General features: G+C 66.4%; 49 protein-coding genes (1 of these 49 running past the window's edge). 33 read left to right on the top strand and 16 right to left on the bottom strand.

Going from position 1 to position 57,671, the window contains the following annotated elements; genetic code table 11:
• Positions 1-508, bottom strand: partial view of a maleate cis-trans isomerase gene (locus tag ACFQ9R_RS00245; protein ID WP_378987089.1) — the 5' portion only. Its footprint begins 248 nt before the window's first position; the window shows 508 of its 756 coding nt (coding positions 1-508); its start codon is at positions 506-508; its stop codon lies beyond the left edge, outside the window.
• A 338-nt stretch (positions 509-846) separates the two neighbouring features.
• Here ACFQ9R_RS00245 and ACFQ9R_RS00240 point away from each other — a divergent pair, with 338 nt between their 5' ends.
• The 5 genes from ACFQ9R_RS00240 (at position 847) to ACFQ9R_RS00220 (ending at position 9,425) form a co-directional block, all read left to right on the top strand.
• A complete protein-coding gene (locus ACFQ9R_RS00240) occupies positions 847-2,949 on the top strand; it encodes a hydantoinase/oxoprolinase family protein (protein WP_378987086.1) in 2,103 nt (700 codons plus the stop codon).
• Between the two features lie 28 nt (positions 2,950-2,977).
• A complete protein-coding gene (locus ACFQ9R_RS00235) occupies positions 2,978-5,299 on the top strand; it encodes a hydantoinase B/oxoprolinase family protein (protein WP_378987083.1) in 2,322 nt (773 codons plus the stop codon).
• On the top strand, positions 5,296-6,984 hold the full coding sequence (locus ACFQ9R_RS00230; RefSeq protein ID WP_378925682.1) for a (2,3-dihydroxybenzoyl)adenylate synthase: 1,689 nt from the start codon (positions 5,296-5,298) through the stop codon (positions 6,982-6,984). Before ACFQ9R_RS00235 ends, ACFQ9R_RS00230 begins: the two co-directional genes overlap by 4 nt.
• 69 nt (positions 6,985-7,053) lie before the next feature.
• Positions 7,054-8,637: an FAD-dependent monooxygenase gene (locus ACFQ9R_RS00225; RefSeq protein WP_378987080.1), complete on the top strand. Its 1,584-nt coding sequence runs from the start codon at positions 7,054-7,056 to the stop codon at positions 8,635-8,637.
• Positions 8,634-9,425 carry a TetR/AcrR family transcriptional regulator gene (locus ACFQ9R_RS00220; RefSeq protein WP_378987077.1) on the top strand — a complete coding sequence of 264 codons (792 nt, stop codon included), beginning with the start codon at positions 8,634-8,636 and terminating at the stop codon, positions 9,423-9,425. Before ACFQ9R_RS00225 ends, ACFQ9R_RS00220 begins: the two co-directional genes overlap by 4 nt.
• Positions 9,426-9,438: 13 nt before the next feature.
• On the opposite strand, the gene ACFQ9R_RS00215 is transcribed toward ACFQ9R_RS00220, so the two are convergent.
• From ACFQ9R_RS00215 to ACFQ9R_RS00205, 3 genes are all read right to left on the bottom strand, one after another.
• Entirely contained in the window at positions 9,439-10,056 is a 618-nt protein-coding gene (locus ACFQ9R_RS00215; RefSeq protein ID WP_378925674.1) for a TetR family transcriptional regulator, read from the bottom strand.
• A gap of 118 nt (positions 10,057-10,174) precedes the next feature.
• A complete protein-coding gene (locus ACFQ9R_RS00210) occupies positions 10,175-11,335 on the bottom strand; it encodes a zinc-binding dehydrogenase (RefSeq protein WP_378987074.1) in 1,161 nt (386 codons plus the stop codon).
• Positions 11,336-11,498: 163 nt separating this feature from the next.
• Complete coding sequence (locus tag ACFQ9R_RS00205) at positions 11,499-13,046, bottom strand: long-chain-fatty-acid--CoA ligase (RefSeq protein ID WP_378987071.1); 1,548 nt, start codon at positions 13,044-13,046, stop codon at positions 11,499-11,501.
• Positions 13,047-13,173: 127 nt separating this feature from the next.
• Here ACFQ9R_RS00205 and ACFQ9R_RS00200 point away from each other — a divergent pair, with 127 nt between their 5' ends.
• The 10 genes from ACFQ9R_RS00200 (at position 13,174) to ACFQ9R_RS00155 (ending at position 20,583) form a co-directional block, all read left to right on the top strand.
• Entirely contained in the window at positions 13,174-14,349 is a 1,176-nt protein-coding gene (locus tag ACFQ9R_RS00200; RefSeq protein WP_378987067.1) for a lipid-transfer protein, read from the top strand.
• Entirely contained in the window at positions 14,349-14,807 is a 459-nt protein-coding gene (locus tag ACFQ9R_RS00195; protein ID WP_378987064.1) for a MaoC family dehydratase N-terminal domain-containing protein, read from the top strand. Before ACFQ9R_RS00200 ends, ACFQ9R_RS00195 begins: the two co-directional genes overlap by 1 nt.
• Entirely contained in the window at positions 14,804-15,211 is a 408-nt protein-coding gene (locus ACFQ9R_RS00190; protein ID WP_378987061.1) for a MaoC/PaaZ C-terminal domain-containing protein, read from the top strand. The genes ACFQ9R_RS00195 and ACFQ9R_RS00190 overlap by 4 nt, the downstream gene beginning before the upstream one ends.
• A 13-nt stretch (positions 15,212-15,224) precedes the next feature.
• Complete coding sequence (locus ACFQ9R_RS00185; protein ID WP_378925660.1) at positions 15,225-16,055, top strand: SDR family NAD(P)-dependent oxidoreductase; 831 nt, start codon at positions 15,225-15,227, stop codon at positions 16,053-16,055.
• Between the two features lie 14 nt (positions 16,056-16,069).
• Positions 16,070-17,215: an acyl-CoA dehydrogenase family protein gene (locus ACFQ9R_RS00180; protein ID WP_378987058.1), complete on the top strand. Its 1,146-nt coding sequence runs from the start codon at positions 16,070-16,072 to the stop codon at positions 17,213-17,215.
• Positions 17,216-17,232: 17 nt separating this feature from the next.
• On the top strand, positions 17,233-18,378 hold the full coding sequence (locus ACFQ9R_RS00175; protein WP_378925655.1) for a TetR/AcrR family transcriptional regulator: 1,146 nt from the start codon (positions 17,233-17,235) through the stop codon (positions 18,376-18,378).
• 205 nt (positions 18,379-18,583) lie between these two features.
• Positions 18,584-19,042, top strand: a complete 459-nt coding sequence (locus ACFQ9R_RS00170; RefSeq protein ID WP_378987055.1) for a hypothetical protein — start codon at positions 18,584-18,586, stop codon at positions 19,040-19,042.
• A gap of 29 nt (positions 19,043-19,071) precedes the next feature.
• The gene (locus tag ACFQ9R_RS00165) at positions 19,072-19,851 is read left to right on the top strand and encodes a TetR/AcrR family transcriptional regulator (RefSeq protein ID WP_378988436.1); all 780 of its coding nucleotides are present in this window, start codon (positions 19,072-19,074) and stop codon (positions 19,849-19,851) included.
• The gene (locus ACFQ9R_RS00160; protein WP_378987052.1) at positions 19,814-20,356 is read left to right on the top strand and encodes a hypothetical protein; all 543 of its coding nucleotides are present in this window, start codon (positions 19,814-19,816) and stop codon (positions 20,354-20,356) included. Before ACFQ9R_RS00165 ends, ACFQ9R_RS00160 begins: the two co-directional genes overlap by 38 nt.
• Entirely contained in the window at positions 20,356-20,583 is a 228-nt protein-coding gene (locus ACFQ9R_RS00155; RefSeq protein ID WP_378925650.1) for a hypothetical protein, read from the top strand. The genes ACFQ9R_RS00160 and ACFQ9R_RS00155 overlap by 1 nt, the downstream gene beginning before the upstream one ends.
• Before the next feature lie 33 nt (positions 20,584-20,616).
• Here ACFQ9R_RS00155 and ACFQ9R_RS00150 read toward each other — a convergent pair whose 3' ends face one another.
• The 7 genes from ACFQ9R_RS00150 to ACFQ9R_RS00120 all read right to left on the bottom strand — a co-directional run bounded on the left by ACFQ9R_RS00150 (position 20,617) and on the right by ACFQ9R_RS00120 (position 30,566).
• On the bottom strand, positions 20,617-23,853 hold the full coding sequence (locus ACFQ9R_RS00150) for a protein kinase (protein WP_378987048.1): 3,237 nt from the start codon (positions 23,851-23,853) through the stop codon (positions 20,617-20,619).
• 222 nt (positions 23,854-24,075) lie between these two features.
• Complete coding sequence (locus ACFQ9R_RS00145) at positions 24,076-25,125, bottom strand: helix-turn-helix domain-containing protein (protein ID WP_378925645.1); 1,050 nt, start codon at positions 25,123-25,125, stop codon at positions 24,076-24,078.
• Positions 25,110-25,793 carry a TetR family transcriptional regulator gene (locus tag ACFQ9R_RS00140; protein WP_378925643.1) on the bottom strand — a complete coding sequence of 228 codons (684 nt, stop codon included), beginning with the start codon at positions 25,791-25,793 and terminating at the stop codon, positions 25,110-25,112. Before ACFQ9R_RS00140 ends, ACFQ9R_RS00145 begins: the two co-directional genes overlap by 16 nt.
• 172 nt (positions 25,794-25,965) lie before the next feature.
• Positions 25,966-26,958 carry an oxidoreductase gene (locus ACFQ9R_RS00135; RefSeq protein ID WP_378987045.1) on the bottom strand — a complete coding sequence of 331 codons (993 nt, stop codon included), beginning with the start codon at positions 26,956-26,958 and terminating at the stop codon, positions 25,966-25,968.
• 253 nt (positions 26,959-27,211) lie between these two features.
• Positions 27,212-27,742 carry a hypothetical protein gene (locus tag ACFQ9R_RS00130; protein WP_378987042.1) on the bottom strand — a complete coding sequence of 177 codons (531 nt, stop codon included), beginning with the start codon at positions 27,740-27,742 and terminating at the stop codon, positions 27,212-27,214.
• A gap of 438 nt (positions 27,743-28,180) precedes the next feature.
• A complete protein-coding gene (locus tag ACFQ9R_RS00125; protein WP_378987039.1) occupies positions 28,181-29,380 on the bottom strand; it encodes an acyl-CoA dehydrogenase family protein in 1,200 nt (399 codons plus the stop codon).
• Positions 29,373-30,566: an acyl-CoA dehydrogenase family protein gene (locus tag ACFQ9R_RS00120; RefSeq protein ID WP_378987036.1), complete on the bottom strand. Its 1,194-nt coding sequence runs from the start codon at positions 30,564-30,566 to the stop codon at positions 29,373-29,375. The genes ACFQ9R_RS00125 and ACFQ9R_RS00120 overlap by 8 nt, the downstream gene beginning before the upstream one ends.
• A 683-nt stretch (positions 30,567-31,249) precedes the next feature.
• Here ACFQ9R_RS00120 and ACFQ9R_RS00115 point away from each other — a divergent pair.
• Complete coding sequence (locus tag ACFQ9R_RS00115) at positions 31,250-31,747, top strand: flavin reductase family protein (protein ID WP_378926126.1); 498 nt, start codon at positions 31,250-31,252, stop codon at positions 31,745-31,747.
• A gap of 66 nt (positions 31,748-31,813) precedes the next feature.
• Here the strand turns inward: ACFQ9R_RS00115 and ACFQ9R_RS00110 are convergent, their stop codons facing one another.
• Both ACFQ9R_RS00110 and ACFQ9R_RS00105 read right to left on the bottom strand, forming a co-directional pair.
• Positions 31,814-32,581, bottom strand: coding sequence for an SDR family NAD(P)-dependent oxidoreductase (locus ACFQ9R_RS00110; RefSeq protein WP_378987033.1), 768 nt, complete (start codon positions 32,579-32,581; stop codon positions 31,814-31,816).
• Positions 32,582-32,712: 131 nt separating this feature from the next.
• Complete coding sequence (locus ACFQ9R_RS00105; RefSeq protein WP_378987030.1) at positions 32,713-33,048, bottom strand: NIPSNAP family protein; 336 nt, start codon at positions 33,046-33,048, stop codon at positions 32,713-32,715.
• Between the two features lie 114 nt (positions 33,049-33,162).
• Here ACFQ9R_RS00105 and ACFQ9R_RS00100 point away from each other — a divergent pair, with 114 nt between their 5' ends.
• From ACFQ9R_RS00100 to ACFQ9R_RS00050, 11 genes are all read left to right on the top strand, one after another.
• A complete protein-coding gene (locus ACFQ9R_RS00100) occupies positions 33,163-33,804 on the top strand; it encodes a TetR/AcrR family transcriptional regulator (RefSeq protein WP_378925623.1) in 642 nt (213 codons plus the stop codon).
• Between the two features lie 772 nt (positions 33,805-34,576).
• The gene (locus ACFQ9R_RS00095) at positions 34,577-35,029 is read left to right on the top strand and encodes a VOC family protein (protein ID WP_378987027.1); all 453 of its coding nucleotides are present in this window, start codon (positions 34,577-34,579) and stop codon (positions 35,027-35,029) included.
• Positions 35,030-35,215: 186 nt separating this feature from the next.
• On the top strand, positions 35,216-36,325 hold the full coding sequence (locus ACFQ9R_RS00090; protein ID WP_378987024.1) for an amidohydrolase family protein: 1,110 nt from the start codon (positions 35,216-35,218) through the stop codon (positions 36,323-36,325).
• A 110-nt stretch (positions 36,326-36,435) separates the two neighbouring features.
• The gene (locus ACFQ9R_RS00085) at positions 36,436-38,130 is read left to right on the top strand and encodes a thiamine pyrophosphate-requiring protein (protein ID WP_378925616.1); all 1,695 of its coding nucleotides are present in this window, start codon (positions 36,436-36,438) and stop codon (positions 38,128-38,130) included.
• 43 nt (positions 38,131-38,173) lie between these two features.
• Positions 38,174-39,844: an AMP-binding protein gene (locus tag ACFQ9R_RS00080; RefSeq protein ID WP_378987021.1), complete on the top strand. Its 1,671-nt coding sequence runs from the start codon at positions 38,174-38,176 to the stop codon at positions 39,842-39,844.
• Positions 39,841-41,337 (top strand): aldehyde dehydrogenase family protein, encoded by a 1,497-nt coding sequence (locus ACFQ9R_RS00075; RefSeq protein ID WP_378987018.1) that lies wholly within the window; start codon positions 39,841-39,843, stop codon positions 41,335-41,337. The genes ACFQ9R_RS00080 and ACFQ9R_RS00075 overlap by 4 nt, the downstream gene beginning before the upstream one ends.
• 2 nt (positions 41,338-41,339) lie before the next feature.
• Positions 41,340-42,200: an enoyl-CoA hydratase gene (locus ACFQ9R_RS00070; protein WP_378987016.1), complete on the top strand. Its 861-nt coding sequence runs from the start codon at positions 41,340-41,342 to the stop codon at positions 42,198-42,200.
• A gap of 58 nt (positions 42,201-42,258) precedes the next feature.
• Positions 42,259-43,344, top strand: coding sequence for a hypothetical protein (locus tag ACFQ9R_RS00065; protein ID WP_378987013.1), 1,086 nt, complete (start codon positions 42,259-42,261; stop codon positions 43,342-43,344).
• Positions 43,345-43,395: 51 nt separating this feature from the next.
• Positions 43,396-44,607, top strand: a complete 1,212-nt coding sequence (locus ACFQ9R_RS00060; protein WP_378987010.1) for an acetyl-CoA C-acetyltransferase — start codon at positions 43,396-43,398, stop codon at positions 44,605-44,607.
• Positions 44,608-44,611: 4 nt separating this feature from the next.
• Positions 44,612-46,771, top strand: coding sequence for a 3-hydroxyacyl-CoA dehydrogenase NAD-binding domain-containing protein (locus ACFQ9R_RS00055; RefSeq protein ID WP_378987007.1), 2,160 nt, complete (start codon positions 44,612-44,614; stop codon positions 46,769-46,771).
• A gap of 201 nt (positions 46,772-46,972) precedes the next feature.
• Complete coding sequence (locus ACFQ9R_RS00050) at positions 46,973-48,796, top strand: acyl-CoA dehydrogenase (protein ID WP_378987004.1); 1,824 nt, start codon at positions 46,973-46,975, stop codon at positions 48,794-48,796.
• Positions 48,797-48,882: 86 nt separating this feature from the next.
• On the opposite strand, the gene ACFQ9R_RS00045 is transcribed toward ACFQ9R_RS00050, so the two are convergent.
• Positions 48,883-49,833, bottom strand: a complete 951-nt coding sequence (locus ACFQ9R_RS00045; protein ID WP_378987001.1) for an alpha/beta hydrolase — start codon at positions 49,831-49,833, stop codon at positions 48,883-48,885.
• Positions 49,834-50,019: 186 nt separating this feature from the next.
• Here ACFQ9R_RS00045 and ACFQ9R_RS00040 point away from each other — a divergent pair, with 186 nt between their 5' ends.
• From ACFQ9R_RS00040 to ACFQ9R_RS00015, 6 genes are all read left to right on the top strand, one after another.
• Positions 50,020-51,072: an alcohol dehydrogenase catalytic domain-containing protein gene (locus ACFQ9R_RS00040; protein ID WP_378986998.1), complete on the top strand. Its 1,053-nt coding sequence runs from the start codon at positions 50,020-50,022 to the stop codon at positions 51,070-51,072.
• 123 nt (positions 51,073-51,195) lie between these two features.
• The gene (locus ACFQ9R_RS00035; protein ID WP_378986996.1) at positions 51,196-53,550 is read left to right on the top strand and encodes a nitrate- and nitrite sensing domain-containing protein; all 2,355 of its coding nucleotides are present in this window, start codon (positions 51,196-51,198) and stop codon (positions 53,548-53,550) included.
• Between the two features lie 16 nt (positions 53,551-53,566).
• The gene (locus ACFQ9R_RS00030) at positions 53,567-54,004 is read left to right on the top strand and encodes a roadblock/LC7 domain-containing protein (RefSeq protein WP_378986993.1); all 438 of its coding nucleotides are present in this window, start codon (positions 53,567-53,569) and stop codon (positions 54,002-54,004) included.
• Entirely contained in the window at positions 54,001-54,381 is a 381-nt protein-coding gene (locus tag ACFQ9R_RS00025) for a DUF742 domain-containing protein (protein ID WP_378925590.1), read from the top strand. The genes ACFQ9R_RS00030 and ACFQ9R_RS00025 overlap by 4 nt, the downstream gene beginning before the upstream one ends.
• Positions 54,362-54,943 (top strand): ATP/GTP-binding protein, encoded by a 582-nt coding sequence (locus ACFQ9R_RS00020; RefSeq protein WP_378986990.1) that lies wholly within the window; start codon positions 54,362-54,364, stop codon positions 54,941-54,943. The genes ACFQ9R_RS00025 and ACFQ9R_RS00020 overlap by 20 nt, the downstream gene beginning before the upstream one ends.
• 184 nt (positions 54,944-55,127) lie before the next feature.
• On the top strand, positions 55,128-55,715 hold the full coding sequence (locus ACFQ9R_RS00015; protein ID WP_378988434.1) for a TetR/AcrR family transcriptional regulator: 588 nt from the start codon (positions 55,128-55,130) through the stop codon (positions 55,713-55,715).
• Positions 55,716-55,737: 22 nt separating this feature from the next.
• Here the strand turns inward: ACFQ9R_RS00015 and ACFQ9R_RS00010 are convergent, their stop codons facing one another.
• Positions 55,738-55,959, bottom strand: a complete 222-nt coding sequence (locus tag ACFQ9R_RS00010) for a hypothetical protein (RefSeq protein WP_378986987.1) — start codon at positions 55,957-55,959, stop codon at positions 55,738-55,740.
• Between the two features lie 553 nt (positions 55,960-56,512).
• Positions 56,513-56,872 carry a hypothetical protein gene (locus tag ACFQ9R_RS00005; protein ID WP_378986984.1) on the bottom strand — a complete coding sequence of 120 codons (360 nt, stop codon included), beginning with the start codon at positions 56,870-56,872 and terminating at the stop codon, positions 56,513-56,515.
• Positions 56,873-57,671 lie beyond the last annotated feature (799 nt).

Genomic DNA, 57,671 nt, shown 5'->3' with positions numbered 1-57,671 from the left:
AGATGCAGCCGACCTCGGTGTTGTCCTCGACCTCGAGGGCCCTCCAGTCGCTGATGGAGAAACCCTCCGCCTCGAGGTACGCCACGACCTTCGCCGCGAGTGGCCGCATGTACGGGGTGACCAGGGCGACGCGCTGGGCGTTCAGTGCCCGCAGTCCCTCCACGAGGGCCCCGGCGCTCGACCGGACCCGAGCCGGGGAATCGCCGGTGGCGAGCTGTTCGGCGACGGAGCTCTCCACACGCTGGTGCTCGCCCGGTCCGCCCACCATCACCGCGACCAGACAGGCGTACAGGATCACCTCGGGGGAGGCATCGGCGATCTCGAGGACGCAGCGTTCCCGCTGGGCGTTCATCGCGGCCAGTCCCTCGGGGGAGACGGTGTGCATCCGCATCCGCGTGGAGTGGAAGGAGAACTCGGCCTCGGGATGGCGGGACAGCAGCGCCGGCATCTCCGTCTCGACGGTGGCATTGGAGCTGGGAACGACCAACCCGACGCGATGGATACCCATGTGATTCCTTCCGATCCGGCCTCGACCGACTGTCAAGGATTTACGCATACGACAATTATTCGACACAAGTGATGATTGGTCAAGTGGGTGACGCCGAGCGGTTCTCCCATCGCGGGAGGGCAGCGTGTCGTGCACATCCATGTCCAGTAGCTGCTGTGTACCATCGGTGTATGGCCTGACGGCAGGTGATATGCCGCTGACCAGGGAGAAGTGACTGGCATCACGAATAGGTCTTGACATGTCGGCACAGACGTCAAATAATCGACACCAACGTAATTAGCGTTGGGATCGGTCGAAGCTCGACCTGTCCGACCACTGTCCGAAGGAGCGCAGCGGCAATGGCATATGTGATCGGTGTGGACGTCGGTGGCACGTTCACCGATGCCGTCCTCGATGACGGGAATGGGCTGATAGTCGCCGGAAAGGCGCCATCGACGCCGCCGGACTACTCGCAGGGGGTGATGGACGTCCTCGAGGTACTGGCCGAGCAGCTCGGTCGGCCGATGGAGGAGATGCTGGCCGACACTCACCACATCGCGCACGGCACCACGTCGTCGCTGAATGCCCTGGTGATGAACAAAGTCCCCGAGGTCGGCTTCCTGACCACCAAGGGACATCGCGATTCGATTTACATCATGAACGTCGAGGGGCGGTACCTGGGCAACTCGCCCGAGCAGCTGCAGAATGTGCTGAACCAGAGCAAGTCGCACGGCCTGGTGAGCAAGCGGCACGCTCTGGAGGTGACCGAGCGCATCGATCGAGACGGTCGCGTGGTCGTGGCCCTGAACGAAGACGACGTGCGGTCGGCGGTCGCGACGTTGTTGGCGGACGGGATCTCCGCGATCGCGGTGTCGCTGCTCTGGTCGTTCCGGAATCCGGCACACGAGCGGCGGATCCGCGACATCGTGCACGAGATCGACCCGTCGGTGTTCGTCGCGCTCTCCAGTGAGGTCAGCCCGCGTATCCGGGAGTTCGCGCGCAACGCCACCACGATCATGAGCACCCAGATCGGACCCGGGCTGCGCGACTACCTCGGTGAGCTCGAAGGGCGGCTGCGGGAGAAGAATCTGGCCGGCCCGCTGCTGGTGATGCAGAGCAACGGCGGCGCGGTCGCGGCGTCGGAGGCGCCGGGCAACGCCATCTCGACCGTCGGCTCGGTTCTGACCGGTGGCGTCGTCGGCGCGGTCTCACTCGGGCGGCAGCTCGGTCACCGCAACATCATCGCCACCGACGCCGGTGGAACCACGTTTCTGGCGGGCCTCGTGGTCGACGGCGAGCCGGTGCGTTCCTCCTCCACCACCATCAACCATCACCCGATCAACGTGCCGACACTGGAGGTGCACGCGATCGGCTCCGGCGGTGGCGCCATCGCCTGGCTCGACGCGGGCGGCAACCTGCAGATCGGGCCGCACAGTGCCCAGGCGGTGCCCGGCCCTGCCTGCTATGGCCAGGGCGGAACCGAACCCACGAACACCGACGCCAATCTGGTGCTGGGCATCCTGCCCGAACGCGGGCTGCTCGGCGGACGCAAGGCGCTGAGCCTGGAACAGGCACGGGAGGCTATTCGCCGCCGGATCGCCGAACCGCTCGGGTTGACGATCGAACAGGCCGCGGCCGCGATCTACGAGGTCCAGAACGCCCAGACCGGCGACCTGCTGCGCAAAACGGTGGTCGAGGCGGGACACGATCCGCGTGAGTTCATCGTCTACGCGTTCGGTGGATCCGGTCCGGCGCACTGTGGGTTCTACGCGCAGGAGATCGGCGTGAACAACGTCGTCGTTCCACTCGGTCAGGTGGCTTCGGCGTTCTCCGCCTACGGCCTGGCCGCCTCCGACATCGTGCTGGCCAGGGAACTGTCCGATCCCGCGGCCATGCCGCTGGATCCGGCCCGCGTCGAACAGAACTTCAAGCAGCTCGAGGAACAGGTCCGCGAACAACTTTCGCGGCAGGGATTGCAGTTCGCGTCGGTCGAGATCACCCGCGAGATCGACATGCGCTACACCATGCAGCTGGCAGAGGTCGCGACCCCGGTTCCGGGCGGTGCGCTGACCTCGACGGAGATCACGGACGCCGCAACGGCATTCGAAGCACGCTACGCCGACCTCTACGGCCAGGACAGCGGGTTCAGGGAAGCGGGAATCCAGGCGATCACCTACCGCGTGCGCGGCACCGGCGTCCTGCCCTTCACCCCGGAACTGCCGCCATTGGCCGCCGCGGAATCCGCCGACGCGCGCCCCGCGTTGCTCGGCACTCGCAAGGTGTGCTTGGACGGGCGCCGCGGCTACGTCGACACCGACATCTACGACTACACGAAACTGCGGGCCGGCCATGTCCTGCGCGGACCCGCGGTGATCGAGGTACCGACGACGACAGTCGTTGTGCCGCACGACACGACCGGCTCGATCGACCGGCTCGGCAACCTCACGATCACCGTCGACTGACCGCCCTCAGCACACCAGGAGTACGACCATGACCACAACGATTCCCGGCTCCGAAGGATTCGTGAGCCGACCGCCGGACCTCGACGCATTGCAGCGTTCGCTGCCTTCGTCGGTGCCCGTGCACACCGTGACGCAAGAACAGATCGACAACGTCGACCCGCTCACCTACGAGGTGATCCGGCACCGGCTCTGGTCGGTGACCGACGAGATGGGCGAGGCGCTCAAGCGGATGTCGGGTTCACCGATCGTGACCGACGCCAACGACTTCGACTTCGCCATCAGCGACGAGCTCGGCCAGGAAGTCCAGGTCGGTCTCTACAACACCATGCTGGTCGGCGCGGTGGACCTGGCGATCTACTGGACCCTGCAGAACCGCGCGAGCAACCCCGGTATCACCGAGGGCGACATGTTCCTGTGCAACGACCCCTGGGTCGGTGGCGGTCTGCACCAGAGCGATGTCATCGTCTACCAGCCGGTCTTCCACGACGGCAAGCTGTTCGCCTGGACCAGCGCGATCTGCCACGAACCCGACCTCGGTGGCTCCGGCCTCGGGTCCTTCGACCCCGCGGCCAAGGACGTGTTCTCCGAGTCCCTGCCCACTCCGCCGATCAAGGTCGTGCGTGACTACGAACTGCAGCGCGATGTCGCCGATGCCTGGGTTCGCCGTTCGCGCGTGCCGATGCTGGTCGGCCTGGACCTGCGCGCGAAGATCGGCGCCAACTCCGTCGGCCGCAACCGGCTGCTCGCGGTGATCGAGCAATACGGAGCCGACACGGTCAAGGCCGTCATGAAGCGCATGATGGCCGATGCCGAGACCCGGCTGCGCACGAAGCTGTCCGATCTGCCCGACGGCACCTGGCGCGCCACCGGCTACCAGGACCAGGCGAATGTGGGTGACCGTGGTGTCCACAAGATCACCGTGGCCATGACGAAGCGCGACGACCACCTCGTCTTCGACTTCACCGGCACCGACCCGCAGACCGGCGTGATCAACTGCACCTACGCCGGCATGCGCGGCGGGGTGATGCTCGCGCTGCTGCCGATCCTGGCCGGCGACATTCCCTGGTCGGCCGGTGGCCTCATGCGCTGCTTCGAATTGATCTCCGAGGAAGGCACGCTCAACAACGCCACCTTCCCGGCCGCGGTCAGCCGTGGCCCGATCGGGCCGGCGTGGCTGACCGGCAACCTGATCGCGGAGTGCCTCGCCCAGATGCTCGACCAGCACATCGAGCTGGGCAAGAACGTACAGGCGTCCTGCTGCGGCACCTGGGACACCACTGTGGTGGCGGGCCTGGACGAGCGGCCCGAGCAGCCCGTGCCGTTCCTCAGCATCATGATGGAACCCATGTCGGGCGGCTACGGTGCGCGTCCGGTGGCCGACGGCATGGACACCGGCGGTTTGTTCTGTATCCCGATGGGGCGCATTCCCGACACCGAGATGACCGAGTTCCTGTATCCGCTGCTCACCCTGTGGCGTCGCGAGGAGCCCGACTCCGGCGGCCCCGGCCGGCATCGCGGTGGTGTCAGCGCCTCACTCGCGGTCACCCCGTACGGGACGAGCCTGCCGATGGGCCTGGTCTTCGCGTCCGCGGGCAAGGCGGTGTCCCAGAACGGTGGACTCGCCGGTGGCTTGCCGGGCAACACCGGCCTGGAGATCCTGGCGCGCGACTCCGGTGTCACCGAGATGCTGGCCGCGGGAACGATTCCCGGTTCGCTCGACGAGCTGGCGGGCACTCAGGATCTGGGTGCGTGCTACGCGGAGAGCTACCTGGCTCCGGGCGAGGTGCTCTACATGCATTGGCAGGGTGGCGGCGGTTACGGCGACCCGCTGCGACGCGAGCCCGAGTCCGTGGCGATCGATGTGCGCAACGGCAAGGTGACACCGGCCGGCGCCGAAGCCGGGTACGGCGTCGTCGTCACCGACGGCGACCTCGACTCCGCCCGCACCGAAACATTGCGTGCGTCGGTGCGCGAGGAACGGCGGCAGCGCTCCACCGTGCCACCGAGCCAAGACGCGAAACTGGATCTGACGCATGCCCGCCGCCTCGACGACAACCTGGTCGAAGTCCGCATCGGCGACAACCGCGTGGTCGGGTGCGCGCACTGTGGTCAGCTGCTCGGCGACAGCAAGTCCGGCAAGCTGGCGCTGGCGCGCTTCGAGGGACCGTCCAGTGTGGCCGGACCGCAGGTGACCTCCGACCCAGCGGTCTACGTCGACACCGAAGTGGTGTTCCGGCAGCAGTGCTGCCCCGGATGCTGGACCGCGGTGTACTCCGGTGTGGTTCCGGCCGATCACCCCGACCACATCGCCGAACTGGCCCAGCTGCTCCCCGCGGTGGCACAGCGATGACCACGTCCGTGACCGGCCGCGCGCGCTGGGGCGAACGCCTCGTCGGGTTCCCGGCCGACCGCGCGGACCGGTACCGCCACTCCGGTGCGTGGACCGATCAGCCAGTCGCCGAACGACTCCACGACATCGCCATCCGGTTCCCGGACCGGATGGCGGTGATCGCCGCCGAGGGCTCGGTGACGTTCGCCGAGCTCGACGTCCGCACCGACCGGATCGCCGTCGGGCTCGGCGAGATCGGCCTCCGACCCGGTGATCCGGTCCTGTTCCAGGTCGGCAATCGGCTCGAGACCGTATTCGCCTGGTACGGCTGTCTGAAAGCGGGCCTCGTCCCGGTCGCGACCTTGGCGGCCCATCGAGGCCACGAAGTCGGGCAGATCAGCCGTAAGGTCGGCGCGGTCGCGCACCTGGTAGAGGCCGGAACAACGTTCGATCTGGTCACCTTCGCCCGCGAGCAGGCCGACGGCCATCCGACCCTGCGGCGCATTCTCACGCTCGCCGCGCCGGACGGTATCGGCACCTACGCGCTCGAATCGCTCGGCGCCGACGTGCCGGCGGATCAGGCGCGAGCGCACGTGGCACAGGTTCAGTCCGCCATCGATCCCCTCGACATCGCGGCGTTTCAGCTCTCCGGTGGCACCACCGGGGTGCCCAAGGTGATTCCACGCCTGCACGTCGAGTACTGGAACAACGGACTGCTCTACGCGCGCAGGCTCGGCTGGGACGAGAACACCCGCGTCGCCCACCTGATCCCGATCATCCACAACGCCGGCATCACCTGCGGTCTGCACGGCGCGCATTCGGTGGGCGGTTGCTTGATCCTGGCGACCGCGGATCCGGCGACGGCGTTTCCGCTGATCGCCGGCGCGCAGGCGACGGCGGTTCTCTTCGGGCACGGACACTTCCAAGCCCTGTTGTCGCCCGGCTACGACGAGGTCCGGCGCGAGGTCAGGCAGGTGATCCTCTCCGGCGCGAAGCCGACCGCTGAGCTCTTCGAACGGGCGGATGACGGCGAAGGGCGGTGGGCCGGGCAGCTTTTCGGCATGTCGGAGGGGCTGTTCACCGTGACCGAACCGGCGGCTCCGGAGCAAGCCAGGTTCGCCACGGTCGGCACCCCGATCGCCGCCGACGACGAGATCCGGATCCTCGATCCCGGCGGCGAGACCGAACTGTCCGACGGCAGCGTCGGTGAGCTCGTCTGTCGCGGGCCGTACACCATTCCCGGCTATTTCGACGCGGCCGAACACAATCGGACCGCCTTCACCTCCGAGGGCTTCTATCGCACCGGCGATCTCGCCATGGTGACCACCATCGACGGCGGGCGGTACCTGTCGATCGAAGGGCGGATCAAGGACCTCATCAATCGGGGCGGGGAGAAGATCAATGCCGAGGAGATCGAGCTGCTGCTGGTGAAACACGAGAACATCGCCAACGCCGCAGTGGTGGCGATGCCCGATCAACGACTCGGGGAGAAGACGTGCGCCTATCTCATAGCCGAGAACGGGATTCCGCTGACCATGAACGAGGTCCGGCAGCACCTCGACGCGCTGGGCGTGGCGAAATTCAAATGGCCCGAACGACTGGAATGGGTCAGTGCCTTCCCGCAGACCAATGTGGGAAAGATCAACAAGAAGCAGCTGCGCGCCGATGTCATCGACAAGCTCGAGAGCGAACAGTCACCCGGCTAGATCGGCCGAAGTCATTTCTCTGAATACGGCTGTGCCGAAGAAACGTGGATATCGAATGAGGAGTTCGTCATGAGGCTGGAGAAAGTGGCCGTGCTCGGGGGTGGCCCCGGCGGCTTGTACGCGGCGCGGCTGCTCAAGCGCAGTCACCCGGACGCGGAGGTTACTGTTTACGAACAGGGTTCGCCGGATACGACATTCGGGTTCGGCGTCGGTCTCGCCTCCCGCACGCAGCGCAATCTGCGCGCCGCCGACTCGTCCTCGCTGGAAGACATCGTCGCGTCCTCGCACGGGCACGAGATGTCGATGCGGATCGGCGACAACGTCGCGCGGATCTCGCACGGTGAGCTACTGGCGATCGCCAGGACCACCTTGCTGTCGGTGCTGCAGCGCCACGCCGAAGCCGCCGGCGTCCGGCTGTGCTTCGGCGAACGACGTTCGATCGACGACCTCGACGCCGATCTGATCGTGGCGGCGGACGGTGTCAACAGCGCCACGCGGACCGCGCTGGCCGCCACGATCGAACCGGACATCCGGACCGGCACCGGCCTCTACCTGTGGTGTGGCACCGACTTCGCCCTGCCGAGCGCGGTGTTCACCCCGATCACGACCGAGCACGGCACCTTTGTGGCGCACGCTTATCCCTACGCGCCCGACCGCAGCACATTCCTCATCGAAACCGACGAACGCACCTGGAAGCGAGCGGGATTCGACCTCACGACCGAACAGATCCCCGCGGCGGAATCCGATCACGAGTCCCTGGCGTACCTCGAGAAGGCGTTCGGTGACACCTTGCAGGGGCACCACCTGATCGGCAATCGCACTCGCTGGCTGCGGTTCCGCACGGTCACCTGCCGCCGGTGGCACGCGGGCAATGTCGTACTCCTCGGCGACGCGGCGCACACCGCGCACTACTCCATCGGCTCGGGCACCAAACTGGCGATGGAAGACGCGATCGCGCTCGATCAAGCCATCGCCGAAGCCACCACGATCGAGGCGGCACTGGACGAGTACGAGTACCGCCGCCGCGCCGACGTCGAGCGCTTGCAGTCCATCGCCGCCCGCAGCGAGCGGTGGTGGGACGCTTTCGCCGAACGCATGGACCTGCCGGTCGACCAGCTGATGATCAACTACATGACCCGTGCGGGAAAGGTTTCGCTCGAACGATTCGCCGCCTCCGCGCCCGAAGTCGCGAAACGCGGCGTCGCCGACTACGCGGGAGTCTCGCCTGACGCGGTCCCTGACGCCGGCCTGCTGGAGTGGGTGCTCGATCAGCCGCTGGAACGGGCCGAGCGGGCGTACCCCGATCGGCTTGCTCCCGCCGCGCTGCGTGACGACCCGTCGACCGTCGTCGTCGAACTCGACATCGATTCGGCCTGGAGTGCGGCGGCGGACGCCGTTATCGCGGGGCTTCCGCCGTCCGGCATGATCTGGCTGACCGGGCGGTCCTCCCGCCAGGAGGTGCTCACCCGCCTCGACTTCGCCGAGCGTGTCACGTGGCGCTCGAAGGCCACGGTCATCGTCGATGTTCCCGAGGAATACCGGGCCGACGCCGCCGCCGGGCTCGCCGGCGGCCGCACCCACCTCGTCGACCTCACCGCCGTTGCCACCGTTGTGGCGGGATCACCGCGCGAGCGCGATAGTGCGCTGTCATGACAGCGCATAGCCTATCGAGGGTGAACACCGATGCACACGACGAGTCGCGACCCGCCGCCGCCCGACGCGCTACCCGTGGCCGGGCGGCGTCCGAACCCGCGGCGGGGGCGCAGAGCACCTCCCGGCGCGAACTCGTCGAGCGTGAGATCATGGAGCAGGCGACCATCCTGTTCGCGGAGAAGGGTTTCGCCGGCACCACCCTCCAAGATATCGCCAAGGCGACCGGTCTGACCCGCCCCGCGCTGTACCACTACGTCGCCAACAAAGACGATCTGCTGGCCCGCCTGGTGACCGAAATCGCCGAACAGCCCGCGCAAATCTTGCGCAAGATCAACGAACGCGCCGATCTCGATCCGGCGCAACGACTCCGTGAGATGGCGATGTCGATCGCCCTGCATCAGTTGGCGGCGCCCGACCGCTTCCGGCTGCTCCTGCGATCCGAAGCGGAACTGCCCGACGCGCTCGCGAACAACTACCGCAACAGCAAGCGCCGGGTCCTCAAGGAATTCATTGCCGTCATCGACGACGGCATCCGTGCCGGGCAGTTCTACCCGGCCGATTCCCGCACCGCGGCGTTCGGCATCATCGGCATGCTGAACTGGATCGCGTTCTGGCACCATCCCGGGCAGGACGACGGCCCGGCCGCCGCCGCGCAGCTGGCCGACATGGCGATGCGCACCGTCGTGGATCCGGCAGCCGACACCAACGGACAAGGCGGCCCGCGCCGGATTCTCGAACGCCTGCGCCAGAACCTGGACTCGCTCGAGCAAACTCTCGGCGCAATCTGACGTAGCAACCCTGCTAGTCGATCGCCGGAGCTGTACCAGCCATGACGGGGAACAGGCCTGCGACGGCGGCGACGATCGCAGCGCGACGGGCTTCGCTGGATGGGTTGTGAACCTGTCCTTCGGCCAGGAAGTCGACGAGGTCGGGCTGCCAGGCCCAGGCCAGGGCGATCTGGGTGACGACGACCATGACGTCGATCGGATCCCACGCCGGATCGAGATACCCGGCGTCCTGCGCCTGTTGCAGCTGTTCGACAGTGCTACGCACGGTCCGTCGCGCGGTACTCAGGAACGGGTTGCCCAGTGACTCGGCAATTTCCAGCCGCCCCCATTGCAGCAGCCGCAGATGGTCGGGATGGGCCATGAAGTAGTCGTGCACCCGCCCCGCGTAGCTGGGCAGGTCGGTTGCGTCCATCCGGGTGGCTTCGGTCATCATCGCCAGCTCGCGCTCGGCGATATGCCGATAGAGTGCGCGCTTGCCGCCGAAGTGCGCGTACAGCCGCTCTTTGCTCGTTTTCGCTTTGCTCGCGATCCGGTCGATGCGAGCGCCCGCTACTCCGTACTGCGCGAACTCGTCTGTCGCCGCGGCGACAATGCGGTCGCGAGTGGTGTCTGCATCAGCGGAGGTGGTCACTCCACAACGGTACCGGCCGAACTGTTCGGTATTGACGGTTCGTGGCTATTCCTGGGCGTTGAGTGCGCGGGCAGGCGACCGTATCAACCACCCCGTCGGTCGACCAACGGCTCCGGTCTCAGGGCGCAACTTTGTCGCTGCGCGGATCGATCAGGATCTTGGCGTGGTGGTCCGGGGAGCCCAGTGCGGCGAAGGCCGCTTCGACGCCGTCGAGCCCGACCGTACCGGTGATCAGCGGGCTGGGATCGACGGTGCCGTCGGCGATCATGTGCAGGGTGTCGCGGAATTCGCCGGGGTCGTAGCCGAGGACGAACCGCAGCTCGATCTCCTTGTTGATGGCGTTGGCGGGATGGAACGCATCCTGCTGCATGCACACCCCCACGACCACGACACGGGTAGACGGCGGTGCCGCGGTGAGGATCTGGTCGATGATGCCGGGCACGCCGACACATTCGAAGACGACCGGACCGGCCGGGCCGCGGTCGAGCATGTGGGCCGCGCGAAACAGGTACCACCACGGGACTTTGGGGATGCGGCGCACCCGTTCCATGACGTCGAAGCCCAGGTTCAGCAAGTCTGCGGCACCGGCGATGCGGGGCGGCCTCGGCGCCGCCTCCCAGGCGGATTCGGTGGTCGGGTCGACCACGACGTCGGCGCCACAGGCGCGGGCCAGTTCCCGGCGGCGTGGGGAGAAGTCGCTCGCGATCACGGTGCGCACACCGGCGGCCTTCAGCATGGTGACGACGGCCAGCCCGATGGGTCCGCAGCCGATCACGAACGCGGTCTGCCCCTTGGCGATCCGGCTCTTGCGGACGGCGTGCCAGCCGACCGCCATCGGCTCGGTGAGTGCGGCGAGCTCGGGTGCTAGTCCGTTGGGGACCTCGAATGTCACCGACTCCTGCGTCAGCACCTGTTCGGCGTATCCGCCGGGGGCGTTCGAGGACAGCCCGGTGAGCTCCGGTTCGCGATCCCTGCGCAGAATCGGCATCGCGACCACCGGTGTGCCCGGCTTCCAGCGACGGTGGGTGCGTGGGCCGTACTCGGCGATCTCGCCGGTGAATTCGTGCCCGAGGACGATCCGCTGGTCCGAACGCATGAAGCCGCTGTAGCCGGTGGCGCCGGCCAGGTCGGCGAGTTCGTCGCAGTGCGTTCGTGCGTGCAGGTCCGAGCCGCAGATGCCGCAGCGGGTCACGGAGACCAGCACCTGGCCCGGTCCGGGTTCCGGCGCGGGCAGGTCCTCGACCCGGAATTCGCCCTTGCTGACCACCGTCGCACGCATGAGTACCTCCTGAGCTGTGCCGGCCTGTCACCCGGCGGACCGAGCCCGCAATCCCTGGGCAAGGGTCGCGTCAAGGTCCGCGGTCGTCATCGTAGCTCTGGGAGGTCAGCCGGGGCGGGTGATCGCCCCGGCTGACCTCGAACGCCCCAGCCGGGTGTGGTGTCTAGTGGATGGCGCGGTCGGCGCCCTCCCAATGCAGCTTGCGCAGATCGCGCTTGAGGACCTTGCCCGCCCCGGAAACCGGTAGCGCGTCGAGGAATTCGACGCTGCGGGGCAGCTTGTAGTTCGCGATGTGTTCGCGACAGAACTCGCGGATGTCCGCCTCGGCCGCGGTCTGTCCGGGCGCCAGGACGACCACCGCGTGCACGCGTTCGCCCCAGTCGTGGTCGGGAACGCCGATCACGGCGACCTGGGCGACGGCCGGGTGCTTGGCCACGGCGTTCTCGACCTCGACGGAATAGACGTTCTCGCCGCCGGTGACGATCATGTCCTTGAGCCGGTCGACGAGGAAGACATAGCCGCTCTCGTCCATGTATCCGGCGTCGCCGGTGTGCATCCAGCCATCGCGCAGCGCCGACGCGGTCTCTTCCGGCCGGTTCCAGTAGCCCGTCATCACATGATCACCCCGGACGGCGATCTCGCCGATCTCGCCGCGCGCGAGTTCGATGTCGTCCTCGCCGACGATGCGGACCTCGGCGTGGACCGCCGCGCGCCCGCACGACCTGGTCAGCGCGGGATCGTCGTGGTCCTGCGCGGTGAGCAGGGTGGCGACCGGCGCGAGTTCGGTCATCCCGTAGGCCTGGGTGAACCGCGCGTTGGCGAAGACGGTGCGCGCCTTGGCCATCACGGTCTCGGAGATCGGTGAGGCGCCGTACAGCACGCGCCGCAGACTGGACAGGTCCGCGTCGGCGGCGGCGGGAGAGTCGACGAGCAGCTGGATCATCGTCGGTACCAGCAGCGCGTCGGTCACCCGGTGGGTGACGATGGCGTCGAGGGTGGCTGCCGGGGTGAACGACGGCACGATGACGTGGGTCGCCCCCGTCAGATTGCCGACGTTCCACGCGGCGATATCGGCCAGATGGAACATCGGCGCCGCGTGCAGCAGCATGCCGCCGCGGGTGAGGATGTCGGTGGTGACCAGGCTGCCCATGGCCGAGGTGAGGCAGGCCCGGTGCGACAGCATCACGCCCTTGGGGGAACCGGTGGTGCCGCCGGTGTAGAAGACGCCGTAGAGCTCGTCGCCGCCGCGACGGGCATCGGGGATCGGCGCCGTAGCGGCGATGAGTTCCTCGTAGGAGAGCATGCCCGCGGGCGTCGGACCGTCACCGGCGAAGACGACGGTGCGCAGGTTCGGCGCCCCGGCGCGCAGCGCGTCGACGGCGCCGGCGAAGGCGTCGTCGACGACGAGGACATCGGTGCCGCAATCGAGGAGCGAGTAGGCGACTTCGGCCGTGCTCCAGCGGATATTGACCGGGTTGACCACGGCATCCGCCCACGGCACCGCCATCAGTAGTTCGTGGTAGCGATCGCTGTTGAGGGCGTAGATCCCGACGCGATCACCGGCTCCGACCCCGAGCTCGCGCAGTGCCCCCGCCAGCCGTGCGATGCGATCGACGGATTCGGCGACCGTGCGCCGGCGGGTCCCGAAGATGGTGGCGGTCCGGTCGGGACCGTGTTGCAGCGCCGCGTGCAGGGATTGCGTGATGTGCACGGCCAACTCCTCTGTTGTGAATATTCATGCGTGTGATGTACCTGACATTCTGGCGGGTCTTGATGGAATGTCAAGGGACATGTAACCATGAAGTGAATATTGATTCGTCTAGATTGGTGGTGGTGTGATGCAACGGGTGCAGGTTGCCGGAGTCGGGATGGTGCCGTTCTCGACGCCGAGTAAGAGCGAGCCTTACGACGTCCTGGCAGCGGGTGCGGTCCGCAACGCGCTGCGCGACGCCGGAATCGGCATCGAACAGGTACAACAGGCCTACGCGGGATATGTCTACGGCGACTCGACCAGTGGCCAGCGCGCGCTCTACAGCGTGGGTATGACCGGTATCCCGGTGGTGAATGTCAACAACAACTGTTCGACCGGGTCGTCGGCTTTGTGGCTGGCGCGCCAGGCCGTCGCCAGTGGCGCCGCCGACTGCGTGCTCGCCTTCGGTTTCGAGCAGATGGAACGTGGCGCCCTCGCCATGAAGTGGCCAGACCGGCCGAGTCCGTTCGTCGACTTCATGGCGGTGGCCCACCAGCACAACGGGGAGAGTGACGCACCGTTCGCCGCGCAGCTGTTCGGCGGAGCGGGCGCCGCGTACGCCGAGAAGTACGGCACCGATCCGGCGACCTTCGCGATGATCTCGGTCAAGGCGCGCACGCACGCGAAGAACAATCCGTTCGCGGTGTTCCGGGACGAGGTCACCGTCGCGCAGGTGCTCGAATCACCGCAGATCTTCGGGCCGCTGACCCGGTTGCAGTGCTGCCCGCCCACCTGTGGCGCGGCCGCCGCGATCATCACCAGCGAAGACTTCGCGCGCCGCCACGGTCTGCGGACCGACGTCGCCATCACCGCGCAGGCGATGACGACCGATACCCCCGACACCTTCGACGACCTGCCCAAGCTCGTCGGCTACGACATGACCCGGCGCGCGGCCGACCAGGTCTACGAGGCCGCCGGTGTCGACCCCGCCGACATCCGGGTGGTCGAACTGCACGACTGCTTCACCGCCAACGAACTACTCAGCTACGAAGCGCTGCGCTTGACCCCCGAGGGCACCGCGGAGAGGTTCATCCGCGACGGCGACAACACCTACGGCGGCCGTGTGGTCACCAACCCCTCGGGCGGACTGCTGTCGAAGGGACATCCGCTGGGCGCGACCGGGCTCGCCCAATGCGCCGAGCTCACTTGGCAATTGCGCGGTCAGGCCGAAGCCAGGCAGGTCGACGGCGTAACGGTGGCGCTACAGCACAACATCGGCCTCGGTGGCGCCGCCGTGGTCACCCTCTACGAGAAGGTCGGCTGATGAGCGTCGACATCGAACGCGCGCTCGCGCTCACCTTGCCCACCTTCACCGTCGACGTCGAGCGCGGCCGGTTGCGCCTGTTCGCGCGAGTCATCGGCGAGACCGACCCGGTCTACACCGATGTCGAGGCCGCGCGGGCGGCGGGTCACCCGGATCTCCCGGTCCCGCCGACGTTCTTCTTCAGCCTGATCCTCGAAGCACCCTCGCCTTTCGGCTATCTCGACGAGCTGGACATCGACCTGCGCCGGATCCTGCACGGTGAGCAGGCCTTCGAGTACGTCGCCATGGCCTACGCGGGCGACACCGTCGAGATCAGCGAGCGCGTCGTGGACGTGACCGTCAAACGCGGCGGGGCTCTCGAGTTCGTGACCAAGGAAACCGAATTCCGCCGTGGCACCGATCTTCTCGCCAAGGCCACCAATGTGGCCGTCGTCCGCAATCCGGAGGTGACCACGTGAGCACCGCGCTCCTGACCGTCGGTGCCGAGCTGGCACCCCTGGCTCTGCCGCCCATCTCCCGCGCCACGCTGGCGTTGTTCGCCGGCGCCAGCGGTGACCACAACCCGATCCACATCGACCTCGACAACGCGCAATCCGCCGGCTTCGACGACGTCTTCGCCCAGGGCATGCTCTCCATGGCCTACCTCGGCCGCCTGCTGACCGGTTGGGTGCCCCAGCACGACATCCGGTCCTTCGCCGTGCGCTTCACCGCGATCACCCCGATCCACGGGCAGCCGACCTGCACCGCGACGGTCACCGCCGTCGAGGACGGACTCGCCACCCTCGCCCTCGCCGTCACTCTCACCGACGGCACCTCCACCCTGCTCGGCACCGCGGTCGTCGCCGTGCCGAGCGAGAACTGAGCAGGAGCACATCATGGGAACACTCGACGGCAAGGTAGCCATCGTCACCGGATCCGGTCGCGGCATCGGGCGTGAGATCGCGCTGAAATTCGCCGCGGACGGCGCGTCGGTGGTCGTCAACGACCTCGACAAGGACCCGGCCGAGCAGACCGTCGCCGACATCCGCGCCGCGGGCGGCACGGCGGTCGCGTGCGCGGGCAGCGTCACCGACGACGACTTCGCCGACCGGTTCGTGCAGACCGCGGTCGACGAGTTCGGTGGTATCGACATCGTCGTCAACAACGCGGGCTACACCTGGGACACCGTCATCCAGAAGATGACCGACGAACAATGGGACGCCATCATCGACGTCCACCTCAAGGCGCCGTTCCGGATCCTGCGCGCGGCCCAGCCGGTCATCTCGGCCGAGGTCAAGCGGGCCAAGGCCGCCGGCGAAGCCGTGCCGTGCCGCAAGGTCGTCAACATCTCCTCGATCGCCGGGCTCGGCGGCAACGCGGGCCAAGCCAACTACGCCGCGGCCAAGGCGGGCATCACCGGGCTGACCAAGACCCTCGCCAAGGAGTGGGGCAGGCTCAATGTCACCGTCAACACGGTCGCCTTCGGCCTGATCACCACGCGGCTCACCGAAGCGCCCGCGGACGGCAGCGCCACCATCGACGTGGGCGGCCGCGAGCTTGCCGTCGGCGTGAACCCGACCCTGCTCGACGCCATGGCGGCGCAGATTCCGCTCGGCCGCGCCGGCACCCCGGCCGAGGCGGCGGGCGCCGTCTATCTGCTGTGCCGTCCCGAATCCGATTACATCAGCGCCCAGACACTGGTCTGCGGCGGCGGTTACACCATCTGAGAGGGGATTCCACGATGGACCGGGAGATCTTCGAACCCGAGCACGATGCCTACCGCGACAGCGTGCGGCAGTTTCTGGCCAAGCACGTCGTGCCCGGCTACCAGGAGTGGGAACAGGCGGGCATCGTCGCGCGCTCGCTGTTCACCGACGTCGCCGACCTCGGCGCGTTCATGGCGGTGCCCGAGCAGTTCGGCGGCGCGGGGGTGAACGACTTCCGGTTCAACGCGATTCTGACCGAGGAGGCCGCCGCGGCCGATGTCGCTCCCGCGATGCTCGGCCCGGCGCTGCAAGCCGATATCTGCATGCCCTATCTGCTCGAACTGACGAACGACGAGCAGAAGGCGCGCTGGCTGCCCGGCGTCGCGACCGGCGAGACGATCGTCGCCATCGCCATGACCGAGCCGGGGACCGGGTCCGACCTCTCGGGTATCCGCACCAAAGCGGTCCGCGAGGGCGAGCACTACGTGCTCAACGGCGCGAAGACCTTCATCACCAACGGCATCAACGCCGATCTGGTGATCACCGCGGTGCGCACCGGCGAGCACCCGCACCGCGGCATCAGCCTGATCGTCGTCGAACGCGAGATCGAGGGGTTCACGCGTGGGCGCAATCTGGAGAAGGTCGGCATGCACGCCCAGGACACCGCGGAGTTGTCCTTCAGCGACGCGCGGGTTCCGGTGGCCAACCTGCTCGGCGAGGAAGGCACGGGGTTCTTCGGGCTCAGCAACAACCTGCCCCAGGAACGGCTGTCGATCGCGGTCGCGGCTATGGCCGGTTCGACCGCCGCGCTGCGCGAGACGATGGACTACGTGCGGGAACGCCGGGCCTTCGGGCGCACGATCGGCGATTTCCAGGCGACCCGGTTCCGGCTCGCGGATCTGGTCACCGAGGTCGAGATCACCCAGACCTACGTCGACCGTGGCATCACCGCACTGAACGCCGGTCGATTGAGCGCCGTCGACGCGGCCAAGGCCAAGCTGTGGGCGACCGAACTCCAGAGTCGGGTCATCGACGCCTGCGTTCAGTTGCACGGTGGCTACGGGTACATGCTGGAATACCCGATCGCCCGGGCCTATCTGGATTCGCGGATCGCCCGCATCTACGGCGGCACCAGCGAGATCATGAAGGAGATCATCGGCCGATCGTTGCGGTTGGGCTGAGCGGTAGCATCCCCGTGGTGTCCTCACCGCCCGCCGCCGCGCGTCGCAAACGCCCGGCCAACCGTCGCGAACTGATCGTCGACGCGGCGGCTTTGCTGTTCGCCGACAGCGGTTTCGAGAACATCGCGATGAGCGATGTCGCGGCCGCTGTCGGCGTCGGGCCCTCCGCGCTCTACCGGCATTTCACCGGCAAGGACGACCTGCTGCGGGCCGCCATCGAGCAGACGCTCGACCGGTTCGCCACCACGCTCGACGGCCCCGACGTCCTGGGCGCCGTCGCCGATTTCACGGTCGGGCGGCGCTGCGCGCCGCTGCTGTGGGTGCGCGAGGCACGCCACCTTCCCCGCCCACAGCGCGTGGACCTCGCCGCCCGTCTCGACCAGTTGTACGAGGCGTTCGCGGTGGTGGCGACCGGTGACGCCCCCGGCCTCGGCGCCCGATTGCGCGCGAGAACGGCGTTGGCGGTACTGCTCAGCCCCGCCTTCCACAGCACCAAGCTGCCCGCCGACGAATTCCGGGTGACCCTCGTCGGCATCGCCGAGGCGGTGCTGAGCGTCGAACTGGAAGTGCTTGCGCCACCACCGGTTCCAGCGCCGACAGGCCTGTCGCGCGGGAGTAAGCGCGAACAGATCCTGCGCGCGGCGCTGGGCATCTTCGCCGATCAGACCTACGCGAGCACCGGGATGGAGGAGATCGGCGAGGCCGTGGGCCTGTCCACCTCGAGCGTCTACAACCACTTCAGCAGCAAGCTGGAGATACTCGAAGTCGCGCTGCATCGAGCCAACGGCTACCTCCAGGTCACCTTGGACGACACACTGCTGGCCGCATCCGACGAAGCCGCCGCACTGCGCACGCTCGTCGCGGTCTACGCCGAGTTCACCCTGCGCCACCCGACCCTGGTCGACATCCTGGTCACCGAAGTCCGCAGCCTCGGCGCGCAGGCGGAACCGCTGGTGCAAGCACAGCGCGACTATGTCAGCGAATGGGTCAGGCTGTGCCGTGCGGCACGGCCCACCCTCACCCGGGAACAAGCCCTGGTCACCGTACAAGCGACCCTGATGGCGATGAACGACATCGCCAGAGACGACTCGTTTTCCGACGTTCGTCAGCTGAGCGTCCCGCTGGCTACGATTGCCGTTGCCGCCCTCGGCCTTTCCGGGTAGGCGGTGCGGCCACCGCGGTGGGTGTCGGGAGCGACGGCTGCCGCTGTAGCGAGCGGGCTACCCCGCCAGATGGCGGGATGTGCGGGGATACATTCAGGTCGTATGGCGGTTTTCTGGGCCGAAGCGGACAGCTTGACTAGTAACTATGACTCAGGACACATTTCTTGTTGACACGCATACCCGACGCAAGTCCGACACTCTCCTGATGGTCAGTGTCGGTGCGATCTGGCTCGCGCTGCTCGGTCCGGCATGGACCTACGTACCGGCCTCCCCTGCTACTCCGGCCGTGACGCTGAATTTCGCGGATCTGGCTGTGCTGAATGCGAACAATCCGAGTGGGCTGCAAGCTGCCTTCTATCACTGGGTTGCCTGGGCCTTCGCGGCAAGCACGACCGTGGTCGTGCTCGTCGCGGTCCGAGCGGGCAATCGGGTCGGCGGGCTGCTGTGTGCGGTGACCGGCACCGTTCAGCTGGTACTCACCCTGTTCGTCATGGTCGAAGCGGCACCTGATCTATCCGCTCTGGTCGCAGGTCTCCCGTACGCGCGACTGGGTACGGTCCTGTTCCTCGGCTCCATGGCGGCGCTCGGTTACGCCGGCCTCCGGAGACTGCCGACACCCGATGCGCAGCCACGAGGTGGAGTTCCTCGACCGGCCGCTGCTTAGTTCCGGGCGCGGAGGGCTGTGTGAACGCCATGGACCCCGCCGCCACGGCAATCGACGGGGCCGCGCCCCGTCGATTGCGTGCCGACGCGGTGCGCAATCAGCGGCTGATTCTCGCGGCGGCGCGCACCTTGTTCGCGACCCGTGGGCTCGGAGTCACTCTCGACGATGTCGCCGAGCAGGCGGGTGTCGGAGTCGGCACCGTGTACCGCCGATTCGCGAACAAGCAGCAACTGATCGATGAGGTGTTCGAACAGCACATCGAGATGGTGGTGGAGCAGGCCGAACTCGCCCTGACGAACCCTGATCCTTGGGACGGGCTGGTGCAGTTCTTCGAATTCACCTGCCGCACTGTCGCATTCGATCGAGGGCTCGGCGAGGTGCTGGTCGGAAGCGACGCCGGACTCGCACGGGTCGCGTCCGTGCAGGATCGCCTGAATCCGGCGGTCGTTCGTATCATCGACCAGGCCCGCGGTGCCGGCGTGTTGCGGCCCGACGTGGAGCCGAACGATTTCTTCGCGGTCATCCGCATGGTGCAGGCGATCGCCGATTTCTCCTGGTCGGTCAGTACCGAAGTGTGGCGCCGCTATTTCGTGCTGGTCCTCGACGGATTGCGCGGCGATGGCCCGCCGCGGGCGCCGTTGCCGGTCCCGCCGCTCAGCGATGAAGAGATCGAGATCGCCAGACAGGCCTGCGCGAGCCGCCGACGAAGAGGTGCGCCGGAATTTCGCGGCGCCGAGGCTGTCCTCGCCCCTGCCGCCGAAACGCCGCTGCGTGCCCGGTCGGGACAAAACAGGTACTCGTCTACGTAGTTTTACCGTCGCCGATTGCCTGATCCGGAAGCAGTCTGTGAGGGGACAGATCACACACCTACCGCTCGGGGACATCATGGAATCACAGCAGCGACAGCGAAGTCGCTCCGGCGCGATGCACGGCGCGCGTCGGGTGTACTCGGCGAAGCCGCCGCGAACGCCGGGCGAGGAAACGAACTCCTCCACCACCGTCGATGACGGCGCGGTGTGGGTCCGCTCCACACAGCGGCAACTGGAACTTCTCGCGTCACGTCATTCGATCGATCCGGACATGAGGACGATCATCGAATTTGCCATCAGCTGGGCGCCCTTCGGCGGTGCGAGTCCAGGCGACCTGCTCGTGAACTTCGGTGTCGACCGGGGGCGATTCATGGCGTTGGTGCAGGAAGGGCTGCGCACCCGACGAGCAGACCGCCGACAGCAGCGCCTGCTCAAGCGACAGCTGGCGGTCGCGTTGACATCGGCGTGGCGCGATGTGGGCGGCTCGATCGGAGAAATACGTTGATGACCCTCGCCGAGCAGTCTCGGTTCCCGATTCAGATCGATGTGCACGTGCGAATCTGGCTGGACCGAACGGCCTTCGACTACCGGGCAACATTGGCCGCGGCGATCAACTTGATTCATGATTGCCGCCGAAAGCATTGGTGCACGGTCGAATTGATTCTGTCCACGATCGGGCGATCCCTGCCCGAGAATCGTTTGCCGAACGAGCGATTGTTCCTGGGCCCGTAGCCGCCCGGCACAGTAGCCGTGGCCCGGGCAGGCTCAGAAATCCGGCTGGTCGGCGGCCCACGCGGCGATCTGCGAGCGCGAGGTGAATTCGAGTTTGGTGAGGATATGGTCCACGTGCCCCTCCGCCGTGCGCTGTGATATCACTAGGTGGGCGGCGATATCTTTGTTGGACATACCGCGGGCGACGAGCTCGGTGACCTGGCGCTCACGTTTGGTCAGGGCCCCGCCGGGCCCACGGGTGCGGGTGGCGGCTGCGGATTGTTCGCCGAGTGCGAAGGCCACCGCGGAATCGAAGGTCATCGCGGCGCCTTCCTGGCGGCTCGCCTCGAAGACTCGCTCGCCGAGGGCCTCCCGGCTGTCGTGCGCACAGTCCTCGCGGTGAACGAGCAGGGCCGGAAACACGTAGGCCGAGCTGTGGGTGACACTCACCATCGAATCGGCGACGCCCATCAACACCGCCGCGCGCCGATGATCGTGTTTCTCGGATTCGACCCACGCCAGTGCCTCGGTGCAGGCCGCGGCGACGAGCGGATCTGCCACCAGCCGAGCCAACCGGATGCCTTCTTCCAGCAAATGCGCGGCGTGAGCCGACTCGCCCCGGCGCCACACGACATACCCCGCTGCCCACGATGCCCATGAGCGGAGCATCGTTTCGCCGGCCGACTCGGTGATCGCCAGCACCTGCTCGAAACAGACGAGGGCTCGGGCGGTGTCACCGAGCAATGCGCGAGACAACCCGAGCGAGATCAGTGCGTCCAGTTGCAGGCTGCGCTCGCCGCCTGCTTCGTACACTTCGATGGCGTCGGCCATGAGCTTGTCGACGTGGTCCAGGTCGGCGTCGTTCGCCAGGAGAACAGTGGTCCCCTCGGCATGTGAGAGCAGCGCCGCCACCACCGGATCGGTCGATCGGTCGGCCAACAGCGCGAGTTGCTTCAGGTTGTCGGTGGCATCGGCCAGGTCCGCTTGCAACGAGGCCATTGCCACGGCGGCGTGAAATGCCCTGGCTCGATCGATGGTCTGGGATCCGGTGGTTTGGGTCAGGGCACGAGCGGACCAGTGGCGGCCCTCGTTGGGGCGTCCCCGCATGATCCAGAACAGGCACAGTGCGGTAGTCATCCGCACCGCCGCTTCGTTCGACTCGGACAGCGCGAACTCCAGAGCCTTCCGGAGATTCGGCAGCTCACGTTCCAGTCGGGCAACCCACTGCAACTGGTGTGGACCGATCCATTCCGCCTGTGCTTGCAGGGTTAGTCGAAGGCACCAATCCCGCTGTCGCCGAGCGGAATCCACATACGCGCCGCCTTCCGCGGCCTGTTGTCTACCGTATTCTTGCACGGTCTCGAGCATCCGGAAGCGGACCGTTCGGTCGATCTCGTCGCGGATCAGGATCGACTTGTCGACCAATGCGGACAGGGAGTCGAGCAATTCGGATCGCGTCAGTTCGCCGGCGCAAACCTCCTCGGCGGCGTCGAGCTCGAAACCGCCCGCGAAGACGGACAACAGCGTCCACAAGCGTTGCTCGTCCGGTGTGCACAGGTCGTAGCTCCAGTCGACGCACCACCGCAGGGTCTGCTGCCGCATCGGGGCGCCACGACGCCCGCGAGTCAGCAGACCGTAACGGTCGTCGAGGCGAACCAGAATCTGCTCCGGCGACATCGTGCGGAGCCGGGCAGCGGCAAGCTCGATCGCCAGTGGGAGCCCGTCGAGCCGAGCGCAGATACGCGCCACGCAGGCCCTGTTCTCGTCGGTGACATCGAATCCCGGCACGACTGTCGAGCCGCGTTCGGCGAACAAGGCCACGGCGTCTTCGCGGGCTGCCCGAGGAGCGGGCTTGCCGGCCGGATCGGGAATTGTCAGCGGGGGCACGACGAATACCGATTCGCCGCCGATGTTCAACGCCTCACGGCTGGTCGCCACGATGCGGATCTGCGGACACGCCCGCAACAGTGTTTCGACCAGTGCGGTGACAGCGTCGATCACCTGTTCGCAGTTGTCCAGCACCACCAGCCGGTCGCGTGTGGACAGGTATTCGACCAGCACCGCGAGCGTCGATCCTGCCCCCCGGGTTCGAAGGCCGAGACCGGTGGCGACGACGTCGACCAGCAGGGCCGGATCCCGCAGATCGCCCAGTTCGACGAACCACCCGCCGTCGGTGAAATCTCCCGTCGCCTTGTGGGCGACGCGCAGCGCGAGCCGCGACTTGCCGACGCCACCGATTCCGGTCAGTGTCACGAGACGGGACCCAGCCAGCAGGTTCCTGACCTCGGTCACCTGGCTGCGACGGCCGACGAAGCTGGACAGCTCGAGCGGGAGATTCCCGACGCCGCTTTCAGCCGCGCTCGATGATGCCGGCGGTAGCGATTCGGCGCCGGGCCGGGTTCGGACAGGAAGCCGGTCGACCGGGAAACCGTGCCGGACCTGGACCTGCCGGAGTTGGTCGCCGAAGAGCGCGGCAGTGGGACGCTCGGCCGGGCTCTGTGACATCGCGGCCTCGAGTACCGTGCACACGTCATCGGGCATGCCGCTGACACGCAGGTCAGGGATCGGCTGTTCGGCTATCCGCAGAAACTGGGCGACCATCTGTTCGCCGCTACGGCGCTCGAAGACCGCGTGTCCGGTCAGCGCGCAGAACAATGTCGCGGCCAGACCGTAGACATCCGAGGCCGGGCTGGGATCGTCGCCACGGAGCACTTCGGGCGCGGTGAACGCCGGCGAACCGGTGACAGTACCGGTCGCGGTTTCGAACCCGCCGGTGATGTGGGCGATGCCGAAGTCGGTCAGCGCCGGTTCATCGAAGTCGGTGAGCAGGATGTTGTCCGGCTTGATATCGCGATGCAGGATGCCGGTTCGATGTGCAGTTTCGAGCGCCCCCGCGATCTTCACCCCGAGGTGCAGAACGTCGGGCAGCGGCAGGGGACCGTCGCATCGAATGCGCGCGTGGAGGGAACCACGCGAGTGGTACGGCATCACCAGGTACGGGTGACCGGTGCCGGTGGCGCCGACTTCCAGCATGTCGACGATATTCGGGTGTCCGGTCAAACGTCCCATCGCTTGCTCCTCACGAAAGAATCGCTCCCGATTCTCGTCGAGTTCTCCGATCAGTACCTTCACTGCCACCGTGCGTTCCACGCCGACCTGCCGGCATCGATATACCTTTCCGAACCCTCCGCGCCCGATCTCCTCCGCGCCCGCGAAACCGGCAGTGCTCAGTTCCGCGATGACATCGTCGCCGGCATCACGCTGGGTCTCGCACGGGTCGTCTTCGGCCATCGCAACTCGCGATCTACCAGTGAGGCCGGTCGGAATATCTCCGCCGGCTCTTCTCGCGGACCGTGAATATCGGCGAAGCTGTGCTTTTGCCGTAGGGCGGTTGCACCGTCGCTGAGCCGAACCAGATTGTGTCGTGGGTCATAGGAGCCTCCTTCGGCTTCTCAGTGAACTCACCTGGTGAGGGTCGCTGTAGCCGCCGACAGACGGCTGTCGGCGGCCGAATCACCGACAAATGGCGGTGGTGGGCACAATTTTGTGCCGTTGTTCCGCAGCCATCGCGATGCGCCAGAGGGTGAGGGTCGTGCTCGCGCGGGCGTACCCCTCGCTGCTGAGTGGGGTGTATCCGAGCTGGCGCTCGAGCCAATCGATCCGCTGGCGCATGGTCGAGTGGTGCAGATTGTGCAGGCGAGCGGCTTCGCGAATACTGCTGTGGCTCAGCACAGCCTCCAGCGTCGGCACCACCCATGGTCGCTGGGCCTGCAGCTCGACCACCTGGCGGACATCGGGTGCGCGCGCGGCGGTGTCGGCATCGATGCTCTCGACGATGGTGGCGATGCTGCCGAGTTGGTCATATCGCACGTGGGTGGGTTTGCCGGTGGTGAGGTCGACGGCGATGCGCAGCGCGGTGCGGGCGTGCTGGACCCCGAGATGAACCTCGGTGCTCGCGCACGTGTGGATTCCGGCGGCGATGTCGAGCGGAATCGTGCTCTGTGCCACCGGAGCGGGGAAGAGGCGGATCTGGTGCTCATCGATGAGGAGCCCGGCGGGCATCCGCCGCGCATCCGCCGGATGGGTGGCCACCACTGTGATGGTCGATCCGAGGCCGAGCCGACGCAGTGCGCTGTCCCGGTCTGCGGGGGTGACGCCCGGATCACAGGCAGTGCGTGCCGCGGCCGTGATGGGGGAGGAGTCGCGGGTCTTCTTGACCGCGTGCAGGCTTCGGGCGAATCGTTCCAGGATCAGCGGGTCCAGGGGCCAGGCCGGACCCTCGCGGTCCAGCCAGACCGTGATCTCCTCGAATCGCTGGGTCTGACGCGATGCTGTCCCGGTGCCGAGCTCGGTGATGGTCCGCCCGGCCGCGTCGACGCCGACCCGAAGGCCGCGTTCCGGATCATCGAGCCCGATCGGGGAATCGGCCAGCACCGCGGCTGCCCGCAGCATGGCCATCGCTGAGGACCGTTGGTCCACCAGCGAGTCGAAATGCTCGATCACCCGTAGGGCTTCTGCTGCGCCGCCGTCGATCGTCGCGAGCTTGACTATCCACTCCCGCATGAAAAATCTCCTCGATCCTCATACACCGACGATGGGTCCACGCCATCGGTGCCAGGGCTTGCTGATGACGCGGCGGCCGCGGGAAACAAGCCCGCGACGGCGGCGACGATCGCGGCGCGGCGCGCCTCGCCGGAAGTGTTGCGAACTTGTCCCTGGGCCAAGTCGACGAGGTCTGGCTGCCAGGCCCAAGCCAGCGAGATCTGAGTGACGAGGACCATGATGTCGATCGGGTCCCATGCCGGATTCAGCTGCTCGGTCTCCTGCGCCTGTCTCAATAGATCGACAGTTCGACGCACCGTCTGTCGCACGGACTCCTCGAAGGGGTCGTCCATGACGTCGGCCCGGGTGATGTCCAGCCGTCCCCACTGCAGCAGCCTCAGATGATCGGGATGGGCGGTGAAGTAGTCGTGCACCCGCCCCGCGTAGCTGGGTAGGTCGGTCGCGTCTATGCGGGTGGCTTCGGTCATCGTCGCAAGTTCCCGCTCGGCGACGATCCGGTAGAGCTGTTGCTTGCTGTGAAAGTGCGCGTACAGGCGTTCCTTGCTCGTTTTCGCCCTGCGCGCGATCCGCTCGATGCGACCACCCGCGACCCCGTACTGCGCGAACTCGTCCGTCGCCGCAGTGAGAATGCGGTCGCGTGTGGTATCGGCATCTGTGGCGGTAGTCACTCCGTCAGTGTACCAAACCAAACCGTTTGGTGTGGCAAGAATGATGTACCGGATCGGGCGAGATCGCTGGGCGGGGCAGGGGGCCACGGCTGGATCGCAGAGCTCTCAGGTTCACCACTCGGTGGTGAACCTGAGAGGTTCGCCGCCACGGCCGCGGCTGTTCACAACGCCCTTACAGTCGTACGACGGTGCGGCCCCGGACGGCACCCGTGAGGATGTCGGCGGCGATCTCGGGGACGCGGTCCAGTCCCACTTCGTGGGAGATGCTGTCCACCAAGTTCTTCGGTTTGAGGTCTGTGCCGAGTCGCAGCCACACGGCGGCGCGGACATCCTCCGGGCACAGGACGGAGTCGATCCCCAGCAGCGTGACTCCGCGCAGGATGAAGGGCAGAACAGTGATGTTCAGTGCCGGACCGCCGGTGAGGCCGCAGTTCGCCACGGCACCGCGGTAGCGCGTGGTTCGCAGCAGGTAGGCGAGTGTGTCGCCACCGACCGGGTCCACGCTGCCTGCCCACAGCTCGCCTTCCAGCGGGAAGTGGCTCCGTGTGGAGACGTCTTCGCGGTCGAGGACCTCGGCCGCGCCCAATTCCCGGAGGTAGTCGTGCTCCGCGGGCTTTCCGGTACTGGCGACGACTTCGTAGCCGAGTCCGGCGAGCATACTCACCGCGGTGCTGCCGACGCCGCCGGTGGCGCCGGTCACGAGCACGCGGCCATCGCCTGGCACGAGCCCGTTCTCCTCCAGCCGTTGGATCGAGAGGGCTGCGGTGAAGCCGGCGGTGCCGAGTGCCATCGCCTCCTTGGCGGTCAGGCCCGGCGGGAGCGGCTCCAGGAATTCGCCGGGCAGGCGTGCGTATTCGGCGTAGCCGCCGAAGCGGTCGGTGCCGAGCCCGCGGCCGATGGCGACGACTTCCTGGCCGACCGTGAAGCGCGGGTCGCTCGATTCGGTCACCGTGCCGGCGATATCGATGCCGGGCACCATCGGGTACGAGGTCACGACTGGGCTCTCCGGGAGGCAGGCGAGGCCATCCTTGTAGTTGATGCTCGAGTACTGCACGCGCACGGTGACGTTGCCTGCGGGCAGGTCGTCGAGCGTGAGCTGCTGCACGCCGGCGCTGAACCCGGTCTCGCTCTTGTTGACAACGAAAGCGTTGAAGGACTTGGACATGACACCTTCCTGAATCGAACACGAACCTAGATAGATTGATCTAGTGAATCGTATGTGCAGGACTATCGGTGCGTCAATTGCTGGAGAGGCCGAGCAGGTGCGACGAGATCACTGTCGGTTCAGCCGTGATCCGCAGCGCCGCTACCTGACAAGAAATGACGGAGGGCGGCCAACATGGACCGCCCTCCGTCATCGTTTCGAGGCAGAATCCGGGCGTGCTAGGCCAGGAATATGCTCAGCGAAGGATGGCGCTTCAGTTCGCGGTGGGGGCGGTAATTGTGATTCCGCGCGCGGCCGCCTCGGCGAATGCGTCATGTTTGTCGATGATCGGCGCGGAAGCGTCGATCCGTGAAACGCCCGGCACATCGCCGTAGTCGTCACCGAGGTCCTCGCCCATGACCTTCGCGAAGTTGGAGTCTGTGTACAGCCGCTCGCCGGAGATCAGCTTCAGGTCGGCATCGAAGCTGATCACGACCAAGTACATGCCGGTATAGCGCTCGCCCTCGAGGGTGAACGACACCCACGCTTCCCGGATCAGTGTGTTCGATGCCGATGCGTGCACTCGTTTTTCCGCGGCGATATCGTACTTGCCCGTGTTCGGCAGTACCCGCCGATAGTGTTCACGGACCGCGCCGGTCCCGTCCGCCGCCCAGCCGAAGTTCGGAAACTCGTAGTGCGGGTTCGGGGACACCGTCGCCATCGTTGCCTCGATGTCCTGCTCCAGCTCCGCCTTTTCGTGCGCGAGCAGGATGTCTTCCATTTCCTTGAAGGTCAGTTCTTTCATGTGACAAATATTCGATGAGTGTGAGCTGAAAGTCAATACTCGTACGACGATTATAAATCGTGCCACAAACAATTCCGGCGCCGCACATCATATGACCGCAAAAGGCCAGCCACTGTATAAATGGCTTGCCTTTCATGGGCACATGCATGTGCGGCGCCGCGGGCTGCTGACCAGGCGTTTTCTCGATAGGGGAGTGCGCCGAAAGTTGAACGGCGCACAAAAGAATTGCTCCTCTGTCAGGGTGGATTGCGGATCGGAAATAGGTATGGGTAGCTATTCTCCTGGCCGGTTCACCGTAATCGCAACCAGATCTGTCGCCCTCTGGGATGACTACCTGCACTGTTGACCCGCTGGCGGGCGAGTGTCCGGATCATGGTGACGAAGTGTGAATAGATAGATTGATCTACTATGCAGTGTAGCCTCGTGTCTTCCAGCGCGTCAACGGTTGACGAGCAGCTGCCCGGTCGCGATGGGGACGTCGAAGTCGCCGGCGGCGGTGTCCAGCACGAGCTCGGCGATCCGCGCCCGGTGTTCCTCGGCGCTACCGAGCAGGACGGCGTCGGTGAAGGCGCGCTTGAAGTAGAGGTGTACCTGGTGCTCCCAGGTGAACCCGATACCGCCGTGCACCTGGACGGTATCGGCAGCGATGCGGGTGAAGGCTGCCGAGCAGGTTGCCTGGGCGATCGACGCCGTCAGCGCCGGGTCGTCGGTACCGTCCTGCAGCGTCCACGCGCCGTAGTAGGCCGCGGAGCGCGCGTGTTCCTGGTCGACGAGCATGTCGGCGAGCCGGTGTTTGACGGCTTGGAACGAACCGATGGGCCGACCGAACTGTCGCCGTTGCTTGGCATACGAGATGCTCAGATCGAGCAGGTGCTGGGCGCCACCTACCTGCGCGGCGGCCAGCAGTACGGCGCCGGTGTCCATGGCGTGCCGGCAGATCCGAGGTGTCTGCGCGGGGCCGGCGAGTAGCCGGGCTGCCGCGTCGGCGAACCGGACGGTGGCTTGTGGCCGGGTCGGGTCCAGTGTGGACAGGGCGGTGCGCTGCACTCCGGGACCGGTGGCGTCGACCACGAACAAACTCACCCCGTCCGGACCGGCCGCGGCGACGAGCAGGTCGTCCGCGGTGCTCGCGTCGACGACGCGCTCGATGGTCCCGGACACTGTCCACGCGTTCCCGGAGCCGGTGGCCCGTACCGTCACGGCCTCGACGGCCAAGCGCCCGGCCCGGTCGGGGGCGGCGAAGGCGGCGATGCGGACTCCGGCGACGAGCCGGCTCAATGTTTCGGTACGGGCCTGCGTGTCCGGCGCGGCGACCAGCGCGGGGATCGACAACGCGAGGGTGCCGACAACGGGGCCGCAGAACAGGGCGGCGCCCAGTTCCTCGGCGACGATCGCGGCGTCGACAATGCCACCGCCCGAGCCGCCGAGGTCCTCCGGCACGCCGAGCCCGAGTACGCCCAGCTCGGATCCGAGTCGGACCCAAGCCTTGGGGTCGAACGGAGACTCGGACTCCATCAGCCGCCGCACGGTCGCTTCGTCGGAGTTCTCCGCGCAGAAGGCGCGTACCGCTCGGCGCAACTCCTGCTGCTCCGGCGTGAAGACGAACTGCTTGCTCGGAGTCGGGTTCTGATCAGCCACGGGGCACCTCGCGCCAGGGTCGTCCGGAGTCGGCACGCAGGTCGCCGGGCAAGCCCAGGATCCGCTCGCCGAGAATGTTGCGCAGCACCTCGGAGGTGCCGCCCTCGATGGTGTTGGCGCGGGAGCGCAGGAAGCGCTGCTGCACCGGTCCCAGCTCGTCCTCGCCGAAGTCGTTGTCGCGCATGGTGTAGTCGCCGTAGAGCAGTCCCTCCGGTCCGAGCAGATCCATGCAGAACTCGTAGATCTGCTTGTTCAGCTCGGCGCCGACGAGTTTGCCGATCGACCCCTCTGGTCCGGGGCCGCGCACGGTCGCGGTGGCGCCGGAGCGCGCCGAGGTGAGTCGCTGTGCCTCCGAGCGCACCCAGAGCTGGGTGAGGCAATCGCGCAGCACCGGGGTGTGCCGGTCGGGGCGCCGAGCCCACAGCGCGACGGCGTCGGCGATCGTGCCGTCGCCGCGACGGGTTCCGCTGGCGCCGATCGAATTTCGTTCGTTCATCAGCGTGGTCATGGCGACCTGCCAGCCCGCGCCGATCGCGCCCAGCCGGTGTGCGTCCGGGATCCGGACATCGGTGAGGTAGACCTCGTTGAACTCGGCCTGGCCGGTCATCTGGCGCAGCGGCCGGGTTTCGACACCCGGCGCGCGCATGTCGACGACGAAATAGGTGAGGCCCTGGTGTTTCGGTACATCCGGGTCGGTGCGGGCGAGCAGTAGTGCCCAGCTGGCGCGATGCGCCAGGGTGGTCCACACCTTCTGCCCGTTCGCCACCCAGCTGTCACCGTCGCGGACGGCCGAGGTCGCCAGTCCGGCCAGATCGGATCCGGCGCCCGGCTCGGAAAACAGCTGACACCAGATGTTCTCGTTGGTTGCGAGCGGGCGCAGCCACCGGCGCTTCAGTTCGTCGGTCCGGGCGTGTTCGATGAGGGTCGGCGCGGCCATGCCGTAGCCGACCGGGTTCACGGCGTACGGCGCGGTGGCCCCCGCCTGCTGAAGGATCGCGGCCGCGACGGTTTGGAGGCCGCGTGAGACGCCGAGCCCGCCGAGGTTCTCGGGGAAGTGCACCCACGACAGACCGGCGTCGAAGCAGGCCCCGAGGAACTCGGTCAGTGGAACGGACCGGGGATCGTGCTCCCGGATGACCCTGCGCGCGGCGTCCGCGACCCGTGCGTAGTCGGCTTCAGCGCTCAACTTCAGCTCCAGTGATCGAGGCATCCATGCCGGAGGATCGCATTCGGCTCCCTTTTCTTCACCAACAACACGACTAGATAGAACGATCTAGCTAGGGTGACACTAGGGGATGTCGCCCGGTGCGTCAACGTCGAAGATGGCGGAGCGGGGTGCGGGTCGACCAGGTGGTTCCGTGGCAGACGGTTCGCGAATCTCGCCCTCGGTGTCGGTGGTGAGCCGAGGAATGGTGGAACGGAAGGCTCGAAACACCGGAACCGGCTCGGCACTGAACGGCGGCCTGACCGGGGCGGTGCTGATGAAGGGCGGTATCTGCGTCACGAGAGTCAGTCAATCCGCCGTGCGGGCGCGGTCGTAGCCATCAAACGGCGGGATTGCTGTCGGAAACATCCGCCAGATGGCGGTGCCCGAGAGCGCGGACGATGCCGTCCTGCCCGTCCGATCCGGTCATCGGGCCCGGTGATTCGGGGCTGCCTGGCGGCTGTTGACGCGCTAGATGTCGTATGTCAGGCTGATTTATAGATCAATCTATCTACCTGCGCCCCCGGCGCCGCTCTGGCGTCGCAGGGGAGAAAACGCACCGCCGCGCTCGCGGCCCAGTGTTGGGAGACCCCGTGAACCAGTCCACCCCAGTCGTTGTCATGGCGAGTACCGCGACCGGCCCGATCGGCGGGTCGACCGGATCCATGATCGCCTTCGACCCGATGACCGCTGACGCGGGTCCACTGCGCCGGGCGTTCGGGTGCTTCCCCTCCGGGGTCACCGCGGTGTGCGCGATGGACGACGGCGAACCGATCGGCATGGCCGCCAGCTCGTTCACGTCGGTGTCGATCGCACCGCCCCTCGTCTCGGTGTGCTTCCAGACCTCCTCGACCACCTGGCCGAGACTGCGGGACCGGCCCCGGCTGGGAATCAGTGTGCTCGCGGAGGATCACGACAAGATCTGTATGAGCCTGTCCCGGAACGCAACCGACCGTTTCGACGGCATCGCCTGGGATCGTGCCGCATCGGGTGGGGTGTTCGTGCACGGCGCCACCGCGTGGCTGGAGTGTTCCCTGCACACCGAGGTCCCGGCAGGCGACCACGCCGTCGCGTTGTTCGAGATCCACGGCATGTGGGCGGATCCCGAGGCCGCGCCGCTGGTCTTCCACGGCAGCCGATTCCGTCGACTCGCTACGCACTGACAGCAGAGGGCCCCAGCGCCGATACTCGGCGCTGAGGCCCGGGCGAACATACTCGAGCCGGTTCGTTCAGAAGATCGAATATCCGCCGTCGATCACGATCTCGTCGCCGGTGTGGAATCCGCCGACCCCGCCGGCGAGATATACCGCCAGTCGTGAGAAATCATCCGGCTCGCCCCACCGGCGCTGCGGCATCCGCTTCATGACGTTCTCCCCGAACGCCGGGTTCTGCATCTCCCGGGAGATCAGCGGCGTCTCGGTCCAGCCGGCGATGATCGAGTGCGCGTTGATCCGGTGTCGCGCCAACTCCACCGCGCACCCTCTGATCATCGCCGACAGCCCCGCCTTGCTCGCCGCGTAGGACTGGCCACGCGGGGTTCCGTGAATCGTCGAAACGCTCGACGTGCCGACGAGTACGCCCCCGCCGCCGCGCTCCACCATGTGGGCAGCCGCGGTGCGCAGCGTGAGGAACGCCCCGTCGAGATTTACCCGGGTGACCTCCCTGAAGTCCGCGAGACTCGTCTCGACGAACGGCGTATCGGGAGCGCGGGTGCCCGCGTTCGCGAAGCAGGAGTCGACCCTGCCGAAGTGGTCGAGGGTCTCCGCGAAGCTCGCTGTCACGGCGTCCTCGTCGCCTACGTCGCAGCGGATCGCCCGCACGCGGGTGCCGTGTTTCGCGAGCTCCTGCGCGGCCTTCTCGTTGCGCTCGGCATTGGTGCCCCAGATGCAGACATCGGCACCGCACCGGGCGAGTCCGTGTGCCATGCCGAGTCCGATCCCGGAGTTTCCTCCAGTGATCAACGCGACGTGTCCGGTGAGGTCGAAAAGCGAGGTCAAGCCAAATCCTCCGGGTCGTCCCCGGCCGTGCCGGGAAGAGTGTCGAAACGGCCGGGCACGCGGCCGGGGGGTGTCGGGGCCACCGATCATCCTGTGCCATCCGCGCCGGTGGCGGGGACCGGAGAGCCGCTTCAGCGCAGCTCGGAGAAGCCTGTCGGGTCGAGGAACTTCGTCGTTGCGCTGGCGGTGACCTGTTCACCATCGGACCTCGCTGCGGTCCACTCGGGGTCGGCCCAGAAGGCCTCCCACGACTTCGCCGCGGCCGCTCGGCTGGCGTGGGCCACGAGATAGACGAGAGTCTCGGTGGGATTGCCGTCGTCGTCGGTCGCCACCCAGAAGCCGATGTTGGTCATCCCGTGTTTCTCGAACAGCGGGGCGGCGTGATCGCGAAAGCGGCCCAGGAGCGCGTCGATCTTGCCCGGTACCGCGTCGTACGTGCGGAGTTCGAAGATTCGAGTGTCAGTCACTAGATCAATCTATCAAGTCTGGCGACCGCCGACAACGGCTGCGTCGGTAGGCTGTTCGGCGCTGGGGTGAACGTCACAGCACGACAGATTGATCTAGCGGGGTAATCTGGACGTATGTCTCCCTCCTCGTCAACCCTTGGTAAGCAGCCGGAAACGCGAACACGGCTCGTGGAGTCCGCGGCGGAGCTGTTCAGCCGGCAGGGCTTCGGGGCCACCGGCATCAAGGCCGTCCTCGCCGCAGCCGAGGCGCCCTATGGATCGCTGTACCACTTCTTCCCCGGCGGCAAGCAGGAACTCGGCGCCGCTGCCCTGGCCCACGGTGGCACGCGCTACCGGGAGTTACTCGAGTCGGTGTACCCGCCCGGGGCCGACGTCGTCGAGGCGACGGCGGCCTCCTTCGTCCAGGCGGCGGAGCTACTAGCGCAGACCGACTACGGCTACGCCTGCCCGATCGCGACGATCGCCTTGGAAGTGGCCAACAACGACGAGGTGATGCGGACCGCCGCCGCCACGGCCTTCGAGTCGTGGCTGGAGGTTCTCGAAGAGCGCTTCACCACGGCCGGGATGACCGCCGAACGCGCCCGCGAGGTCGCGGTGGAGATCTTCTGCCTGATAGAAGGATCGGTGCTGCTGTCGCGGACCACGCGATCGCCGGCGCCGCTGCACACCGCCGGGCGGGCCGCGACCAACGCCGTCGCCGCTGGACTCGCGGCTGGTCGGTACGACCGCACAGGTCAGGGCAACGTCAGTCGGTAAGCGGGTCCGCTACCGAGTGCTGGTCCGGGTCGGCAACAGGGCCGACAGTCGGCGACTCGGCGGAGTTCTCGACAGTGGCCGGGGGTCGACGGACACCGCGATCATCTTCGGCTGACCGGTTGACGACGTCCCGATGGTGAGTGGCTGCGGCGCAGCCGATTTCGTGCTGTCGCTCGCAGTACGGGGCCTACTGGCCGGACTGTGCGGAGAGCCGCCGGTCCAGGGTTCTCCGGTGGCCTGACCGTCGCGATCGCCGTGCCGATCGTGTGGCGCACCGAATTCTGTGATTCCTACGCGGTCCCAGTGAGCCGAATGCGGCTGCGGCCGAGTAGTGCTGTCGCCTACCCGGCAGTTGGCGGGCGATGTGCGGCTACCGCACGACGAATGGCGGGTAGTGAGCCCGCGGCCCACCGCAGAGACTTCATCTGATCCGAAGTCTTTCGCGAGGTGGGCAGATGATGCGACCAGTAGCTTGTCGGTCCGCCGTGCGGTGTGCTGAAGCCGATCGCGACGGCGATGCGCGAAACCTTCATGGATGCCCGGTGTGGAGCGGGGTGGCTGACGCCGCCGTTCTCCCCGGGATGCGCGGCGCCGGTCGGACGAATTCCCGTTTTCGAGTTGCCTTCAGAGGGTTGACGGACCGGGAAGATTCCGCTTACTCTGACGGCGATAGATCAATCTATCTAGTCGTCTACCGATCGCACGCTACCTATGGCTGGAACCGCCGGGCGTGGTCATGTGACACCGGTGGGCTCGAGGCCAGCGGAGGCAAATGATGGGCATCAAACGCGTTGGACACGTCGTGGTGAAAATGCGCGATCTAGAGGCGGCCAAACGCTTCTACGGCGGGATCCTCGGCATGACGATCTCCTCGGAATCGGACATTGCGATCTTCTTCCGATTCGCCGATTACCACCACGACATCGGGGTGTTCAAGGTGCCCGAGGACGCCGAGTCGCCGCAGGACGGTCAGGTCGGTCTGCTGCATTTCGCACTGGTCGTCGACAGTCAGGAGTCGCTCGTGCGGATGCACGAGCACCTGCAGGCCGAGGGCGTCACGATCGAGGCCATGTTCGACCACGGCATGACCCGGAGCCTGTACGTCAAGGATCCCGATGGCAACGCGATCGAGATCTATTGCGAGGTACCGGAGTACGACTGGCGGACGAACGACGACTTCGTCGGCTTTCTCAAGCCGATCGACGTCGAGGCGCTCATTCCCTGATGTCGGCACCGAATCCGAGAACTCAGAGTGAGCTCCTCCCGGTGCTTGCTTTCACACCCACCCGGTGTTGTCGCCGGGAAGTCAGAACTAGAGGTTGCAATGAAGCTCCTGGCACATGATGTCGACAGCCACGAAATGATTCCCGGTCACCTGCTCGGGGATGTTTTCGGCCAGCCGGGTCGAATTATGGGAAATCTCTTCGATGTCGCGGACCGGCTCCGTCCCGACCCGAGTCCGACCAATATGCACCAGCCGAACGTGGCCGGGGACACGGTGCCGATCGACTCGAAGGCGGTGTGGGAGATCAAGGGGCCGACGGCTCCGAGCGCGATCGACCTCGGGCGCCGGGTAGAGGTCCTCGACGTCATGGGGGTCGATCGTCAGCTGGTCTTCCCGACCACGGCGATCGGCGCGATGATGGTCGGCGGCATGGACGACCTCGGCTTCGAACTGCGCTGGGGCGGTGACGAATCCGTGTTCGAGGGGATGTCGAGGCCGGACTTCGCCAAGAGCTTCCTGCGCGCGTACAACGACTGGGTCATCGACAACGCGGTCCTGGCCGATGGTCGAATCCGGCTCGTCGGGATCGTCCCGACCAGCCCGGATGTCAGCGAGATGATCGACACGGCGAAGCGGCTGGTCGACGCCGGTGTTCGCGCGGTGTACCTGCAGGCCGACGAGCCGCCGGGCGGGGTCTCGCCGGCGCATTCGGCACTCGACCCGCTGTGGGGGCTTTTCGAGGCCGCGAATGTCGCGGTCACGCTGCACATCGGTACCGAGTTCGCCTTCCTCGATCCGCGGTGGACCGTCGCCGAGACCTTCCAGGATCTGTTCCAGTCGCCGGAAATCCCGAACGCCAATATTCAGCTCTTCTCGACCGTGCACACGGCAATCGACAATTATCTGTCGGCGTTGGTGCTCGGGGGAGTGTTCGAGCGATTCCCGCGGCTGCGAGTCGGCCTCCTGGAGGTCGGTGCCTATTGGGTCGGGCCGGCCGCTCGGCGAATGGATATGTACATCGGGGTATTCCCCGGTGCGGCCGCTGCGAAATTCCCGCTGAAGCCGTCGGAATACATCGCCCGAAACGTGCGGGTGTCACCGTTCAATTTCGAGCCCGTCGACCGCTACTTCCAGGATGATCCGAATCTGGCCGACGTGTACTGCTATTCGACCGACTATCCGCACGTCGAGGGCACGAAGGACTCGATGAGCAAGATGCTCGCGAAGGTCGAACCGCTCGGCGAGGAAATCACCACGAAGTTCTTCCGCTCGAATGCAGAGTGGCTCTTGCCGTAATCGACGCCCGACGAGGCCACCGTCCGGTACTTCGGTCCTGGGCGGTGGCTCGTCGGTGCGGCCCTGTCAGCCACCTGACGAATGTCCGCGCACCGAACAGAAAGTTCTCCATGCCGCACACCGCTGCAACCCGCTACCTCACTGCCCTTGCCGAGCAAGGCATCGAGTGGTTCTTCGTCAACGCGGGGACCGACTTCGCGCCGATCGTCGAGGCCTACGCCGACAACAAGCAGGAGGGTGGCCCGACACTGCCGATCCCCGTCCTGTGTGCCCACGAGAACCTCGCCGGGGGCATGGCGCACGGCGCCGCGCTGGTGACGGGACGGCCGCAGGCGCTGATGCTGCACGTCAATGTCGGCACGGGTAACGCTGTCTGCTCGGTCGCCAACGCCGCGCGTGACCGGGTCCCGTTGCTCGTCACCGCCGGTCGCTCGCCGATCCTCGAGTTCGGCGCCACCGGTGCGCGTGACCTGCCGATCCACTGGTCGCAGGAGATGTTCGACCAGGCGAGCATGGTGCGCGAGTTCGTCAAATGGGACTACGAGTTGCGTGATCCGCGTCAGGTCGAGGCCGTCGTCGACCGCGCACTGAGCGTCGCCACAGCCCACCCGCGTGGTCCCGTGTACCTCTCGCTTCCGCGTGAGGTACTCGCCGAGACGGCCGACGAACCTGTGCGGGCACAGCCGCGCACGCCGGTTCCGACCGCATTGCAGCCCGACCCCGCCGCGATCGACGCGCTCGCCGACCGGCTCGCCGCGGCCGAGTTCCCCGTCATCGTGGCCGCCGCGGCAGGCGCCGAGACCGAGTCCGTCGGCCTGCTCGCCGAGTGCTGCACCCGGTTCGCGCTCGGGGTCGCCGACCCGTGGGCTCGCTACCTGAACATTCCTTCCGATCATCCACACCGCGTCGGCTCCGACGTGGCGGCCGTCCTCGAACGGGCCGATGTCGTGGTGTTCGTCGAGTGCGATGTCCCGTGGATCCAGGCGCGCACCGCGCCGTCGGCGGACTGCTTCGTCGCCCAGGTGGGCGTCGACCCGCTGTTCACCACCTACCCGATGCGGTCGCACCGCTCGGACCTCAACATCAGCGCCACGCCGACCGCGTTCCTCACCCGGTTGATCGAGGCACTCGAGGTGCGCGCCGACCGCATCGATCAGGGTCGGGCCGAACAGATTCGTGCGCTGGCCGCGGCCGGCCGGGCCGCCGTCGGCGAACTGCGCGACACCGAGCTCGCCCGTGGCGACGAGGACGTGATCACCACGGCGGCGATCTCCGCCGTTCTGGGCGACCTGCTCGACGACGACGACATCGTGTTCAACGAGTACGTGTCCTACCCCGACCTGCTGGGCCGCACGGAGCCCGGCACGTACTACTTCCTGCCCGCGTCGGGAGGTCTCGGATGGGGCTTGCCCGCGGCACTCGGTGCCAAGTACGCCGCGCGGGACCGCACCGTCGTCGCCACCCTCGGCGACGGCGCCTACATGTTCGCCAACCCTGCGGCGTGCCACCACGCGGCCGCCAAACACGACCTGCCGGTGTTGACCATCGTGGCCAACAACAGCAACTGGACCGCGGTCGACATGGCGACGTACCTCGTCTACCCGGACGGCACGGCGGCCACCACCGGCGAGGACCGCTTCTCCAACCTCGCCCCCTCGCCGGACCTGGCGGCCTACTGCGTCGCCTCGGGCGGCCATGGCGCGACGGTCCACCACCGCAGCGAGCTCGAGGGCGCGATCAAGGAGGCGCTGCGCGTAGTGCGTGACGAGGGACGTCAGGCGCTGCTCGACATCCGCTGCAAATGACCCGTCGTCACCACTGCTGATCGTTTCACCTGATGGAGATCTGATGCGATACAACCACGCCGAGCTTTTCGCCGGCGTCGCCGCGGCGAAACCCGAGCACGACTGCATCGTGTTCCGGGACCGGCGGCTGACCTACCGCGACGTGTCGGCGCGAGTCAACCGGCTGGCGAATCTCCTGCTGTCGCAGGGGATCACGATCTACCAGCCGCGCTCCGACCTGCATCCGTGGGAGTCGGGCCAGGACCATGTCGCGCTGTATCTGTACAACGGCAACGAGTACCTGGAGGGGATGCTGGGCGCCGCGGCCGCCCGGGCGGCGTCGTTGAACGTCAACTACCGATACGTCGAAGCCGAACTCGCCTACCTGCTCGACGACTCCGCGCCGCGCGCGATCATCTACCACGCCCGTTTCGCTCCGACGCTGGCGGCGGTCCTCGACTCGCTGCGCGCGAAGCCGACGCTGCTGCTCCAGGTGGCGGACGAATCCGGCAACCCGCTGCTCCCCGGCGCTCTCGACTACGAGCAGGCCCTCGCGGCCTCCTCCGCCGATGCTCCCGAGACGACACCGGACCCCGACGACCTCTACATGGTCTACACGGGTGGTACCACCGGGATGCCGAAGGGCACGCTGTGGGCTCAGGCGGAGATCCTGGAGAGCGCCCTGGCGGCTTTTCTGCCGGCAGGCATCTTCGACGTCGCGTCGCTCACCGAGGGCATCGCTCTGGCCGTGTCCGGTGATCGGCGAGTCGTGCTGCCGCTGCCTCCACTCATGCATGCCGCAGCCCAGTGGCTCGCCCTGGCCGGTGTATTGACCGGCGGCACCGTCGTATTCCCCGATGTCGTGGACCGGCTCGACGCCGCCTCGGTCTGGGAGGTGATCGACCGCGAGGGCGTGCAGCTGATGAACCTCGTCGGCAACTCGTTCGCGACGCCGCTGTGCGACGAGTTCGAGCGGGGCGGCTACCACGGGCGTTCCCTGCAGCTGATCGGTACCGGCGGCGCCGTCGCGAGCGCATCGGTCAAGGACCGCATCCTGGCACTGCTTCCACACATCGCCATCGCCGACGTCGCCGGTTCCTCGGAGACCGGCTCACAGTTGTCGAACCTGAGTACCAGTGCTGCACCGGCTACTTCCGGTGTCTTCACCGCGGCGCGGGGTACCTGCGTAGTGGACGACGACGGTCGCCGGATCCTCGAACCGGGCGATACCGAAACCGGATGGCTGGGCCGGCACAGCACCATACCGTTCGGGTACCTCGGCGACCGCGCCAAGACCGAGCGCACGTTCCCGATCATCGAAGGCCGCCGCGTGGCGTTGCCCGGCGACCGGGCGCGACTGCGGGCCGACGGCAGCATCGAGCTCCTCGGTCGCGACTCGGTGACGATCAACTCCGGCGGCGAGAAGATCTTCGCCGAGGAGGTCGAGGAGGCGTTGATCGCCCATCCCGCCGTTCGCGATGTGATCGTCGTCGGTAGGCCGAGCGAGCGATGGGGCAGCGAGATCGTCGCGGTCGTACAGCTACTACCCGGACACGACCCCACCGACCGGGAGCTGCTGGCCGAGGCCGAGCAACGGCTCGCCCGGTACAAGCTGCCGAAAGCCATCGTCCGCGTGGACGTGGTGGTCCGGAGCCCCGCGGGAAAGGCCGACTACCGATGGGGCCGCGATATCGCCGCCCAGAATTCGCCCGCACAGAAGGAACCGAGCAGATGACCATGACCACAGCACCGATCGTCGACGTGGCGCCCGAGGAATTGCAGCGTCTCCTCGACGCCCAGCGAGCCGCCCAGGCTCTGGATCCGATTCCGGACGCCCCGACCCGGCGTGATCGTATCGACCGTTTCGTCGCGGCCGTTCTCGAGCACGGCGACGAGCTCGCCGCGGCTCTCGACGCCGACTTCGGCAGTCGGCCCCCCACTATTTCGATGGAACTCGACATCCTCGGTGGGTTGGAGACAATCGCCTTCGCCCGGGCACAACTCGAGACTTGGATGGCGCCGACCGAAGTGCCGGCGGCCATGGGCGGTGCGATCCCGGCCTATGTCCAGAATCGTCCCAAGGGAGTGGTCGGAGTCATCGGCCCGTGGAACTTCCCTGTCGCGCTTGTGCTCGTGCCCGCCGTCGAAGCACTCGCCGCGGGGAATCGGGTCATGATCAAGTTCTCCGATATGGCGCCGAGGACCGGCGCTGTCTTCGCTCGCGCGGTGGCCTCGCGGATGAGTCCCGAAGAGGTCGTCGTCGTCAATGGTGGATTGGCCACTGCCACTGCGTTTTCCGACCTGCGGTTCGACCACCTCTTCTTCACCGGCTCACCGAAGGTGGGACGACTGGTCGCGACCGCCGCCGGACGGAATCTGGTTCCGGTGACGCTCGAGCTCGGCGGTAAGAACCCTGCCGTCGTGGCGCCGGACGCCGATGTCGCCGAGGCCGCGAAACGGCTCGCCGCCGCTCGGCACATCAACAACGGCCAGGTGTGCCTGTCGCCCGACTATGCCTTTGTCCCCGAATCGGGGCGGGACACGTTCGTCGAGTCCTATCGGAATGCCGTGCTCGCGCACTTCCCGACCTTCATCGACAACCCTGATGTCGTGTCGATCGTCAACGACGCGAACTACGCGCGGGTCACCGGGCTCGTCGAGGACGCCAAGTCGAAGGGCGCGGTGGAGGTCGTGATCGTGCCGGAGTCGGAGCGGAACCGGGTGCCCGATGCGCAGGTTCGGCGCATCCCGCCCACGCTGCTGCTCGACACCCCGGCCGACGCCGAGATCAACGCCGAGGAGATCTTCGGGCCCGTGCTGGTGGTGCACACCTACCGCGACGTAGACGAAGCCATCTCCTTCGTCGCCGCAGGCGAACATCCACTGTCGTCCTACTGGTACGGCGCCGACACCAGCGACTTCCAGCGGTTCTTGGTGAACACCACGTCAGGTGCGGTGTCGCGCAACGACTTCGGTCTGGCATACGGCAACCACGTCGCGCCCTTCGGCGGGGTCGGGATGAGCGGTTCGGGTGCCTACCACGGTATGGCCGGATTCGATACGTTTTCCCACCAGCGTGTGATCGCCCAGAGCGACCTGCCGATCGGCTTGGCCGCTGCGCTTGTTCCCCCGTTGACACCCGAGCGCGTCGCCGGCGTCGCCGCAGCGGCCGCTGCGGCGACCGCCGATATCACGGCGCGGTTGCATCGTCCGGACGAGCGGAGCTGACGATGAGCGAGTTCGAAACCATCCGCTACGAACGGCCTGCCGAGAAGGTCGCTCGGATCGTGCTCGACCGCGCCGAAGCGCGCAACGCGCAGAGCATGCGGATGCTCTATGAGCTCAACGACGCCTTCGACCTTGCGGCGCAGGACGATTCGATCAGTGTGATCATCCTCGCCGCGAACGGACCACACTTCTCCGCCGGACACGACCTGCGCGACAGCGAGGCCTTGCAGATCGTGACCGATCACCGGCGGGTCGGCACGTGGTGCGGTTTCGGTTGCGCCGGTGCCGAATCGCAGATGGCGGTCGAGAAGGAGATGTACCTGGGACTGTCCGAGCGGTGGCGCAACCTCCCGAAACCGACCATCGCCGCCGCTCAGGGCAAGGTCATCGCCGGTGGCCTCATGCTCGTGTGGCCGTGCGATCTGATCGTGGCGGCCGACGACGCGCTGTTTCAGGACAACACCGTGTCGATGGGTGTGTCCGGTGTGGAGCTCTTCCAGCATCCGTTCGAGGTGGGTGTCCGGAAGGCGAAGGAGATGTTGTTCACCTCCGACTTCCTCACGGCCGCCGAAGTGCATCGGCTCGGCATGGTGAACCACGTCGTACCTCTGGCCGAGCTGGAGTCGTTCACGCTGCAGCTGGCCTCGCGCATCGCCGAGAAGCCGCTGTTCGCACTCAGACTCGCGAAGGAGGCCGTCAACGTCGCCCAGGACAACCAGGGCCGCGCCAACGCTCTGCAGACCTCCTTCGCTTACCACCAGCTGTGCCACAGCCACAACCAGCAGGTGCACGGCACGCTGATCGATCCGGGGTTCATGCAGCGGACGTTCGGGGCAAAGGCGGGAGCGGGGGCGGGGTCATGATCCGGCGCTCCGGATTCCACCTCGATTGATCTACAGTCCCACCGCTCGAGAGGCCGAGATGACCAACGTTGTGCTCATCGATGCGGGCCGATCGGGAGTCGTTCCGGATGACCCCGACCTGCCCGAAACGCCCACCACGCTCGCCGAGGACGTGATCGCGGCGCTGCTACGCAGAAGCTGCCTCGACCGATCGGAGCTGACCGAGCTGTTTCTCGCCGACCCCCGCTGCCTGTCGACCGGCTGCTCGGTCGGGCAGGCCGGTTGGGTCGTCGACCCACCGCCGCTCGGTCTGACCACCACGGCGGGCGCGAGCAGTTCGCTGAGCATGGCGCAAGCGATACGAACGATCGAGAAGTACCCGGACGCCGTCGTCGTCGTCGCGGCGGCCGACTTCGGAATGAGTACGTCGTGGCTCGGCGGCGGTGCCGCCGAGCTGTACCGACAGCAGCACATGGCCCGAGTTGCCGCGGCCTGGTGGGGTATCGCTCCCGATGAGATGGCCGGCTGGGCCCGCTCGTCCTATTCGCGGTCCGCGGAGTGCGCTGCGGCCGGGGACTTCGTGGCCGAGATCGTGTGTACCACACCCGGTTACCTCGCCGACTGCTTCCACAAGCCGGAGGCAGGTGATTCGTTCAGAGGCGGGACGGGTGACAGCACGACGTCCGGGCAGGGCCTCATCGACGACGGATCGGCGGTCACCGCCCGCCCGGCCCGTGGTGCGAGCGCGATGCTGCTCACCAGCGAGCCGAACGCGATCAGGCTGGGGCTGCGTGTCCGGGCCCGCCTGCATGCCACCGGTGCGATCCGGTCGACCACCGAGTTCGGCATCGCCCCACTCGGTTCGCACGCTGTCGATCAACTCCTTGCTCCCGGCGGTTTCTACGTCGGCGGTCTCGACCAGCTCGAGGTTCCGGAACAGTACGCCGTCACGCCGGTGGCCTGGATCAAGGAAACCGGAATGTGTGAGTACCTCGTGAACCCGCGCGGAGGGGACCTCGCGTTCGGCTACCTGCCCAGGTCCGGCCATCTGCGGTCGCTGGTCACGATGCTGAATTCGCTGGAAGACACCGGTGGCAGGGCCGGGGCCCTCGTGGCCTCCGACGCCCGCCGAACCACCGCCTTCGTCCTCACCGTCGCTGACTGAACCCGGCGGTGCGCGAAATATCGAACAGCTGGACGAGAGGAAAGATCAATTGTGAGTAACGAGGCCTACATCTACGAGGCGATCCGCACGCCTCGGGGAAAGAACAAGGGCGGAGCGCTCCACGGGACGAAACCCGTCGACCTGGTGGTCGGCCTGATCAGAGAATTGACCGCCCGCCACCCCGGGCTCGATCCCGCCGCTATCGATGACGTCGTCCTCGGCGTCGTCTCGCCGGTGGGAGACCAGGGTGGCGACATCGCCCGTGCCGCCACTATCGGTGCGGGCCTGCCGGACACCGTCGCCGGGGTGCAATTGAACCGGTTCTGCTCCTCCGGGCTCGAGTCGGTCAACCAGGCTGCGGCGCGGGTGCGTTCGGGCTGGGAATCGCTGATCATCGCCGGCGGTGTCGAGTCGATGTCGCGGGTGCCGATGGGATCCGACGGCGGCCCGATCTACAACGATCCGGCCCTGACCTACGACGCCTCGACCGTGCCTCAGGGCATCGGCGCCGACCTGATCGCGACCATGGAGGGCTTCTCGCGCGAAGACGTCGACGGTTTCGCCGTGCGGTCGCAGGACCGCGCCGAGACCGCGTGGTCCGGCGGATTCTTCGCGAAATCCGTTGTGCCGGTGCGTGACATCAACGGTGTGACGATCCTCGACCACGACGAGCATCGCCGTCCAGGGAGCACTGTCGAGTCCCTCGGCAAGCTCCGGCCAGCGTTCGAGGGCATCGGCGAACGAAATGGGTTCGACGCCGTGGCGCTGCAGAAATACCACTGGGTCGACAAGATCGACCATGTGCACACCGGCGGGAACTCCTCCGGCATCGTCGACGGCGCCGCGCTGGTGCTGATCGGGAACGAGCAGGTCGGCAAAGACCTCGGACTGACGCCACGCGCCCGCGTGACGGCCGCCGCCATCACCGGATCGGATCCGACGATCATGCTGACCGGACCCACGCCGGCCACCCGCCAGGTCCTCGACCTGGCTGGGCTGACCATCGACGACATCGACCTCTTCGAGCTCAACGAGGCCTTCGCATCGGTCGTCATGAAATGGATGAAGGATCTGAACCTGCCGGCCGAGAAGGTCAACGTCAACGGTGGTGCGATCGCGATGGGGCACCCACTGGGCGCCACCGGCGCGATGATCCTCGGCACCATGGTGGACGAGCTGGAACGGCGACAGGCCCGGCGCGCACTGGTGTCGCTGTGTGTGGGCGGCGGCATGGGTATCGCCACGATCATCGAGCGGGTGTGAGGACATGACCGACACGATTCGCTGGGAGCAGGACGCCGACGGCATCGTCGTGCTGATCCTGGACGACCCCAATCAACCCGTCAACACGATGAACGCCGACTTCCAGGAGTCCTTGGCACAGGTCGTGGACCGGCTGGAAGCCGAGCGGGAATCGATCACCGGCGTGGTGATCACCTCGGCGAAGCGCTCGTTCTTCGCAGGTGGCGATCTGCGGGACCTGATCCGGGCCACACCGGAGCACACCGAGCACGTCACCGAATCCACCACCGCCATGAACGCACGGCTGCGCCGCCTCGAGACACTGGGCAAACCGGTCGTGGCGGCTATCAACGGTCTCGCGCTGGGCGGCGGCCTCGAGATCGCGCTCGCGACGCATCACCGCATCGCGGCGGACATCGATGATGTCGTCATCGGATTGCCCGAGGTCACCTTCGGTCTGATGCCCGGTGCGGGCGGAGTCGTCCGCACCACGCGGCTGCTCGGAGTCCAGAGCGCACTCGGCAACGTTCTGCTGCACGGTCAGCGACACGGCCCCGGCCGGGCCAAAGACCTCGGACTCGTCGACGAGTTGGTGTCCTCGGTGGACGAACTGCTGCCGAAGGCCAAGGCGTGGATCGAAGCCAACCCCGGTGCCGTCCAGCCCTGGGACGCCGAAGGCTACTGGATGCCCGGTGGCTCGCCTGCGGACCCGGCCTTCGCGGCGAACTTGCAGGCGTTCGCAGGCAACCTGCGCAAACAGGTCAAGGGTGCGCCGATGCCCGCTCCGCGGGCGATCCTGGCCGCCGCGATCGAGGGCGCGCAGGTGGACTTCGACACCGCGGCGCTGATCGAGACCCGCTACTTCGTCAGCATCGTGATCGGTCAGGTCGCGAAGAACATGACCAAGGCGTTCTATTTCGATCTGCGGCGGATCGCTGCGGGCGGTTCACGTCCCGATGGCATCGAGAAGTACACCGCGCGCAAGGTCGGTGTACTCGGTGCCGGGATGATGGGCGCGGCCATCGCCTATGTGACGGCGAAGGCAGGCATCGACGTGGTGCTCAAAGATGTGTCCAAGGAGAAGGCCGAACGGGGCAAGGGCTATGCGGTCAGGCTCGAGCACAAGGCGCTTGCCCGGAGCAAGACAACACAGGAGACGTCGGACGCGGTGCTCGCGCGGATCGAGCCGACGGCCGACCCGGCGGACCTCGCCGGCGTGGACTTCGTGATCGAGGCCGTTTTCGAAAGTCCGGAACTCAAGCACAAGGTGTTCGGCGAGATCGAGAACATCGTCGACCCGGATGCCGTTCTGGGTTCGAACACCTCCACGCTGCCGATCACCGATCTCGCCGAGGGTGTGCAGCGGCCGGAAGACTTCATCGGCATCCACTTCTTCTCACCGGTGGACAAGATGTCACTCGTGGAGATCATCCGCGGCGAGAAGACATCCGACGCGACCCTCGCGAAGGCCTTCGACTACGTCCTGCGGATCGGGAAGACACCGATCGTCGTCAACGACAGTCGTGGCTTCTTCACCTCGCGCGTGATCGGCACGTTCGTCAACGAGGCGATGGCGGCCGTCGGCGAAGGTATCGAGCCCGCGTCGATCGAACAGGCAGGCGCGCAGGCCGGTTATCCCGCTCCGCCGCTGCAGTTGATGGACGAGCTGACCTTGACGCTGCCGCGCAAGGTCCGCCAGGAGACCCGTGCCGCGGTCGAGGCCGCGGGTGGACAGTGGACGCCGCACAGTTCCGAAGCTGTCATCGACCGCATGATCGACGAGTTCGGCCGCTCGGGCCGTTCCACCGGTGCCGGCTTCTACGAGTATGTCGACGGTAAACGCACCCGTATCTGGCCCGGCCTGCGTGCGGCGTTCGACAGTGGTAGCACCCAGATCCCGCTCGAGGACCTGCGCGACCGCATGCTGTTCGCCGAGGCACTCGAGACTGTCAAGTGTCTCGACGAGGGAGTGCTGAACTCCGTGGCGGACGCCAACATCGGCTCGCTGCTCGGGATCGGCTTCCCCGCCTGGACCGGCGGGGTCATCCAGTACATCAATCAATTCGACGGCGGTGTACCGGGTTTCGTGGCGCGGGCCCGAGAACTGGCCGAACGCTACGGTGACCACTTTCTGCCGCCGAAGTCGTTGGTGGAGAAGGCGGAAAAGGGTGAGATCTACGAGTAGGACTACGCGGTGATCATTTCCGCGTTCATCTGGTCCTTCCTCGGCAACCAGAGTCGGCGGGTCGGCATCGACCCGCCGGCGCCCGACGAAGGCGACGCGGCGCAACCGAATTCAGGGCGGCACCGCTGCTCGCGATCCGAAGCCGAGCCGAGCGACCCGGAGCGATAGATCGCTCGCGACACAGGATACGGAGGCATCCAGGTGGGCCACTACAAGAGCAATGTTCGTGACCTCGAATTCAACCTGTTCGAGGTGCTCGCGATCGACGGCGTTCTCGACTCCGGCGAGTTCGGCGACCTGGATGCCCCCACGATCCGTGCGATGCTGGCCGAATCGGCGCGGCTGGCCGAAGGTCCGCTCGCGGAGTCGTTCGCCGACGCGGACCGCAATCCGCCGACGTTCGACGCGGCCACGCACGCGGTCTCGCTGCCCGAGTCGTTCATCCGATCGACACTGGCCTGGCAGAAGGCGGGCTGGCACAAAGTCGGGCTGAAAGAAGAAGTCGGTGGCACGGTGGCACCGTCGGTGGTCAAATGGGCGATCTGGGAACTGTCCCTCGGGGCCCAGCCGGCGGCGTTCGTGTACACCAGCGGGCCGCAGAACGCCGAGATCCTGCACGACCTCGGCAATGCTGCCCAGCAGCGGTGGGCCCAGATCGCTGCCACGCGTGAATGGGGCGGGACCATGGTGATGACCGAATCGGACGCCGGTTCGGATGTGGGTGCGTGCCGCACCACCGCGGTCCGGCAGGGCGACGGCAGCTGGCATCTCGAAGGTGTCAAACGATTCATCACCGGCGGTGACTCCGACTTGTCGGAGAACATCCTGCATCTGGTTCTGGCGCGGCCCGCGGGTGCCGGACCGGGGACGAAAGGTCTGTCGCTGTTCGTCGTGCCGAAGTTCCACTTCGACACCGGCACCGGTGGATTGGGCACCCGCAACGGCGTTTTCGTGACCGGCCTGGAGACCAAGATGGGACTCAAGGCCTCGGCGACCTGTGAGCTGACCTTCGGTGGGCACGGCGTTCCCGCGGTCGGCTGGCTCGTAGGTGACTCGCACAGCGGGATAGCGCAGATGTTCGCGGTCATCGAGTACGCCCGGATGATGGTCGGCACCAAGGCGATCGCCACGTTGTCGACCGGTTATCTCAACGCGCTCGCGTATGCGAAAACCCGGGTGCAGGGCAGTGATGCGACCAGAACGGCGGACAAGCAAGCGCCGCGGGTGACGATCATTCGCCATCCTGATGTGCGTCGGGGACTGATGGTGCAGAAGGCATACAGCGAGGGCATGCGCGCGCTGTATCTGTATGTGGCTGCGCACCAGGACGCCGGGATCGCGAGGGCGGTGTCGGGTGCCGATGCCGAATTGGCCTTCCACATCAACCATCTGCTGCTGCCCGTCGTCAAAGGCGTCGGATCCGAACGCGCCTATCAGTGCCTGACCGAATCCCTGCAAACCTTCGGCGGGTCCGGCTACCTGCAGGACTATCCGATCGAGCAGTATGTGCGCGACATCAAGATCGACTCGATCTATGAAGGCACCACCGCCGTTCAGGCGCAGGACTTCTTCTTCCGCAAGATCGTGCGAGACCGCAGTGGAGCATTCGCCCATGTGATCGGTCAGATCGCGGAGTTCGTCGAAAGCAGTTGTGGTGGTGTACGTCTGGCGTCCGATCGCGCCTACCTCGCTACCGCGCTCGAGGACATCGAGGCCATGACCGCGACCCTCCTGGGCGTCGTGTCGGCCGCGCACCGAGAGCCTGCCGAGCTGTATCGCATCGGGCTGGTATCGGTACGGTTTCTGCTCGCCTTCGGCGACCTGTTGATCGGCTGGCTGCTGATGCGCCAGGCCGCCGTCGCGCTCGCCGCGATCGACACAGCGGGTAGCACCGCGTTCTACGAGGGAAAGGTCGCGGCGGCAGCCTTCTTCGCCAGGAACATGCTCCCTCGACTCAGCACGGTGCGCACCGTCATCGCCGACGTCGACCTCGGCGTGATGACTCTCGACGAGTCGGCGTTCTGACGCCGAGGCATCTGGCACAGCCGGTGCCGGGAGCGGGCCGGTGTCCAGTTCGCGGCGGTGCGTTGGACAGCGGCCCGCAGGTCAACTCACCCCTCGGGGTGCAGTGCGCGGCGAAGTGCGGCGTGCTGCTCTGCGATGATTCGCTCGACCACCTTGACACCGCGAACAGCGGTCGCGCCGTGGAATACTCCGGGATAGAGGCGCAGCTCGGTGCTCACGTCCGCTTGTGCGAGGCGGCGGGCGTACTCGATGCCCTCGTCCCGCAGCGGGTCGTATTGGCCTACTTCGATATACGCCGCCGGGAGCGCGGACAGATCAGTCGCGGTGGCGGGTGCGGCATATCGAGTCCAGTCCTCGCCGTCGACCAGTGTTCCGCCTGCTGTGTAGTGCTTCCAGGCGTTGACGGCTGCGGCCCGGGCCAGCATCGGGGTGTCCGTGAGTGTCGTCATGGATTCCGTCTCGCCGCGGTGGTCCACGGCGGGGATTCCGAGCCACTGCAGCCGCAGCGAAGGGCCACCGCGATCCCGGTTCAGCAAGGCGACGGCGGCGGCCAGTCCACCTCCGGCGCTCTCCCCCCCGATGGCCAGCCAGTCGGGGTCGATGCGGAGTTCTTCCGCGTTGTCCACAGTCCAGAGCAGCGCGGCGTAGCAGTCGCGCAGGCCGGCGGGAAACGGGTTCTCGGGCGCGAGTCGGTAGTCCACCGACACCACGACCGCGTCCACCGCGGCGGTCAGTTCGGTCAACGCGGAGTCGTAGTCCGCCGGCTCGCCCGTGACATATCCGCCGCCGTGGAAGTAGACCAGTGCGGGCAGTGAGCTGACCTGTGCGGTGGGGGAATACACGCGCACATTCACCGCGGGTCGGTCAGTGTCGCCGGGCACCGTGTAGTTCCGAATCAGAATTGTGTCGGGAAGGTCCCGCGCGATCGAGCGAGTCATCTCCTTCACCATGGCTCGCGTTGCCACCGGGTCGGCGAAATCGAACGTCGGCAGGGCCGGTACCCACGGCACCAATTCCGGGTCGATAGCTAGGCTCACGCTTCCTCCTTGAATATGTGCGCCACCTACTGTGGTCTGTCTCTGAATTCTCGACGTGGGAGTCGCGATCCACATCCGCCAGTTGGCGGGCAAGAAGTGGCAACAGGGCAACGGTTGGCGGGTACTGGACCTGCGGGCAAGCGCAGATACTCGTTGAAAGCGCTTGGACCACAACAAAGGAGAACGATGAAGGCCGCTGTGTTCTACGGCAAGGAAGACCTCCGCGTCGAGGAGGTGCCGGAATCCAGCCCTGGTCCCGGTCAGGTGAAGTTGCGTAACGCGTTCGCCGGCATCTGTGGCTCCGACCTCCATTTCTATTTCTTCCCGGAAGCCATTCCGTGGGATATGAACGAGCCGCATCCGCTGACCGGTGCCAAGTTGCCCCAGATCCTCGGCCACGAGTTCGCGGGGACCGTCGTCGAGGTCGGCGAGGGCGTGACGGATGTGCAGGTCGGCGACCGTGCCGCGGTGTTCCCGCTGGTCGCTTCCTGTGGTGAGTGTGTGGCGTGCCGTAAGGGTTTGCGTTTCTCCTGCAAGATGATGGGCGCGCTCGGTGCCAACGCGCCCGGCGGTGGCCTGTCGGAGTTCACCACAGTGAACGCCTCGTCGTTGCACCTGTTGCCCGAGAATGTGGACCTGCGGATGGGCGCGCTCGTCGAGCCGATGGCGGTCGGCTGGCACGCGGTCGCCCGCAGTGGCGTCGAGGCGGGCGGTACGGCACTCATCGCCGGCGCGGGGCCGATCGGTATCGGTACGTGGTTCGCGTTCAAAGCGCTGGGTGTGGAGAAGGTGCTCATTTCCGAGCCGAGCGCGGATCGTCGGGCGATCGTCGCCGCGCTGGGTGCCACGGTCGTGGATCCGGTGAACGAGGACCTCGCCGCCGTGATCAGCGAGTTCACCGATGGTGCCGGCGTGGATGTCGCGGTGGATGCGGCGGGAGCCGGTACTGCGATCACCTCGGCCTTGATGAGCCTCGTCGCCGGTGGCCGCGTTGTCGTCGCCGCGCTGCACGAGCACCCGATGCAATTCCATCCCACCTTGCTCTCGATGGGGGAGGGCGAGATGGTGGGAGCGGTCGGCTATGAGCCGGAGGAATTCGACGCGGTTATCGCCGGTATGGCCGACGGCCTCTACGACACCACCGGCTGGGTGGAGGAGATCCCGCTGACCGGCATCGTCGACGCTCTCCACAAGCTGCGCAACGGTATCGGCGCGAAGATCCTCATCCGCACGGACTGACCACCGAGGGACGACCACTACGAATGAGACAGGAGCGCACTATGGTTCGGCCCTCAGGGGAACCACCGGTCGTTGCGGGTGGGCGCGCGTCATGAACACCGCCTCTGAAGGTAGGGCCACGGCGTGCGCTTCCCGGTAGAACTTCCGACCGCGACAGCGCAGGGAGTGCGGCGGTCGTGGGTCCGGCGGCACGGTTCCGGAATACGGACACGAGTGTTGGCGATCGCGCTCATTCCCTGTGCGGCACTACTTTTCACTGGGACGATCACGGTCGCCGTTCTCGTCAAAGACGCGCGAGCGGCTTCCCAGTGGTCGAAACTGCTCAATGACGCGGTCGATCCGTTCGTCGCGTTCGCGGTCGCGGTCCAGGGCGAGCGATCACTGAGCCTCGCTACGCTGAACGGCGACTCGATGTCGACGGCCGGATTGACGGCGCAGCGAACCAAGACAGATGCCGCGCTCGCGGAGATCGGCCGGCGGGCGCCGGAATTGCAGCGACTGGCGCCGGTCGGGGTGGACAGCTCCACCCCGGACATCGCCGAACTAGCCGCGAGCACATCGAGTATCAGACAGGCTGTGGATCTCGGACACACCGATTCTCGCTCAGTCGACGATTTCTACCGGCGACTCACCGGCATCCTCGCCACCGGCCTCGAAGGGCTGGCGAGGGCCGTACCGGATCCATTGACCGCCGCGGAGGAGATCACCGCGGCGGATCTGATCCAAATGGCGGAACTGCATTCCCGCGCGTTTGCCCTCGCTGCCGCAGGCACAGTACGTGGGGAATCGCTCTCTGCCGAGGAACGCCGTGTCGTCGCACAGCTCGTCGGCGGGTATCGACACCAGCTCGAAGGTCTCACCGGACGGCTCACCGCCGACGGCCGGCAGCGACTGGCCCGGCTCGCCGACAGCCCCGAATGGAGAACTGCGACGGGATCGGAGGACCTGCTCGCCGAGCGCGGCACAATCGAGGTCCCTTACGCCGAGTGGCAAGCAGCCGAGCGGGTGGTGGACACCGAACTGATCGGCCTGTTCCGGGATCACGTGTATTTCGCCAACGCGCAGGCCGCGGAAGCCGCCGATCGGTCGATGAACCGACCGATTGCCGCGGGCATCGGTATCGCAGTGGTCGCGATCGGTGCCTTCGCCTTGGCGATGCGGATGGCCAATGGCCTGATCCGCCGGTTGCGTTCGCTGCGTTCGCGAAGTCTGGAGTTGGCCAATGAGACGTTGCCATCGATCGTGCAGCGGCTCCACGATGGCGAGGAAGTCGATGTCGAGGCCGAGACGACGATGCTGGACACGGGGCACGACGAAATAGGTCAGGTAGCCATGGCATTCGGAGCCGCGCAGCGGACAGCGATGGTCGCGGCCGCGGCAGAGGCGCGGACGCGGGACGGGTTCAACAAGGTCTTCCTGGACATCGCACATCGAAGCCAGGTTCTTGTTCGCCGTCAATTGGATGTGCTCGACGTCGCCGAGTCGAAACAGCAGGATTCGGAGCACCTCGAATTGCTCTTCCAGCTCGACCATCTGGCGACCCGGGCACGGCGCAACGCCGAAAACCTGCTCATCCTCGGCGGCGAACAGCCGGGGCGGCGATGGCGGCAACCCGTCGCGCTCGAACAGGTCGTGCGCAGTGCGGTATCGGAGACCAACGATCTCACCCGGGTGAGCGCGATTCGCCTCCCGGAGACGCACGTACTCGGGGGCGTGGTCGCCGACCTCATCCATCTGCTCGCAGAGCTGATCGACAACGCCACCTTCTTTTCCCCGCCCCAGTCTCTGGTCTCTGTGCACGGGAACCGAGTGGGCCGCGGTGTGGTCGTCGAGGTCGAGGATCAGGGCCTCGGAATCAGATTCGCCGAGCGCGAACGGCTCAACGAACTCCTCAGTGAGCCACCGGACTTCCAGCAGATGGCGCTGGCTGGACAGCGTCATCTCGGACTCTTCGTGGTCAGCCGACTGGCGAAGCGCCATGCCATTACCGTCAGTTTGCAGGACTCGGCCTATGGCGGTGTCAAAGCGATCATCTTGATTCCGACCGATCTGCTGGCGGTCGAGCCCGAAAACCACTCTGAAGAGCCGATTCTGATGCCGCGGACTCGCGCGCGCCACGCATCGGAGGCAGTATCGCGCGGCCACGATGTTGCGCAGCTGCCTCCGTGGCCGGGGGAGGCGTACGAGGAGCTCGTCGGTGCCGACACTGCGCAGTCGGATTCGGTGGCGATCGAATGGCCGGCACCGACCGTGCACAGGGCAAACAATGGCGCGCATCTGCGTGCCCCGCTGCCCAAGCGGCGGAAACAAACCCACCTCGCACCACAACTTCAGCTGGAGGACGAGCCACCCAGTGCGGCCGAAGTGCCTTCGGTAGAAAGCCGACGCCCCGCCGACGAGATCCGCCGCGCGATGTCGTCTTTCCAACACGGCACGTTCCAAGCACGCAACTCCGCGCCACCCCCAACCGATCAGTAACGGATGGTCCAGAAGAATGAACAACGACGTGACAATCCAGGGCAACAACACGCTGGATTGGATCCTCGACGGCTTGGTCGACCGGACGCCGGGTTCCGAGCACGCCTTGGTCCTTTCCGCCGACGGCCTGCCGCTCGCCCGCTCGCACACCCTCAGTCGTGAGGATGGCGAGCACCTGGCTGCGATGGCTTCCGCGCTGCACAGCCTGGCTCGTGGCGTAGGCAGTCGCTTCGACAAGGGCGCGCCCCGGCAGACCGTCGTCGAACTCGCCGCGGGCTATCTTCTGGTGACCGAGGCCGGACACGGTGCGTGTCTTGCTCTGCTCGCCGCGATCGAGGCCGATCTCGGTCTGATCGCCTATGAAATGAACGTCATCGTCGGGCAGGTCCGTGATCAATTGAGCGCCGCGCCACGCATCCCGTCACACACCATGCGCGTACACCCGACATCGTGAACGAGCGCGGTGGCCGAGAGTGGGAGTTCGCGGACGACCCGGGCGCACTGGTTCGGCCGTTTGCCGTGACCCGTGGCAGAGCTGGTCGGGATCTGCACACGCTCGACATTCTCACGCTGGTCGTCGCGGTGCGATCCGAGAGCGACTTGACCGGGCTCGACCGGGAGTATGCCGAGATCGTTCGACTGTCTCGCGGCAGACCGCTGTCCATCGCGGAGCTGGCGGCTCACCTGGACCTGCTGCTCGCGGCGGTAAAGGTACTGGTCAGCGACCTGATCCAATCCGGGCATGTCATCTTCCGATCACCGGCTCCGCCATCGAGTGGACCGGACCCGAAACTTCTCCAGGCGGTGCTCGATGGTATTCGCAGAATCTGATGTCGTCGCCCGATCCGAACTCAGCTCGCTCGATGCTGTCAAGATCCTGATCGCGGGCGGATTCGGTGTCGGCAAAACAACATTCGTCACAACGATCAGCGAGATCACTCCACTACGTACCGAGGAGCGGCTGTCTGCCCTCGGTGCCGTTGTCGACGATCTGACCGGCGTGGAAACCAAGACCACGACCACGGTGGCCTTGGATTTCGGCCGGGTCACGCTGAGTCAACACCTGGTGCTCTACCTGTTCGGAACACCAGGGCAGGACCGGTTCTGGTTCATGTGGAAGGAATTGTCGGTCGGTGCGCTGGGTGCGATCGTGCTGGCCGATACCCGACGTCTCGAAGACTCCTTCGGGGCGATCGACTACTTCGAGTCACGTGGTATCCCGTTCATCATCGCGGTCAACTGTTTCGATGGCGCCGATGTGTACAGCGATTTCGAAATCTGCGAAGCACTCGACATTTCGAGTGAGGTCGCCGTTGTGCTCTGCGACGTCCGCGATCGGGATTCAGCCAAGCAGGTCCTGATCCAGCTGATCGAACATCTCATGGCGCGATGATCTATATCGAATCCCTCTCGCGCGTAGTCGTGCAAGGCGCGTCGCCCTACGATTGTGAGTGCGGTGAGTGGCGGGTCGAGGGCGGCACTCGTCATCTCGATCTGGTCCAGTTGGCCTTACTGTCAGCGCTGCGCGAATTCTGCCGCGAACGTCTGACGGCCACAACGTGAACGCCACGCCGACAATGCTCCGTCGCGAAGCCCGCAGGCGACATGTCATCCTCGCCGCGAGCGAAGTCTTCGGCAATCGCGGCTATCACGGCACCAGCATGGATGAGATCTCGGTGCGGGCCGGATTCACCAAACCCATGCTGTACGAACTGTTCTCGGGGAAACTCGAGCTCTACTTGACGGTCTTGCAATCGCATATCGACGCGCTGGTACGCGGCGTGCGGCATGCGTTGGCCTCGGGCGACAATCACCAGCGGGTACACGCCGCGGTGCAGGCCATCTTCGACTTCGCCGACGAGGACCCGCCCGGCCTTCGGCTGATTTTCGAATCGGGCGTCAGCAACGAACCATCGGTCGAATTGCGGGTCAGAAACGCGATCGCCGAGTGCGTGGGATGCATTTCCGATGCCGTCATCGACGATTCCGGGCTCGATCCGCACCGAGCGCGCCTACTGGCGGTCGGTCTGGTCGGTGCCAGTCAGATGGCCGCGCGCGAATGGCTGGACTCGGGTCGGCCGATCACGAAGCGAGCGGCGGTCGAGACCACGGTCGGGTTGTGCTGGGACGGACTGGCGAGGGTGCCGCTGCATCCGGATGACTGACGCACCGAGGCACCCGCGGCGCTCAGTTCGAGTCGCCGATCGCCAGGAGTCGCGCGCCGATGGTGAGCAGTGCCGTATCGGCACCGGCGCGTGCGCGCAACGGTGACATGAGCGCGATGTCGTTCATCATCGTCTGTGCCGCTTGAACCCGGATGCGAGCGCTGGCCGTATCCCAGTCCGGATGCACCGTGCTGATCAGATGCACCCATTCCGCGACGTATTCGTGCTGCACGTTCGATGACATTGCGCCGCTTATAGGTTTCCCGGTCGAAGTCCGGTGCGTATCTGTTGTGCCCGGGCACAACGGCTCGGCCTGTGCGTGAAGGGGCGTGGACGGATGGAGTCCTCATAGCATTCGACAGTCCAGTGAAGCCGGCTCCTGTGGCGAGTCAAGATATAGGTTGGCCGATCTGCCCGCGACTTGCGGTAAACCCCGAGCGGAAGCGAATTCAGTAGTCGCCCAGACGGCGAAGGAACTCCGCGGCGATGTAGCGCATGCGCCCGGCGGTCGTGCGCACGTCGTAGCCGAGGAGTTGCGTCAAACTCTCATGCTTGGCCTGCAGCGTCGAATGGTGCGTGCCGAGTTCGACTGCGGCACTGCGGAGGCTGGGCAAGTCGCAGAGCACCCGCAGTACCTCGGCAGAGCGGGAATCGAGGTGTGCGAGCGCTGTCGCGTCTTCGTGTGGCGAAGTTGGGTTGTGGGCATGGGCCAGGACGATCATCGCCCCGAGATCGGTGGCGTCGACGACGGGCGTCGAGGAGTTGGTGAGTCTGTAGGCGATGACCGCTCCATCCCACTATTCCGGAGCGTGGTCGGCACGTACCCACGTCCCCAAGCCGGCGGGTCCGGGAGGGTCGACCCGTCCTCTCATGTCCAGACTCGCTTGGAGGATTCCGTATCGAGTGGGAACGGCTGTCGAGATGCCCGACGGCGCGACACCCACGTCGGTGGCGATGAGCCTGATCCGAGTGTTCGGATCGATGTGAAGGCGGGCGAGCCCGGGTGCTCGTTCGTCGACCGAACGTGCCTGATCGATGATGAGGGCGAGCCCGGCGGCCCGGTCGCTCCACGCACCGAGGAGCCCGACCGCGAATGCGAGCCGCTCGATGATCATCTCATCGTTGGCGTGGGTGGCGTCGTCGCGCTCGAGCCACACACTCCCACCCTCGATCGACCGCTCCGGCCGTCGCGGCCCCGCATTGTCGCTATCCTTACGCTATGAGCAACCTCGACATCCTGCTAAGAAAGCGCGAGCGGTCTCGGCACCCTCAAGGGGACCGATAGCCCCGATGTGGTGTTGCGCGCGTTGGTAGCTCGGGAGCATTTGATCGGGATAGACTCCAACTAGGCTGTGAATGAGGCCGACGAGCAGATCTAAGTCGAGCGCTCCCCGCGCGAGTAGGGATTCCCCCCGGTGCAGCACTGAAATCGAAGCCCGCAATATGCGCTCCCCGCGAAATCAGGTAGGAGCCTGTCGTCGCGGTCCGCTCCTGGGACCAAGGGGAGTGCTAGCCGCGCGGGCAAGGACGAGCCTCCGGATCATTGCTATATCAATGGTGGCGCTTACCTGCTCCATGCGTGACGGAGGTGAGCCCAGGGCTATGGTGTCGAGTGTCCGCTGCTCGACAGCGAATGCCGTTCGGACGGTGATGAGAAGGGGGCGAGCTGTCGCGAACCTGGTCCGTCGCGCTCACGTGGCCAGGCACAAGAAGCTATTCGCCAACGGTGCCCTGACATTGAATCTCGGGCGAGTTCTGGAAGCTGTAGGTGGCACCCCACAGAAACCCCACACTTTTGACCGGAATCAACGCGAATATATGCGAATCGATGAGAAGTGTCGATTCGCGAAACTTCCTGGTGCTGAGCACTATTGGGAACTGATGAGTAGGTTCTGGACAACTGGAACCCGTGCCAGGTGGTCGCAGGTTCAAATCCTGTGGGTCTGGTAGGCCAGC

The sequence above is a fragment of the Nocardia sp. NPDC056541 genome, assembly GCF_042794235.1.
Classification (GTDB): domain Bacteria; phylum Actinomycetota; class Actinomycetes; order Mycobacteriales; family Mycobacteriaceae; genus Nocardia.
The sequence above is the reverse complement of the archived record's forward strand: the minus strand, read 5'-3'. Positions and strand labels throughout refer to the sequence as shown.

Coding starts and splice junctions, on each gene's coding strand:
- ACFQ9R_RS00240 (WP_378987086.1), top strand. CDS start 847: ATGGCATATGTGATCGGTGTGGACGTCGGTGGCACGTTCACCGATGCC.
- ACFQ9R_RS00235 (WP_378987083.1), top strand. CDS start 2,978: ATGACCACAACGATTCCCGGCTCCGAAGGATTCGTGAGCCGACCGCCG.
- ACFQ9R_RS00230 (WP_378925682.1), top strand. CDS start 5,296: ATGACCACGTCCGTGACCGGCCGCGCGCGCTGGGGCGAACGCCTCGTC.
- ACFQ9R_RS00225 (WP_378987080.1), top strand. CDS start 7,054: ATGAGGCTGGAGAAAGTGGCCGTGCTCGGGGGTGGCCCCGGCGGCTTG.
- ACFQ9R_RS00220 (WP_378987077.1), top strand. CDS start 8,634: ATGACAGCGCATAGCCTATCGAGGGTGAACACCGATGCACACGACGAG.
- ACFQ9R_RS00210 (WP_378987074.1), bottom strand. CDS start 11,335: ATGCGTGCGACGGTGGTCAGCAAGGGCGAATTCCGGGTCGAGGACCTG.
- ACFQ9R_RS00200 (WP_378987067.1), top strand. CDS start 13,174: ATGCAACGGGTGCAGGTTGCCGGAGTCGGGATGGTGCCGTTCTCGACG.
- ACFQ9R_RS00195 (WP_378987064.1), top strand. CDS start 14,349: ATGAGCGTCGACATCGAACGCGCGCTCGCGCTCACCTTGCCCACCTTC.
- ACFQ9R_RS00185 (WP_378925660.1), top strand. CDS start 15,225: ATGGGAACACTCGACGGCAAGGTAGCCATCGTCACCGGATCCGGTCGC.
- ACFQ9R_RS00180 (WP_378987058.1), top strand. CDS start 16,070: ATGGACCGGGAGATCTTCGAACCCGAGCACGATGCCTACCGCGACAGC.
- ACFQ9R_RS00170 (WP_378987055.1), top strand. CDS start 18,584: ATGGTCAGTGTCGGTGCGATCTGGCTCGCGCTGCTCGGTCCGGCATGG.
- ACFQ9R_RS00165 (WP_378988436.1), top strand. CDS start 19,072: ATGGACCCCGCCGCCACGGCAATCGACGGGGCCGCGCCCCGTCGATTG.
- ACFQ9R_RS00155 (WP_378925650.1), top strand. CDS start 20,356: ATGACCCTCGCCGAGCAGTCTCGGTTCCCGATTCAGATCGATGTGCAC.
- ACFQ9R_RS00150 (WP_378987048.1), bottom strand. CDS start 23,853: ATGGCCGAAGACGACCCGTGCGAGACCCAGCGTGATGCCGGCGACGAT.
- ACFQ9R_RS00145 (WP_378925645.1), bottom strand. CDS start 25,125: ATGCGGGAGTGGATAGTCAAGCTCGCGACGATCGACGGCGGCGCAGCA.
- ACFQ9R_RS00135 (WP_378987045.1), bottom strand. CDS start 26,958: ATGTCCAAGTCCTTCAACGCTTTCGTTGTCAACAAGAGCGAGACCGGG.
- ACFQ9R_RS00130 (WP_378987042.1), bottom strand. CDS start 27,742: ATGAAAGAACTGACCTTCAAGGAAATGGAAGACATCCTGCTCGCGCAC.
- ACFQ9R_RS00115 (WP_378926126.1), top strand. CDS start 31,250: ATGATCGCCTTCGACCCGATGACCGCTGACGCGGGTCCACTGCGCCGG.
- ACFQ9R_RS00100 (WP_378925623.1), top strand. CDS start 33,163: ATGTCTCCCTCCTCGTCAACCCTTGGTAAGCAGCCGGAAACGCGAACA.
- ACFQ9R_RS00095 (WP_378987027.1), top strand. CDS start 34,577: ATGATGGGCATCAAACGCGTTGGACACGTCGTGGTGAAAATGCGCGAT.
- ACFQ9R_RS00090 (WP_378987024.1), top strand. CDS start 35,216: ATGGGAAATCTCTTCGATGTCGCGGACCGGCTCCGTCCCGACCCGAGT.
- ACFQ9R_RS00085 (WP_378925616.1), top strand. CDS start 36,436: ATGCCGCACACCGCTGCAACCCGCTACCTCACTGCCCTTGCCGAGCAA.
- ACFQ9R_RS00080 (WP_378987021.1), top strand. CDS start 38,174: ATGCGATACAACCACGCCGAGCTTTTCGCCGGCGTCGCCGCGGCGAAA.
- ACFQ9R_RS00075 (WP_378987018.1), top strand. CDS start 39,841: ATGACCATGACCACAGCACCGATCGTCGACGTGGCGCCCGAGGAATTG.
- ACFQ9R_RS00070 (WP_378987016.1), top strand. CDS start 41,340: ATGAGCGAGTTCGAAACCATCCGCTACGAACGGCCTGCCGAGAAGGTC.
- ACFQ9R_RS00065 (WP_378987013.1), top strand. CDS start 42,259: ATGACCAACGTTGTGCTCATCGATGCGGGCCGATCGGGAGTCGTTCCG.
- ACFQ9R_RS00055 (WP_378987007.1), top strand. CDS start 44,612: ATGACCGACACGATTCGCTGGGAGCAGGACGCCGACGGCATCGTCGTG.
- ACFQ9R_RS00040 (WP_378986998.1), top strand. CDS start 50,020: ATGAAGGCCGCTGTGTTCTACGGCAAGGAAGACCTCCGCGTCGAGGAG.
- ACFQ9R_RS00030 (WP_378986993.1), top strand. CDS start 53,567: ATGAACAACGACGTGACAATCCAGGGCAACAACACGCTGGATTGGATC.
- ACFQ9R_RS00020 (WP_378986990.1), top strand. CDS start 54,362: ATGGTATTCGCAGAATCTGATGTCGTCGCCCGATCCGAACTCAGCTCG.
- ACFQ9R_RS00015 (WP_378988434.1), top strand. CDS start 55,128: ATGCTCCGTCGCGAAGCCCGCAGGCGACATGTCATCCTCGCCGCGAGC.
- ACFQ9R_RS00010 (WP_378986987.1), bottom strand. CDS start 55,959: ATGTCATCGAACGTGCAGCACGAATACGTCGCGGAATGGGTGCATCTG.